The organism is Rhodococcus sp. ACS1 (genome assembly GCF_002300155.1).
GTDB classification, from domain to species: domain Bacteria; phylum Actinomycetota; class Actinomycetes; order Mycobacteriales; family Mycobacteriaceae; genus Rhodococcus_F; species Rhodococcus_F koreensis.
The window spans coordinates 1-57671 of the sequence record NZ_NSDZ01000011.1 but is presented as its reverse complement, the minus strand read 5'-3'; the positions used below and the strand labels follow the sequence as shown (position 1 = coordinate 57671).

The following is a 57671-nucleotide window of genomic DNA, read 5'->3' as shown; positions in this document are numbered from 1 at the left end:
CCGAACGCGATCCGATCGGATCGAAGGCCATCTGCCAGCAGCGGGACGTCCTCGAGGTGTGGGACGCGATCGGCGTCGGCCGTCAGCTGGCCGACGAGGGCGTGACGTGGGGGTGCGCCCGCACGTTCCACCGCGACCACGAACTGTTCGCGCAGACGTTCGTCGACCGCGGCATCTCGTCGTTCCCGCCGTTCGTCAACATCTCGCAGGCCCGCACGGAGGAACTGCTCGACGAGCGGATCGCGGCCACACCGTCGATCGACGTCCGGTGGGGACACGAGGCCACGTCGGTCGACCAGGACGAGACCGGCGTGACCATCACATGCCGCACCGACGACGGTGACCGGGTGGTCGAGTCCGACTACGCCGTGGTCGCGGTGGGGTCGCGGGGCAGCGCGATCCGGCAGCAGCTGGGGGTCACGTTCGACGGCCGCTCGTTCGACGACAAGTTCCTCATCTGCGACATCGCCGCCGACATCCCCGGCTGGGCCGACGAGCGCCGCTTCTACTTCGACCCCGAGTGGAACCCGGGCAGGCAGGTGCTCATCCACCCCTGCCCCGATTCCACGTTCCGCATCGACTGGCAGGTGCCCGGCGACTACGACCTCGAGGCCGAGGAACGGTCGGGGGCGCTGGACGAGCGGATCCGGAAGATCATCGGCGACACCGACTACCGCATCGTGTGGAAATCGGTGTACCGCTTCCACTCCCGGGTCGCGAACCGGATGCGCGTCGACCGGGTGCTGCTCGCCGGCGACGCCGCGCACATCGTGTCCCCGTTCGGCGCCCGCGGTCTGAATTCGGGTGTTGCCGACGCCGAGAATGCCGCCTGGAAGCTGGCGTTCGTCCTGCGCGGCTGGGCGGACGAGTCGCTGCTCGAGACGTATCACACCGAGCGGCACGCGGCGGCGGTCGAGAACATCGCCGTTACGACGGCGACGATGGACTTCCTCGTCCCGCAGTCGGACGAGCAGCACCGGCACCGCCGCGACGTGCTCACTGCGGCGGTCACCGACACGCAGGCGCGCGCGCTCGTCGACAGCGGCCGCCTCGCCGAACCGTTCTGGTACGTCGAATCACCCTTGACGACAATAGATCCGGGACGGGTCTTCGCCGGGCGCCCGGATCGTGGATGCACTCCCCCCGCCGCGCCGGGAATCCTCGTGCCCGACACCCCGGTAATGCTGCGCGACGGTGGCGGCACCCGGCTCCGCGACATCGCCCGGAACGGCATTCTCCTGCTGCTCGGTGACGGCGTGGACGCCGACGAGATGCGCACGGCGGCCCTCGGCGCGGTGCACACACCGATCCGTCTGGTCCGGCTGTCGGAGATCGACACCACCGGTGTCCTCACCGCCGCGCTGGACGCGAAACCCGGTGAGGTGTGGGTCATCCGCCCCGACGCCTACGTCGCGGCGGTCACCGACACGGTCGACCGGCTGGTGTCCGCGCTGCACAGGATCGCCGAACCCGTCGTCGACGTGATCAGTGCCGGCTCAGCTGTTCCGGATTCAGATCGAGTGTTCGCAACAGCTGCGCGTTGAGTGCGACGGCCGCACCGACCATGTCCTCGACTCGGGCGTCGTAGAGGGGCGTCATTCCTCTCGCCAGTGGGGAGAGCGCAGGCGGATACTTCCCGTCAAGGCGCGATGGGGACGAGTTCGGCGATCAGGGCTTCGACCCGCGCCTTGATCTCGTCGCGGATCGGCCGTACGGCGTCGACGCCCTTGCCTGCCGGGTCGTCGAGCGCCCAGTCCCGGTAGCTGACTCCGGGGAAGACGGGGCAGGTGTCGCCGCAGCCCATGGTGATGACGACGTCGGAACTTTCGACGGTGTCGGGTGTGAGGATTTTCGGGGACTGGCCGGAGATGTCGATGCCGAGTTCGGCCATTGCCGCGACGGCGGCCGGGTTGATGGTCTTGGCCGGGGCGCTCCCGGCGGAGCGGACCTCGATCCGGTCGCCGGCGAGGTGGGTGAGGAATCCGGCGGCCATCTGGGAGCGGCCGGCGTTGTGGACGCAGACGAACAACACGCTGGGGGTGGTCATCGGAGCGAGCCTTCCGTGGCGGAGGTGTGGAACCGGGAGCGCAGTGCGAGGGAGACGTAGACCAGGCCGACGAGGACGGGGACCTCGATCAGCGGTCCGACGACACCGGCGAGGGCCTGTCCGGAGGTGGCGCCGTAGGTGGCGATGGCGACGGCGATGGCGAGTTCGAAGTTGTTGCCGGCGGCGGTGAACGCCAGGGTGGTGGTGCGTTCGTAGCCCAGGCCCATGACGGCGCCGAGGGTGTAGCCGCCGCCCCACATGATCGCGAAGTACGCCAGCAAGGGAATGGCGATCCGGACGACGTCCCAGGGCCGGGAGGTGATCTGCTCGCCTTGGAGGGCGAAGAGGATCACGATGGTGAACAGCAGGCCGTAGAGCGCCCACGGCCCGATGCGGGGAAGGAATGTCGACTCGTACCATTCGCGGCCCTTGGCCTTTTCCCCGAACCGGCGGGTGAGGTAGCCGGCGAGCAGGGGGATGCCGAGGAAGATCAGCACCGACTTCGCGATCTGCCACGGCGAGGTGTCGATGGTGGTCTGCTCGAGGCCGAGCCAGCCGGGCAGCACGGACAGGTAGAACCAGCCGAGGACGGCGAACATGACCACCTGAAACACCGAGTTGATCGCTACCAGGACGGCGGCGGCCTCTCGATCACCGCAGGCCAGGTCGTTCCAGATGATCACCATCGCGATGCAGCGGGCCAGGCCGACGATGATCAGGCCGGTGCGGTATTCCGGCAGGTCCGGCAGCAGCAACCAGGCGAGGGCGAACATCAGCGCCGGGCCGAGGACCCAGTTCAGCACCAACGAACCGATGAGGAGTTTGCGGTCACCGGTGACGGTGTCGAGTCGGTCGTAGCGGACCTTCGCGAGCACCGGGTACATCATGATCAGCAGGCCGAGGGCGATCGGCAGCGAGATGCCGTCGATCTCGACCGCGGACATCGCGTCGCCGAGGCCGGGGATCATCCGGCCGAGCAGCAGACCCGCGACCATGGCGATGCCGATCCACACCGGCAGGAACCGGTCGAGGGTGGAGAGTTTGCCGACGACGGCCGGGTGCTGGTGTGCGGTGGTGGCCTCGCTCACGCCGGCACCTCCGTGGTGGTGCAGGCCTCGGACGGGACGACCGGTCCGCCCTCGGTGAGCAGTACCGCCGAGAGTTGCTGCAGGGCCGAGGGGATCACCCAGTAGTAGACCCAGGTGCCGCGGCGTTCGCAATCCAGCAGTCCGGCCGAGCGCAGCACCTTCAGGTGGTGGGAGATCGTCGGCTGCGACAGGTCGAACGTTTCGGAAATGTCGCAGACGCACGCCTCACCCCCGGCGTGGGAGGCGATCAGCGACAGTAGGCGCAACCTGACCGGATCACCGAGGGCCTTGAACATCCGGGCCAGATCGCCGGCCCAGTCCTCGGTCAACGGTTCGCGTACCAGCGGTGAGCAACAGGCACCGCTCTCCGAATTTTGATTCGACATACGTCGATATTGACAGGTGTCGAATCAGGGGGCAACCCAACAGGCGATGCGCTGCCGGTGACCGAGGGCCGATGCGGGCTACCGCTTGCGCGCGGTGACGAGCAGGTACTCGGCGTCGTAGTGTGTCCGACCGGGCGCATCGGCCCGATTCCACGCGGTGAGGAATTGCAGGAAGTCCCGCTCGAGGTTCGCGATCCGATCCGGATCCGCGGCATTGTGGCGGTACACGGCGATCGTCGGGCCGTAGTTGCGTTTCCAGAACTCCCGGAACTCGGTCGGGTCTGCGAAGCGGTCGATCGCGAGCGACTGGCGGTGCGCGTCGAGCGCGGTCACCCGGTCGCCGAACAGGTCGCGGACGTGTTGCTCGTCGCCCCACAACGGCGGCGGGGTCGCACCGCGCGGCGGGGGCGGTGCGTAGGGTGCCATGGTCTTGAACAGGTTGCCGATCAGACCCTGCGGTGTCCAGTTGATCATCGCGATGGTGCCGCCGGGTCGGCAGACGCGCAGCATCTCGTCGGCGGTCTGCTGATGGTGCGGCGCGAACATGGCCCCGACGACCGAGATGACCGCGTCGAAGCTGTCGTCGCCGAACGCCAATGCCTCGGCGTCGGCCTCGACCCAGTCCAGCTCGACGCCGCGCTGGGCGGCGATCGCTCGCCCTGCGTCGAACAGTTCCGGCGTCAGGTCCGACGCGACGACGGTGGCGCCGCGCGCGGCGGCCGGGATCGCGGCGTTGCCGCTACCGGCGGCGACGTCGAGCACCCGCTGGCCGGCGCGGATATCGGCTGCCTCCACGAGCACCTCGCCGAGGGTCGGAATCAGTTCGGCGGCGACGGTCGGGTAGTCGCCGGAGGCCCACAACGCCCGGTGCTTGGCTTTGAGCGCGCGGTCGGTGCCTGTATCGGTGGGAATGGTGGTCATGTCGTGTCCTCGTCCTCGATGGTGGGTGCCGGGATGTCGGCATACCAATAGACGACGGCCGGCCCGGAAGGACGCACGCGAGCTGATTTTCGGCGGAATGCGTCAGCCGAGAGTGAGCTGGGCGCGGTGGAAGTCGAAGTGCTTGCCCGGGTATCGGTAGACCTGCTCGAGGGTCATGGTCTCGGTGAAGAACGGATCCCAGCGCACCGGGAACGTCATGCTGCGCCGTAGGTTCGTCTCGGATTCCCGGGTGAGGGAGCGTTGCAGCTTCGCGATGACGCGGTCGCAGTGGCGGCCCATCCGCCTTTGGTTGAAGACGGTGGCCGCCGCGCACGAGCCGAAATAGTTGATCTGGTGGAACACCGGTGTCGCGGCGTTCAGGGCGCGGGCGAACCCTCGGCCGACCGGGTCGGGCAGCCGGGAGAATACCCGGACCAGGATCAGCAGCCGCCGGACGACCATGTAGCCGAACACCATGTGGAACAGCAGCTGCTCGTTGGTCCAGCGGGTGCCGGACGAGCGCCGAGCGAGCTGCTCGGTACTCGCGCCGTCGACCAACTCGTGCAACGCGACCCGGGCCCGCTCCAGATCGGCGGCGATCGCGGCCCGATCAACCGGTGGCGGCTCGGACATCATGTGCCCCAACTGTTTCGAGAGGTTATCCGGCGACAGGAGAACGGCGTTCGAGGAAGACGGTGTCCCGCCAGATCCCGTCGAGCTGGGCGATGCGTTCACGGACTCCGAGGGTGCGGAACCCGGCGGAGTGGTGCAGGGCGATGGAGGCCCGATTCTCCGGGAAGATCGAGGTCTGCAGCGTCCACAACCCGGCCTCGTCCGCGGCGATCACCTGGGTACGCAGCAGTGCCTTTCCGACGCCTCGCCCGCGCATGCCGTCGGCGACGTAGGCGGAGTTCTCGGCCACCCCGGCGTAGCAGTCCCGTCCGGAGGTCGGGGACAGCGCGGCCCAGCCGACCACAATGTCGTCGATCTCGGCGACCCACCGATGCCCCGGCAGCCACTGCGCGTCCAGAGCGGTCTGGAGGGGGACCTCGGTGGTGAAGGTGGCAGTGCGGGTGGCGATGCCCTCGCCGTAGATCCGGCGCACCGCGTCCCAATCCTGCTCGGCCATGGGGCGGACGGTGACGTCGTCGGGCAGGTCGTCCGGGCAGCACGGACGCGGGGTCAGCACCCCCATCACCGCGTCCGCGGCGTGCGGCAACCCGGTGCAGCACGCCGGGTTGACCATGACGACGGTGCTGGTGCTCCGCTTGTGCACGGAGACGAAACCGACGTCGGCGAGCTTGCGGACGTGGTGCGAGACGGTCGGCTGCCCGATCCCCAGGGCCTCCGCGAGCTCGCCCACGGTGATCCCGGCCGGACGGGAGGCGACCTGATGCAGCAGCCGCACCCGGGTCGGATCGGCCAGGCAGGCGAACCACCCGGCGTAGGTGGCCGCGTCCTCCGGCGCCAACGCATCCACTTCGCCGGGGGTGTGGACGGTGGGCATGTCCAGGGAAGTCATGCCCTTCACTATATCGATATCCATCGATGGTTGCATTCATCGATGCACATCGATACTCTCCGATTGCAGAAGATCGATGAACGTCGATGGAAGGATCTCGAGATGAACACCATGCCCGTAGTCGTCGTAGGCGCCGGACCGATCGGACTCGCCGCCGCCGTCCAGCTGCGTGAACGCGGCCTGACCCCGGTGGTCTTCGAACGCGGTGACAGCGCCGGTGCCGCGATCGCCGAGTGGAACCACGTGCGGCTGTTCTCCCGGTGGGGGGAGCTGATCGACCCGGCCGCCCGCCGCCTCCTCGAGACCACCGACTGGACGGCCCCGGACGACGAGGCGTATCCGACCGGCCAGGACTGGACCCAGGACTACCTGGTCCCGCTGGCCGCCGCACTCGGCGACATCGTGAAACTGGGCACCGAGGTGGTCGGCGTGGCCCGTCGCGGGCGGGACCGGGTCGTCGACGCCGGCCGCGACACCGAACCGTTGTCGGTGCACCTGCGCCGTGCCGACGGCACCGAGGACCGCATTCTTGCGCGGGCCGTGATCGACGCCTCCGGCACCTGGACCACCCCCAACCCGCTCGGCGGTGAGGGCCTGCCCGCGCTCGGCGAGAAAGCAGCGGCCGACGTCCTCGAATACCGGGTCCCGAACGTCGACGACCCCGAGGTGCGCGCCCGGTACGCGGGCAAGCACATCGTGATCGCCGGCAGTGGGCACTCCGCTCTGACCGCGATCGTCGCCCTGGCCAATCTCGAGAAGCGGGCGCCGGGCACCCGGATCAGCTGGGTGCTGCGCCGCGGCGATGTCGGGGCCACCTTCGGCGGCGGCGAGGACGACCAGCTGCCCGCCCGCGGCGCCCTCGGCCTGCGCGCCAAGACGGCCGTCGACGACGGGCTGCTGACGGTGGTTCCCGGGTTCCGCACCGCCACCATCGAACCCGACGGTGCGGACGGTCGGGTGGTGTTGGTGTCGGACACCGGAGCCCGAATCGAGGACGTGGATCGGGTAGTGGTGCTGACCGGGTTCCGGCCCGATCTGTCCTGGCTCTCGGAGATCCGCCTGGGGCTGGATCCGGTGCTGCAGGCCCCCACCGAGTTGGCGCCGCTGATCGACCCGAACGTGCATTCCTGCGGCACCGTCTACCCGCACGGGGTCGCCGAGCTGTCGCATCCGGAGCCAAATGTGTTCCTGGTCGGGATGAAAAGCTACGGGCGGGCGCCGACGTTCCTGGCGATGACCGGGTACGAGCAGGTCCGCAGCATCGCCGCCGCCCTGGCCGGGGACCACGAGGCCGCCGCCCGGGTCGAGCTGACCCTGCCGGAGACCGGAGTCTGCGGCGGCGCCGGGGTGTTCGACGACCCCGACACACCCGCGGCAGCGGAAGACTCCGTGGGGTGCTGCGCCGCCCCGGACCCGCAGCTGATCACCCTGTCCACCCGCGCGGGCGGATAACCCGGTGACCGGCACCCGGACCCTGCCGCAGACCGCGTCCCTCGACGAGACCGGTCTGCGGCGGGTGCTGGCGGTACTGTGCCTGACCGAGATCACCAGCTGGGGCATCCCCTACTACGCGTTCCCGGTGCTGTCGGTGTCCATTTCGGCGGACACCGGGTGGTCGCTGCCGGTGCTCACCGCCGCCTTCTCCCTCTCCCAACTCGCCGCAGCACTCACGGGCATCCCGGTGGGACGGATCATCGACCGCATCGGGCCGCGGGCGGTGATGACCGCCGGCTCCGTCCTGGCCGTCCCGTCCCTGCTGGTGGTCGCGGCCGCACCGAACCTGCCGGTGTTCTACGCCGGGTGGCTCGCCGCCGGGGTCGCGATGGGCGCGGTGCTGTATCCGCCCGCGTTCGCGGCTCTGACCCGCTGGTACGGCGACAACTACGTCAAAGCCCTGATGATCCTCACCCTCGCCGCCGGGTTGGCCAGCACCGTCTTCGCCCCGCTGACCGCCGCGCTGGTCAACCGGTACGACTGGCGAGCAACGTATCTCGTCCTCGCCGCGATCCTGGCGATCCTCACCGTGCCCGGGCACCTGCTGGGGCTGCGGGGGCGGTGGCCGCACCCACCTGCCCCGACCGGGAACCATCCGGTCGATCACCGCGACGCCTCCCGCAGCCCGGCGTTCCTCGCCCTCGTCGTCGCGCTCAGTCTCGGGGCGTTCGCCGCGTTCGCCGGGGTGTTCAACCTGGTGCCGCTGCTGATCGAGCAGGGCTTCTCCCCGGCGCTGGCCGCCCTGACGCTCGGACTCGGGGGTGCGGGGCAGGTTCTCGGCCGCCTCGGCTACCTGCCGATCGCCGCCCGGACCACCGCCCGCACCCGCATCGTGGTGATCCTCGCCGCCACCGCCGCGAGCACCGCGTTGCTCGGGATCGTGACCTCTGTGGTCGCGCTGATTGCTGTCGCCATCGGCGCGGGGCTGGTCCGCGGGATCTTCACCCTCATACAGGCCACCGCGATCACCGACCGGTGGGGCGCCACCCACTACGGGCGCCTGAACGGGCTGATGTCCGCGCCGGTCGTCATCGTCATGGCCCTCGCCCCCTGGGCCGGGACCGCCCTGTCGGCGTGGACGGGCAGCTCCGCCCACGCCTACCTCATCCTCGCCGCCGCCGCGGTGCTCGCCGCCATTGTGGCGACCGCGAGCATGCCCGGCGACAGCGAGAGGCGCAAGGTGACAGAGGGGCGGTAAGCCCGCAGCGCGGGTTGCCCAACTGATCCGAGCAGCGACCTGGCTACTCGCCGTGATCTGTGGCTGGGGCGGTGTTGCTGGGGCCCTGACTGTGGTCGGCCAGGGTCGGGCGTGCCGCTGCGGGGAGATCGCTCCACCAGTTACGCGCTTCGCGCGGGCGGTGGTCCTATGCCACCGGCCCCGCCTGCCTTTTCGTTTGTACGCCTCGGGAGTGAGGTCTGTCGCCCCCAGCGGGCCGGGTAGCGGCCTGTGCAACTCGACTCCCGAGCGCGTTGGATGCAGCTGAAGCCCGCTGGAGGCCCGCTCGCCCGTGGTCGATCGAACTGATTCGGCGGCGGGTGCGTCCCTCTCGCGGGTGGTTCGTCTGAGGAGGTAACTCCCATCCACATCGGGTGGGAGCACGCCCTTCTTCGAGAGGAATCCTCCGATGACCACCCACCCGTTCTCTCCCCCCGGAACCGGCCACGCGGCCGGCGACCACGGCGGGGGTGTGAAATGACCGCCCCCGCCGTCCTCGTCGAGGACCTGCACGTCGCCTACGGCAAAACCTGGGCCCTCGACGGCGTCGACCTGGAAGCAGCCGCCGGGGCCACACTCGGGGTCCTCGGCCACAACGGTGCCGGCAAGACCACCCTGATCCGCACCTTGACCACCCTGGTGCGCCCGACCGTCGGCCGCGTGCAGATCGAGAACTTGGACGTGGTCGCCGACGCCGATCGGGTACGCCGCCGGATCGGGGTGACCGGCCAATACGCCGGACTCGACGAATTCCTCACCGCCCGGGAGAACCTGGAGCTGATCGGCCGCCTGACCGGGCTGCGCCGCACCGCCCGCGCCCGGGCCGACGCGCTGATCGACCGGCTCGGGCTGCACGAATACGCGTCGCGGCGGGTTGGGGAACTCTCCGGGGGCTCGCGCCGCCGGGTCGATGTGGCCGCCAGCCTCGTCGGGTCCCCGTCGGTGCTGTTCCTGGACGAGCCGACCACCGGCCTGGACCCGATCGCCCGCGCCGGACTGTGGGACGTCGTGGACGAGCTCACCACTGCGGGCACCACCGTGGTGCTCACGACCCAGTACCTCGAGGAGGCCGACCGGCTCGCCGACCACATCGTGGTCCTGCGCCGGGGGCGGGTCGCCGCCCGTGGCACCCCCGCCGAACTGAAACGGATCGTCGGCGGCAAGGTCCTGACCGCCACCGTCCCCACCCACCAACTGGGAAGTCTGCCGTTCATCCCGGACACGGACCGGGTCGACGGCGACCGGGTTCGGGTGTCGGTCACCGTCGACGACGCCCCCGCCGCGACCGCCCTGGTCGCCGGCCTGCACCGCGGAGGCATCGAGGTCACCGACCTGGACGTGACCTCCCCGAGCCTCGACGACGTCTTCACCCACCTCGCCCACACCCCCGGAGCACACCGATGACCACCATCCGCACCACCACAGTCACCGCCTTGGTCGGGCGCCCCACGGCCTTGGACCAGCTCGCCGCCCTGACCGTCCGGAACCTGCGCACCAGTGCCCGGGTTCCGCAATTGCTGATGTTCTCGCTGACCATGCCGATGGCGATGCTGGTGCTGTTCAGCCAGGTCTTCCGCAGTGTCGCGGCTGGCCCGGGCTTCCCGGCCGGGGTCAGCTACATCGTTTTCCTCACCCCGGCGATGCTCGCCGTCTCCACAGTGATGGCCGGCACCAACGCCGGAGTGTCCGCTGCGATCGATCACACCAACGGCCTGCATGACCGCTTCGCGGCCCTGCCGATGCGCGCAGGCCTACCCGGTATCGCTCGCACCATCAATGAGGCCGTGTTCACACTCGCCCGGGCTGCGTTGCTCGGGATCGCCGCCGTGGCTTTGGGTTTCGAGTTCCACGGCAGTGCCGTCGATGCCGTCGCCGCGGTCGTGGTGCTGGTGGTGTTGGCGGGGGCGATGAGCGCGTTGTTCGGACTGATCGGGGATCGGCTGCGGCGCCCGGACGTGGTCCAGTTCGCCGGGATGATGGTGATGATGCCGCTGATGTTCGTCTCGAGTGCGTTCGCGCCGATCGAGACCATGCCCGGTTGGATGCAGGCAATGGCCACGGTGAATCCGGTCGCACATGCCACCGACGCCCTGCGCGGACACGTCCTCGGCACCGCCACCGCGGGGGACACTCTCACCGCCCTGATTGCGGCGATCGGGTTGTGGGCGCTGGTGACCGCCGTTCCGGTTCTCACCCGCGTGGTTCGGTTGGCACGCGGCCGCTGATTGAACGGAGGACACACCCGCCCTGTCCTTCCACCAAGAGACGGGGCGGGTTCTTCGTGTGTGCTGCCCGTCCCGGAGCCGTGGCACTCTTCTGGCCTCTACCCCGGTGGAGAGGGGTAGAGGCTGGGAGAGCGCTGTGGTCAGCGGATACGCCCGGTGCGGGCGTCGACGGCGCTCATGCGGCGGCGTCGAGCAGATGCAGTTCCTCCGCCACGATCAGATCGACCTCTTCGCTGGTCAGACCCGAAAACAGGTGTGTGGTCAACATCGCTCTCACCTCCTCGCCGCGCTTCTACTGGTACGTCGAATCGGAGAACCCGTCATCGACATCGACACCCATACAGACGAGGCAAACCGGATTCGGACGCAGACTGCGTTCTATCGCGGGTGCGTCCGATTGCGGCCGCCGCCGTCGGTACCGGAGAGGTCGTTCCCAGGGGTCGCCACCGCGCCGCCGGACGGGGATGCTGGAAACGGAAAGGAACCACGGATCATGAGCGAGGAATCGACCACCACCGCGACCGCACCCCATCAGGAGCCAGCTGATCTCGAACAGCTCTGGCGCAGCTTCTCGAGCGATTTGCGGGCCTTCATAGCCCGCAGGGTCTCGCGCCCCGAGGATGCCGACGACATCTTGTCGATCGTGTTCCTGCGGATGGCCAAGAGCCTGGACAATCTGCGCGATCAGGACCGCCTCCTCGGGTGGATGTATGCCATCACCCGCAACGCGATCACCGACTTCTACCGCTCCGCGCCGCACCGGCGTGAGCTGGTCGTCGACGCCGTCCCCGACACTCCACCGGACGACGAATCGGATGTCGACGAGGCGGCGGAGAAGGAACTCGCCTCCTGCCTGGTGCCGATGCTCTCCGGGCTGCCCGCCGAGCAGGCCGCGGCGGTGAAGATGGTCGACCTCGACGCCCGAACCCACGCCGCGGCCGCGGGTGAGGCGGGAATCTCGGTGTCCGGGATGAAATCCCGGGTCCAGCGAGGCCGCGCCGCCCTTCAGGCCCAATTGCACGCGTGTTGTGAGATCAGCCAGGATCGCGCCGGGCACGTGCACGACTACCAGCCCCGCAGCGGCGGATCCTGCGCCTGCGGAGCCACACCCACGACGGACCAGTAGGCCGGCACACCCGCTCGAGAGGCGCCCCTAGATCGCGCGACACCACGCACAGACGGCGGTGCGGTGCGAGCCCAACGCTCGCACCGCACCGTTGCCGGGTAAGGACTACTGGCAGCCGCACCCGCCGCCGGCCGTTGCCGCCGGACCGCAGCACGTCGACTTCTCGCTGCGATCGCAGCAGGTGGTCTGCCGTTCGGTGCTGCAACACGTCGGCGCCGCGGCCTGCGGTGTCATGTCCGTCCGATCCGTCGCCGGGGTCTCGAACTCGTTCGGGTTGCTCATGGTGAACTCCTTGATCCGTGGGGATGGGTACCCGAACAGACGGAGGAGAATGGGAATGGACGCAGACCCCGGTCAGTGCCGGCTCAGCCGTTCCGGATCCAGATCGAGTCGTCGCAACAGCTGCGCGTTGAGGGCGACGACGATGGTGGAGATCGACATCAGGATCGCCGCGACCGCGGGGGAGATCGCGACCCCGGCGAACGCGAGGACGCCCGCGGCCAACGGGACGGCGATGATGTTGTAACCGGTGGCCCACACCAGGTTCTGCCACATCTTGCGGTAGCTCGCCTGCGATAGATCGATAATCGACAGAACCGCACGGGGGTCGTCGGCGGCGAGGACGACCCCCGCCGACTCGATGGCGACGTCCGTGCCGGCTCCGATGGCGACACCCACGTCGGCGCGGGCGAGCGCGGGGGCGTCGTTGACCCCGTCGCCGACCATCGCGACGCGGTGGCCGCGGGCCTGGAGTGCCGCCACCTGTGCGTCCTTGTTCTCGGGCAGGACGTCGGCGAACGCCTCGTCGATCCCGAGGTCGGCGGCGACGGCGTCGGCGACCTGCCGGGCGTCGCCGGTGATCATCGCGACCTTCACGCCCCGTGCGTGCAGGGCGTCGATCGCCTGCCGGGACTCCTCGCGGACGGCGTCCTCGAGCGCCACCGCGCCGACCGCCTTCCCGTCGCGGACGACGTGGAGGACGGCGGCGCCGCGCTCGACCCACCGTTTCGTGTGCGCCGCAACGTCGTCGGGGACCGTCACGTTCAGTTCGGCGAGCATTGCCGGTCCGCCGACGGCGACCTCCTCGCCGTCGACCTCGGCGCGGACGCCGCGTCCGGGCAACGACCGGAATTCGGTGGCGGTGCGGCGGGACTCGGCGGGAACCTTCGCGGCAGCCTCGGCGACGATCGCGCGGGCGACCGGGTGCTCGCTATCGGCCTCCACGGCGCCGGCGAGCGCGAGCAGGTCGGTGTCGGTGACACCGGCCGTCGCGACGAGGCCCGTCACCGCGTGCCTGCCCTGGGTGAGGGTGCCGGTCTTGTCGAACAGCACGACGTCGACGCCGCGCATGCGTTCGAGAGCCAGCCGGTCCTTCACCAGCACACCGGCCCTCGCGGCCCGCTCGGTGGAAATGGCGATCACGAGGGGGATCGCCAGGCCAAGGGCGTGCGGGCAGGCGATCACCAGAACGGTGACGGTCCGCACCACGGCCTCGTCCACGTTGCCGAGCAGCGACCACACCACGAACGTGAGAAGTCCTGCGATCGAGGCGAAATAGAACAGGAACGCGGCCGCGCGGTCGGCGAGGGCCTGGGCGCGGGACGAGGACGACTGCGCGTCGGCGACCAGTCGCTGGATGCCGGCGAGCGCGGTGTCCTCCCCCACGGCGCCGACGGTGATCCGCAGCGCGCTGTCGGTGGCGACGGTGCCCGCGACCACGGGGTCGCCGACCGACCGTGGGACGGGGGTGGATTCGCCGGTGATCATCGATTCGTCGACCTCCGCGCGGCCGTCCTCGACGGTGCCGTCGGCGGGAATGCGACCACCGGCCCGCACCAGCACCAGGTCGCCGGTGGCGAGTTCGGAGACGGGCACCTCGGTGACGCCGTCGTCGGTGACCCGGTCCGCGGTATCCGGCAGCAGCGCGGCGAGCGCGTCGAGGGCGCCGGACGCCGACCCCAATGCCCGCATCTCCAGCCAGTGACCGAGCAGCATGATGACGATGAGAAGCGCCAGTTCCCACCAGAAGTCGAGGTTGAACCCGCCGATCTGCAGGGTCGTCACCCACGACGCGAGGAACGCGACCGTGATCGCCATCCCGATCAGCAGCATCATGCCCGGCTGCCGCGACTTAAGCTCGCTCCACGCGCCGGTGAGGAACGGTGCGCCGCCGTAGAAGAAGATCGCGGTCCCGACCACCGGCGGAATCCAGGACGCACCGGGGAAATTGGGGACGGTGTAGCCGAGGAGGTCGGCGAACATGCGGCTGAACACCACCACCGGCACCGACAGTGCGAGACTGATCCAGAACTTCTGCCGGAACACCTCACCGTGCGCGCCGTGGCCGGCGTGCCGATCGGTGTGGGCGTCGTGATCGTGTCCGGTGTGCCGGACCTGTTCCATTTCCTTCTGATGATCGTGAGACATGCCTGCTCCCTCGGAAGCTGCTCTCGTGGTCAGGTTTTCAGGAACGCACCAGTCGTGCGATGGCGTCGGTGGCTTCCTTGATCTTCGCGTCCGCCTCGGAGCCGCCCGCGACGGCGGCGTCGACGACACAGTGGCTGATGTGGTCTTCGAGCAGACCCAGCGCCACCGCCTGCAGCGCCTTGGTCATCGCCGAGACCTGGGTGAGGATGTCGATGCAGTACTTCTCGTCCTCGACCATCCGCTGCAGTCCCCGCGCCTGGCCCTCGATGCGGCGCAGTCGCTTGAGGTAGTCGTCCTTGGCGCTGATGTATCCGTGGCCGGATTCGTGGTCGGTGTGCGGTTGCTCGGTCATGATTGTTCCCCTCGGGTGGGAGTGGTCAGCGGTTGGAACCGGCGCAGTCGCAGGCTGTTGCTCACGACGAACACCGAAGAGAATGCCATGGCGGCACCGGCCAGCATGGGGTTGAGCAGACCCGCCGCCGCCAGCGGCAGCGCCGCGACGTTGTAGGCGAAGGCCCAGAACAGGTTTCCCTTGATCGTGCTCAACGTTCTGCGCGACAACCGGATCGCGTCGGCGGCGGCCCGGAGGTCGCCGCGGACCAGGGTGAGGTCGCTGGCCTCGATGGCCACGTCCGTGCCGGTGCCCATGGCGAGACCGAGGTCGGCCTGCGCGAGCGCGGCGGCGTCGTTGACCCCGTCGCCGACCATCGCGACCACCTTGCCCTCGGCCTGCAGACGCTTGACCACGTCCACCTTGTCCTGCGGCAGCACCTCCGCGATCACCTCGCCGATGCCGACCTGATCGGCGATGGCCCGGGCCGCGGACTTGTTGTCGCCGGTGAGCATGATCGGGGTGAGGCCGAGTTCCCGGAACTGCGCCACCGCCTCGCGGGACGTCGGCTTGACGGTGTCGGCGACGACGAGCACGCCGCGCGCCTGTCCGTCCCAGCCGATCCCGACCGCGGTCTTGCCGTCCGCCTCCGCCGCCTCGACGACCCGCTGGAGTTCGGGGGTGAGGTGCAGCGACCAGTCGCGGAGCAGTTTCGCGCGGCCGATGACCACCGCATGTCCGTCGATCATGCCCTGGACGCCGAGTCCCGCGACGTTGGTGAACTGTTCGACGTCGGGAAGGGTCGTCAGCCGCTCCTTCGCGCCGCGGGTGATCGCCCGCGCGATGGGATGCTCGGACGCGTCCTCGAGTGCCCCGGCGAACCGGAGAACCTGCTCCTCGTCCTGACCGTCGGCGGCGATCACGTCGTGCAGCGACATCGTGCCGGTGGTGACGGTGCCGGTCTTGTCGACCACTACGGTGTCGACGCGCCGGGTCGATTCCAGAACCTCGGGGCCCTTGATCAGGATGCCCAGCTGGGCGCCCCGTCCGGTGCCGACCATGAGGGCGGTCGGGGTGGCGAGTCCGAGCGCACACGGGCACGCGATGATCAGGACGGCGACGGCGGCGGTGAACGCGGCGGCGACCGCACCGCCGGTTCCGATCCAGAAACCGAGGGTCGCGACCGACAATGCGATCACGATCGGGACGAAGATGCCGGAGATCCGGTCGGCCAGGCGCTGCACCTCGGCCTTGCCGGTCTGCGCGTCCTCGACCATCCACGCCATCTGCGCGAGCTGGGTGTCGGCTCCGATCCGGCTGGCGCGAACCACGATTCGACCGCCGACATTGACCGTCGCGCCGGCCACCTCGGAGTCGGGCGAGACCTCGACGGGAACGGATTCGCCGGTCAGCATCGACGCGTCCACCGCCGACGAGCCCTCGACGACGACGCCGTCGGTGGCGATCTTCTCGCCGGGGCGGACCACGAACAGGTCACCGACGTCGAGCTGGTCGATGCCGATCAGCTGTTCGGTGCCGTCCCGCAGCACCGACACTTCCTTGGCGCCCAGCTCGAGCAGCGCCCGCAGCGCCGCACCGGCCCGCCGCTTGGCGCGGGCCTCGAAATAGCGGCCGGCCAGGATGAACGTGGTGACGCCCGCCGCGGCCTCCAGATAGATGTTGCCGGTGCCGTCGACCCGCGCGATCGTGAGCTCGAACGGGTGCGTCATCCCCGGCATGCCGGCGGTGCCCCAGAACAGCGCGTACAGCGACCAGCCGAACGCGGCCAGCGTGCCCATCGACACCAGCGTGTCCATAGTCGCCGTGCCGTGCCGCAGGTTCGTCCACGCGGCCTTGTGGAACGGCCACGCACCCCACACCACGACCGGAGCCGCGAGGGTGAGCGACAGCCACTGCCAGTTGGTGAACTGCAGCGCCGGGATCATCGCCATCGCGATGACGGGGACCGTCAGCACCGCCGACACGAGCAGCCGCTGCCGCAGTGCCGCCGCCGGGTCCTCTTCCTCCGGAGCCGGGGGCTTCACCTCGGGCAGTCGCGCCGTGTATCCGGCCTGCTCCACCGTCGCGACGAGATCCTCGGGCGAGACGTCGGCGGCGTCGTAGTGGACGCGGGCCTTCTCCGTCGCGTAGTTGACGGTCGCGGTGACGCCGTCGAGTTTGTTCAGCTTGCGCTCGATGCGGTTGGCGCACGACGCGCACGTCATCCCGCCGATGGCCAGTTCGATCTGGGAATCGGGCGGTGCCGCGATGTCGGCCGCGTGGGTCATCACTTCTCCTCCGGTCCGGCGGTGGCGGTGAATTCCGCGGTGTGGACGACGCCGGCGTGCTGGAAGTCCAGGAACAGCCGGTAGTCGCCCGCGCTGGGTGCGGTGACGGCGAAGTCGATCCCGGGACCGGCCGCGGTGACGCCGTCGCCGGGATGTCCGTCGGGGTGGACGTGCAGGTAGCCGAGGTCGGCGGTGCGCAGCGCCACCAGGTGACCGTATGCACCGAGGTACGGCTGCAGATCGGTGACGGGTAATCCGTCGCGGCTCACCGAGAGGGTGACGTTCGACGTCTCGCCCGGTCGCAGCGTGCCGTCGAGTGTGACGGTGTAGCCGTCCACGATGGTGGTCGGCGCGGGTGCGGGCAGTTCCTGTGGGTCGTAGGTGCCGGCCACGCGCAGGTCGGTGCCAAGGGTGACGCCCTCTCCGCCCGCCGGGGTGAAGTCCGCGAACACGCGGTAGTCGCCGCCGCGGGTGAGGTCGAGGGGGACGCTCCACGTTCCGGTCGCGTCGAGCGTCGGGTGCACGTGCTGGAACCCGGCGAGGTCGCGGCGGACGACGATCAGGTGCAGCAGTTTCTCGTGCTCCGGGGTGTAGTCCGTGACGGATACCCCCGAGGGATTCGTGATCCGGAACTGCACCGGGACCGCGGCACCGGCGGCGACCTGGTCGGATGCCAGTTCGAGGGTGTAGCCGTCCGCCGTCGGCGACAGTCCGCCCGGCGTCGAGTCGGCGACGGCGTCATGACCCGCCGCGCCGTGCCCGTCGTCCCCGGCCGTGTGCGCGGCGGGCTCGGCCACGTCCGGGCCGGCAACCGACCCGAGGGCGAGCGCGGCACCGAAGATCACGACGAGGCCGACGGTGAATCCGGCGAACTTGCCGGTTGCGTTCATGATGGGGCTCCTGTGCTGGAGTTTGCCGGCTCAGCCGGCGACTGAGTACCCGGCTTCCGCGACGGCATCCGCGAGGGCGCCCGGGTCGAGGTCGGTGGTGCTCTCGATGACGACCGTGCCGGTGGCCAGATCGACGTTCACGGCGGTGACGCCGGGGAGTTCGCTGATCTCCTCGGTGACCGAGGACACGCAGTGGTCGCAGGTCATGCCGGTGACGGTGACGCTGGAGGTGCTCACGGGGGTTCGCCTCTCTTCGGGGTATCGATGTCTTCTCTGAGAACTACCATACCCCCCTACCGTATTCCCGCAAGCGTGTGCCGAGTCGGTGTTCCTCCCCCACGCGGGCCCGAAAAGGTGATTGAGTGGTGTACCGGATCTCACCGGGAACGGAGCCTGGCAATGTCGATGGACACGTTGCGCACCCGGACGCTGCGCCGCACACCGCTCGCCGAGAACCCCGACCCGGTGCGGAATGCCTGACGACGGCCGGAAGCGGGTGGACGCCACCACCCTGACCGGTGTGCCCGCGACGATGATGTGGACGCTCCGCAACCGCGCCGTCGAGGCGGCGCGCCCGGACACCGCGTTCGAGGACCCGCTCGCCGTGAAGCTCTACGAGACCCTCGACTATCCGTACGAGAACTTCGGGAAACCCGGTCAATCCCACGCCCTGCGCGCGCAGGCGTTCGACGACGAGATCCGGGCATTCCTCGCCGCCCACCCCGACGGAACCGTCGTCGCGCTCGGCGAGGGCTTGCAGACCAGCTACTGGCGGATCGGCGACCCCGACGTCCGGTGGGTGTCGATCGACCTGCCCGAGGTGGTCGCGCTGCGCAGGCAACTGTTGCCGGACGAGCCGAACGTCACCACCCTCGCGGTGTCCGCGCTGGACCGGTCGTGGATGGACCACGTCGACACCGGCCGGGGTGTGTTCGTCTCGGCGGAGGGCCTGCTGATGTATCTGCCACCCGACGAGTCGCTGTCGCTCATCGGCGAGTGCGCGCGGCGCTTCCCCGGCGGCCGGATGATGTTCGACTCGGTGCCGAAATGGTTCAGCCGTAAGACGCAGAAGGGCCTGCGGATCCACGGCGACTACACCGTCCCGCCGATGCCGTTCCACCTCTCCGCAGGCGAGGCCGCGGAACTGCCCGCACGGATCCCGGACGTCGCATTCACCCGCGAGGTGGCGTTACCGCTCGGCCGGGGCCTGTGGGGTTCGGCTTTCCTCCGCCGGCTGTCGGATCTGCGGCCGCTGCGCGACTCGCGCCCGACGCTGACTCTGTGCGGATTCGCGGGCTGAGTGCACGCACGTGGACGCTCGCACTCTCGATTGCAGGCTTAGTGCTCCAGGCGCGCCATGTTATAGATGCGGTCGACCAATTATGTCGTACAAAATTAGTGTGGGGCCGACCGAATGTGGGCCGCTGAAGAGGTGACCGCAGAGCAAAATACCCGGAGGGATGACGCAGATGAACACTGAAAACGAGGAGCCCGATTTCGGCCGGCTCGCCAAGTGGGCGGAGAGTGACATGAAGTTGCCCGAGAACTCCGCAACCGCAATGCGAGGCCAGGACGCTGCCGCAGCCGGCAGGGAGTTGCTGGACCGGGTCGGGGCGGGCCGTCCGTCCTTGGGGCAGGCCGATGGTCTGAGCGGCGAATCGCCTCGCCGGCAGGTCCGGCTGCCGCGTCCGTTGAGTGAGAGACTCGATCGCTTCGCCGAGAATCAGCACAGGAAGCCCAGCGACGTCATGCGCGAGGCGGTCGAGGAGTACCTCAAGGCGCACTCCGGCTAGGTCGAGACCGCGCCCCTGAACCCCATCCGACGAGCGGTGTGGGCCGACCCGCAGCAGAATGGTGCAATGGCGGACCGCGGATTCACCCCGACACAGCTCGCGGCACGTGCCGCGTACCTGCTTCGCGGCAACGACCTCGGCACGATGACGAGCGCCGCGCCGCGCCTGTACCCGCACATGTGGAGTTGGGACGCCGCGTTCGTCGCGGTCGGACTGGCGCCGCTGAGCGTGGAGCGGGCCGTCGTCGAACTCGACACCCTGCTGTCGGCGCAGTGGAAGAACGGGATGATCCCGCACATCGTGTTCGCGAACGGCGTCGACGGATACTTCCCCGGCCCCGGGCGGTGGGAGTGCGGGACCCTCGCGGCGCACGCGCCGAGCGGCACCCAGACGTCGGGGATCACCCAGCCGCCCGTGCACGCCATCGCCGTGCAGCGCATCCTCGACCACTCGCGCAGGCACGGTCGCAGCACCCGCGCCGTCGCCGAGGAGTTCCTCGACCGGCGCTGGCCCGACCTCGTGCGCTGGCACCGCTGGCTGGCCAACGCCCGCGACCTCGACGGCAACGGCCGGATCGCGCTGTACCACGGCTGGGAGTCCGGCATGGACAACTCGCCGCGCTGGGACCACTCGTACGCCAACGTCGTGGCCGGGGCGATGCCCGCGTATCTGCGCGAGGATCTGTCCCACGTCGCTGACACGGGACAGCGGCCGTCCAACGGCGAATACGACCGTTACCTGTGGTTGCTCGAAGAGATGAAGACCGTCCGCTATGACGACGAGGAACTGGCCACCGCCATGAGTTTCGCGGTGGAGGACGTGTTCGTCAGCGCCGTGTTCTCGATGGCGTGCGAGGTGCTCGCGACCATCGGCGAGGAACATTCGATGCCGAACAGCGACGTTCGGGCATTGCACGAGTGGGCGGCCCGGTTCCGGCAGGGCGTCCTCACCACCACCGACGAAAGGTCTGGGGCGGCACGCGATTTCGATCTGCGCAGCGGCCGGTGGATTTCCACCGAAACCCTCGCCATGTTCTCTCCCCTGCTGTGCGGCGGCCTGAGCCGCGACGCCGAACGTGCCCTCCTCCGCACGTTCGAGGGGCCGAAATTCTGCGGCCACCCCGACCTCCGGTACGCCGTGCCGCCGTCGACGTCGCCGGTGTCGGGCGACTTCCGCCCGCGCGAATACTGGCGCGGTCCGGTGTGGCCGGTGATGACGTGGCTGTTCTCCTGGGCGTTCGCCCGCCGCGGGTGGGCCGAGCGCTCGCACCTGCTGCGGTCCGAGGGGCTGCGGCAGGCGAGCGACGGCAGTTTCGCCGAATACTACGAGCCGTTCACCGGTCAGCCCCTCGGCAGCATGCAGCAGTCGTGGACGGCCGCTGCGGTTTTGGACTGGTTGGGCTGACGCCCCCGTGAGTACTTATTAACCGCCCGTGGTTAATAAGTACTCACGGGCGCTAGTCGCACAAGCGGATCGGGCCGAGTTCGGCGTACCGGTCGCCGGGTCCGGGGTTGTCGGCCGGGGCGGCGCCGCCGAGGTGGTGCATCACTCCCCAGACGGCGTTGAGCGCGGTCTGCACGGCGCCCTCCGCCCAGCCCGCGGTCCACGAGATGTCGTCGCCGGCCAGGAAGATGCCGCGGTGCCGCGGGTCGAGTTCGTCCTGCACGAAATGGCTGAACAGCCGCTCCTGGTACCGGTAGTGGCCGGGGAGGTTCGCCTTGAACGCGCCCATGAAGTCGCGCTCGGTCTCCCAGGACAGCGTGACCGGCGTGGAGATGATGTGACTGCGGAAGTCGACGCCCGGGTAGATCTCCTCGAGCGACTTGATCATGAGGTTCATCCGCTCGGTCGCGTCGAGCGGCAGGAGTTTGAGCGAATCGTCGGACCACGTGTAGGACAGGCAGATCAGGCCGGGCTTGTCGTCGCCGTGGTCGAGGAGGTAGGTGCCGCGGCTCATCCGGTCGGTCAGCGTCATGCTGACGAGGTCGCGGCCGGTGACCGGGTCCTTGTCCTTCCAGAATGGACGGTCCACGAGGGCGAACACCTTCGTCGAACCCATGTAGTGGGTGCGTTCGATGGCGGTCCAGTGGTCGATCGGGAACAGGTCGTCGTCGCAGTGAATGTTGTTGAGCAGCATCCAACTCTGCGCGGTGAAGACGGCGGCCGGGTAGGTGCGGATCTCACCGGACGAGTCGGTGACCGTCACCTGGTGCGGTGCGGTGCGCCGGACCTCCGTGACGCGGGGACGGGTTTCCCCGCCGTTCAGCGAGCGCACCGACGTGCCGTCCGGCCAGTGCGCCATCCCCGTCGGGGTGTCCGTCCACAGGTGCAGCGGCAGTTGCTGCGACCCGCCGACGATGCCGCGGTGGTGGTCGTCGGCGGCGGTGATCACGACGCGCAGGATCTCGAGGATCGAGTTGGGGAAATCGGTGTCCCAGCCGCCTGTTCCGAAACCGACCTGCCCGAACACTTCCCGGTGCCGGAACGACGCGAAGTGCTTGGACGACGCGAGGAAGCCGTAGAACGTCTGATCGTCCAGCCGGACCACGAGGTCGTTCCAGATCCGCTTGAGTTCGGCGGTGTCGCGATCGCGGATCGCCTGCTGGAGCGGGATCAGTTCGGCGTGGTCCTCGAGGGTGCGCTGCCACGCGTCGGAGACCTCCCGGAACACGGGCGGCAGATCGTCGAGGTGCTGCGCGTAATAGGTTTCGCCCTTGAGGTCGATGACCGTGCTGGGGGTGGCGTCGGCGAGCGGGTTGGGGAACGCCTCGGTCCGCAGCCCGGTGGCGTCGAGGTAGTGGAACAGGGTGGTCGACGACGGTGGGAACCGCATCGCGCCCATCTCGGCCACCACACCCGGGTGGCCCTCGAACGGCTGCGACCGCATCCGGCCACCGATCTGATCCGCCTCGTAGACAATCGGTTTCAGGCCCAGCTTCATCAGCTCGTACGCGGTGACCATGCCCGACAGTCCGCCGCCGATGACCGCCACCTCGGTGCCGTGCCGGTCGGCGGGCACCGCACCGAGGCCCGACGGGTGGGTGACGTAGTCGTCGTAAGCGAAAGGGAAATCGGGACCGAACATCGTCAGCGGCGGGACGTCGGTGTCCGTAGCGGTGCTGTCCGGGGTGACGGGGATCGTCATGAAGTCTTCTCCTGCGGGAAGGGGTAGAGGTCGACGCGTCGGTCGTCGAGATGGGTGTTCTCACGGCGGGATCGGTGGAGGACGTCGAGTTCGAGGTCGACGACGGCCAGTTCTTCGTGGCGGCCCGCCCGGGCGAGTTCGGTGCCGTCGGGTGCGATCGCGCAACTGGACCCGCAGTAGTCGAGTTCGGTTTCGGTGCCGCACCGGTTGACGTACGTGACGAACATCTGGCTCTCGTAGGCCCGGGTGGGGACGACGCTTTCCGCGATGAATTCGTACGGACTCATCAGGCCGGTGGGGACGACGAGCCACTGGGTTCCCCGGTCGGCATGGGCGCGAACGGCTTCCGGGAACTCGACGTCGTAGCAGATCAGGAGTCCGCACCGGATGCCGTCGTGGTCGAACTGGACCACCAGTTCGTCGCCGGCCGCGAAGTGCGACCGGTCGAGGTCGCCGAACAGGTGCGTCTTGCGGTAGTTCGCCAGCGAGTTCCCGGACGGATCAAGTGCCTGCACGCTGTTGTAGACGACGTCGCCGTCCGCCTCGGGGTAGCCGTAGACGACGGTGATCCCGGACTCGCGAGCGATCTCCGCGATCCGTGCCGCGATCGGTCCGTCGGCGGGTTCGGCCCGCTCAGCGATGAGGGATCCGATGTTGTAGCCGGTGGCCGCCATTTCCGGGCAGACCAGGATGGACGCCCCGGATGCGGCCGCGCTCTGCGCGGCGGAGGCGATGGCGGAGAGGTTCGCCGCGACGTCGAAGGACAGTTCGGGACCTTGGAACAGTGCCGCCCTCATCGCGCCTCGACCTCTTCCGGCCTGCTGCGGAGTTCGGACTTGCGGACGCCGTAGGCGAAGTAGATCGCGAGCCCGACCGCCATCCACAGCGCGAACGCCACCCACGTCGAGACGCCGAGGCCGAACAGCAGCAGCGCGCAGAACACCACGCCGAGGACGGGCATCAGCGGGAACAGCGGGGTCCGGAAACTGCGGTGCAGGTCGGGGTGGCGGCGGCGCAGGATGATGACGGCGATGTTGACGAGCATGAACGCGAACAGCGAGCCGATGCTCGTCGCGTCGGCGAGTTCGCCCAGCGGCACGAACCCGGCGAGCGCGGACACGATGGCGCCGACGACGACGATGTTGACGACGGGCACCCGGGTGCGCGGGCTGACGCGGGAGAAGATCCGCGGAACGAGGCCGTCGAGCGACATCGAGTACAGAATGCGGGTCTGTCCGTACATCACTGCGAGGACGACGCTGGCGATGGCGATCACCGCGCCTGCGGACAGGAAGATGGCGGGCCAGGTGCTGGTGGTCGCGGCATTCAGGATGGTCGCGAGCGCGGCGCCCTCACCGGCGATGTCCTGCCAGGGCATCGCCCCGACGGCCGCGATCGCGACCAGGCAGTAGAGGATCGTGACGATCAGGAGCGACAGGATGATGGCGCGGGGAAGGTCGCGCTTCGCGTTCTTCGCCTCGTCGCCGGCGGTCGACGCGGCGTCGAACCCGATGTAGGCGAAGAACACCTGCGAGGCCGCGGCCGTCACGCCTGCGGCGCCGAGGGGAATGAACGGTGCGAAGTTCCCGGCGCGGAACGCGGTGAACGCGACCGCGCAGAAGAACACGAGCACGAGGATCTTCAGGGCCACCATGACCGTGTTCACCAGGGCGCTCTCCGACGCTCCCCGGGTCAGCAGTGCCACCGCGACGAGCACGATGACGATGGCGGGCACGTTGACGATGCCGCCCGCTCCCGGTGATTCGCTGATCGCGGCGGGGAGCGCGATGCCGAACATGCCGTGGAGTAGTTCGTTGATGTACTCGCCCCAGCCGACGGCGACGGCCGCGACCGAGACACCGTACTCGAGCATCAGGCACCAGCCGCAGATCCATGCGAACAGTTCGCCCATCGTCGCGTAGGTGTACGAGTAGGAGCTGCCGGAGACGGGGATGCTGCCCGCGAGTTCCGCGTAGGAGAGGGCGGAGAAGAGGGCGGTGAACGCCGCGAGCACGAAGGCGAGGACGACGGCGGGGCCGGCCTTGGGTGTCGCCTCGCCGAGGATGACGAAGATGCCCGTGCCCAGCGACGCGCCGATGCTCAGTGCGGTGAGGTGCACCAGGCCCATCGACCTCTTGAGACCGTGACCGGGTTCCTGGTCGTTGCGCGCCACGATAGCGTCGACCGATTTGCGGGCGCGCAGTGCGCCGGCCAGTCCGGGCGGGCGCGGAGAAATCTTGGTGATGTCCAACGTTGAGCTCCTGAGCGGTGGAGTGATGCGCACAACAATGAACGGGCGAGCCGTGACTGTCAACACATGTTTCCTAAACCGCTTGACGGTTTCCTAGCGGGAGGTGGGCCGGACGTCGTCCGGTAGTGCTGGGGCCAGAATCCACAGAACGGTCGCGGTGTCGTCGCCGAGCGCGCGGAAGCTGTGCGGCAACTGGGGGGAGAAGGTGAACGCGTCCCCGGTCGCGAGCGACACGTCCTCGCCTGCCCCCGGGCCGTTGAAGGAAATGCAGATCTCGCCCGACACGACGTAGACGAAGGCGACGTCGACCGGCAGTTCGTACGTTTCCGAGCCGCTCCCGCCGCCGGGTTCGATCCGGCTCAGGAGCGACTGGACGCGGCGCTCACCAAACGGGGTCAACAGGAACTCGGCCATGCGCTCCCCGCCGAAGCTGATCGGCGGGTAGGCGTCGGCGCGTACCACCTCACCTGCGGCGGAGCTCTCGAACAGCGACCCGACGGGAATGTTCAGGGCGGCGCAGATCCGCACCAGCGTGGCGACGGACGCGCTCGCGTGGTCCCGCTCGATCTTCGACAGGTAGCCCTTGGTGATGCCGCAGCTCGCGGCAAGTTCGTCGAGCGTGAGGCGCTGTGCCTGCCGAGCCGCCTTGAGCCGGGGGCCGATCCTGGGCGCGTCGACGCCCGACGCACCTTCGGTTGCGAGGTCGTTCGCCATGCATCGATCCTTCGTTGTGTCTCGTATAGGAAACAGGTGTTGACAAGAATGCGTTCCAAGGAAACGATACGACGAAGCCACGTCTCCGGCACACACCGAAGGATTCCGATGACTACAGACCACGACGCAATAAAGGGCCCCGTCGACGCGACCCGCACCCCGCGCTACGCCGAACCCAGCACGTTCGCCCGCCTCCCCCGGCTCGACGAGGTTTCCCGCGCCGACGTCACGGTGCTGGGTGTTCCGTTCGACTCCGGCGTGAGCTACCGTCCCGGCGCACGCTTCGGCCCCGGCCACATCCGCGCCGCGTCGAAGCTCCTGCGCCCGTACAACCCCGCACTCGACGTGCACCCCTTCGGTGCGCAGCAGGTCGCCGACTTCGGTGACATCGGCGTCAATCCGTTCGACATCCAGGAAGCCCTGGCCACCGTCGACGGTGCCGTCACCGACCTGCGCAAGGACGGCTCGACCGTGCTGACGCTCGGCGGCGACCACACCATCGCCCTGCCGATCCTGCGTTCCCTCGCCCGCGACCACGGTCCCATCGCCGTCCTGCACTTCGACGCGCACCTCGACACGTGGGACACCTACTTCGGCGCCCCCTACACGCACGGCACCCCGTTCCGGCGGGCCAGCGAGGAGGGGCTGATCGACCTCGAGCGGTCGCAGCACATCGGCATCCGCGGCCCGCTGTACAGCAAGAAGGACCTCGAGGACGACGCCGTTCTCGGCTTCCAGGTCATCCGGTCCGACGACTACGAGGTGGACGGCGTCGCCAGCATCGTCGAACGGATGCGTCGACGGCTCGACGGCGGTCCGGTCTACGTGTCCGTGGACATCGACGTCCTCGATCCCGCGCACGCGCCGGGCACCGGCACACCCGAGGCCGGCGGCATGACGTCCCGCGAACTGCTGAACACACTGCGCGGACTCGTCGGCCTGAACGTGGTCGGCGCCGACATCGTGGAGGTCGCGCCCGCATACGACCACGCCGAGATCACCGGCATCGCGGCGGCGCACGTCGCGTACGAGTTGCTGTCGGTGCTCGCGATCAATGCGTCGTCGGCTCCCGGACGGGCAGGCCGCGGTGAGGCACTCCGGCAGGCGGCGTATGTGACGAAGTGACGCCGCCGGCCCCGGTCAATCGCGCGAGCGTCAACCGGGGCAATCCGGTCGGGTACTCGAACGGTGCGAAAAGCGCATTCCATACCCGTCGCCACGCCGTACTCGTTCGCCGAGATGTTCGTCTGGCCAGGGTTGCAGCACTGCCGCCTTCGCCTTTTCGTCAGACGGCGAGAGTAATGGTCCAAGACGCGTCCCCGCGGGACGGACTCACCGTGTTGGACAAATTCGAGTTGCTTGTTCGAGGCAGGCGCGGGGGCCAACGTATGTGTAAGGAGAACCTCGCCACAAACTGCACGGCTATGTGCCCGAGAAGGTGTCCAGGTCCAGGCTGACCTCGATCCCATTCTTCTCCACGACGATCCGCGGATGCTCGGCCCCGGTCGCCGCTAGGTACTGCCGCAGCGTCGAGAGGAGCAAGTCGTCGCGCCGCTCGATCTTCGACACCGCCGCCTGCTCCACGCCGAGCACTTTCGCCACCTCGGTCTGCGTGAGATCACCGGCCCTACGGATGTCGGCGAGAGTCTGCACGTAGACCCGGTTCATTTCCGCCGTCTCCGCACGGACACGCTCCACCTCACTGGTGATGGCGGAGTGCGCCGTCAGCTCTGCGATCCTCTCGTTCGCCCGCCTGAACGTGCGCTTGTCAGTCATGATCCTCACCTCGGGTTTCGAAGAGCCACTGCTCGATCGCCGCATCGGCACGAGAACCGACGCTGTTGTAGAACACATCCCCCATCTGCGCCTTGTCCCCCGCGAACAGCGCCACCACCACGACGTCGGTGCCCAGCGGGAACCAGCAGATCACCCGGACCGCGACACCCTCGTCGAACGGGTGCGAGGTCCGCCACACGGATACCCGCCTGGACTGACGCACCCGCTTCAATCCTGGCAGATCCACCGATGGTGGTTCCTCCAGTGCGGCCAGATCCGCCAACGCGGCCGTCACATGTGCCAACACCTGCACCGCGTGAGCGTCCCCACGCTCCGCCTGCTCCTCGAGGCGATCGAGGTAGGCGAAGAAGTCTTCCGGCATGTCGACGATCACCCACAGAGCATTCCATTGATGGAATAGTCCGTCAATGGAATGCAGAGCAGTCTCGAGCGACGTCCAGAGATCCGGAAGGGGTCGAGTCCGAGCCGCAATTCGGCGGCTTCGTGCTCGCGCAAAAGCCTGCCATCAGAAGTGCAACTCGGGCACCAAGTCTTCGCCGTCGGTTCACACAGTGCATGGCCGCCGATACTCCGCTCGACGACGAGGACATACGGCTGGTGTCAGGTGAGTTCGAGGGCCCGGGCGAGGACGGGCCACGATTCGTGCAGGGCGTCCTGCCAGTAGCCCCACGAATGTGTGCCGGTGTCCCGGAAGTTCACGGTCGCGGGAATGCCGAGGGTGTCGAGCCGGTCGACCAGCCGGTGCGTGCAGTAGTTCGTCGCCGCCTCGATGACGCCGCCGATCACGATCTGGTCCGGGAGCGGGGGCGCCGCGGCGGGGCGGACGGCGTCGAGGGCCTCGTACGGTCCGGGCAGTCCGCTGGCGTTGGAGATGTACAGCTCGAGCCCGCGGAGTTTGTCCGCGTTGACGTAGGGGTCGTGTGCGGTCCAGGCCGGGTCGTCGGTGGGGCCCCACATGTTCTCGGTGTTGCCGCCGCCCACCACCTCGACCACGAGCCGGACCAGGTTCTGCCCGATCGGGTCGCTGGTCATCGCACAACCGCTGTACGACGCGACACCCCGGTACAGGCCCGGTGCCTGGACCGCGAGGTCGATCACCGAGCCGGCCGACATCGACAGTCCGCCGATCGCGTTCACCCTGTTGGCGCCGAGCGCGGTGTCCAGCACCGGCGGCAGTTCCTCGGTGAGGAACGTCTGCCACTGGTTGCGCCCGAGGACGGGGTCGTCGTTCCGCCAGTCGGTGTAATAGCTGATGTAGCCGCCGACGGGGATCACGACGTTCGCGTTCTTGTCGGCGAAGAAGTCGACGATGTCGGTCTGCCGAATCCAGTTGGCGCCGTCCTCACCGGCTCCGGCCCCGTTCAGCAGATACAGCGTGGGACGCGGGACGCTGGTGTCGGCGGGGCGCAGCACCTGCAGTTCCACGACCTCGTTCATCGACGGCGAGTACACGAAGACGTTCCAGCGACGATCGTCGATCTTCTCGATCCGGTCGAGGCTGCCGGACGCGCTCGGCGCCACCACCGCACCGCCGTCGGCGGGCTCGGCCGTCGCCACCGGGCCGGGAAGGCCCAGGAGCAACGCTGCGGCCACGGTGGCCACGCCCGCGGTGAACAGTCTCATCGGTCGATCTCCATTCTCGAAACGTGATTCGCGTCGTCGGTGAGGTAGTCGGCGAGCAGCGGGCCGATCACCCGGACCGCGGCAGGTTCGGTGATCTGCCAATGATTCGACTCCACGGGGTGATTCGTGATCCGCCCGTTCACCCAGGAGCGCCAGGTGCCGACCGCTCGCCGCAGCGTCGGGTCATCGTGCGCCGCCGTGAAGAACAGCACGTCCCCGTCGAACAGTCCCGGCCGGTAGTCGCGCATGAGGCCCGCGTTGTGGTGCGCGGCCGCGGTCAGGCGGCGCACGTGCTCGGGGCTCAGGGCCGACAGCACGGCGGCCGTGTCCTCGCCGTCCCCGGGTGCCGGCTGTTCGGTGATCTCCTGCGACTGCTGCGTTTCCGCGAAGCTGTCGAGCATCACCAGTGAGCCGACCGCGTGTCCGGACTCCTGCAGTTGCACCGCCATCGCGTGGGCGATGACGCCGCCGATCGACCAGCCGGCCAGATCGTAGGGACCGTCCGGCTGGATCCTCCGCACCTCGGCGAGGTACCGGGCGGCGAGTTCCTCGATCGAGCCGGGCAGCACCTCCCCGGCGACGGCCGGGGTCTGGATGCCGAACACGGGCCGGTCGTTGTCGATGTGCTCGGCGAATCCCGTGTAGCACCAAGACAGTCCGCTGATCGGGTGAATCCAGAACATCGGCGTACCCGCGCCGTCGGCCCGGATCGGGAAGACCACGTCGAGGGCGGTGTCCGCGGTGTCGCCGTCGGCCGCGTCCATGCGCGCGGCGATCGCGGCCGGTGTCGGTTCGGTCATCAGCCACTGCAGCGACACGGTCACGTCGCTGCTCGCCCGCAGACGGCTCACCGCCCGCATGGCCGACAGCGACGTGCCGCCGAGGTCGAAGAAGTTGTCGTCGGCGCCGACCCGGTCGACCCCGAGGACTTCGGCGAAGACCGTCGCGATCGCGCTCTCGTGCCCCTCGGCCGGCGGACGGTATTCGGCGGCAACGAAATCGGGGCGGGGCAGCGCATCCACGTCGAGCTTCCCGGTGGGCGTGAGCGGGACGGAATCGATGCACACCACCGCCGACGGCACCATGTGCGTCGGGAGGAACTCGGACACGAACGCTCGAATCCGCGCGGGATCCGGGGCGGATCCCGCGGCAGGCACCACATACGACACGAGCACCGTGTCGCCGGACGGGCCGCGGCGGCCGAGCGTGATCGCGTAGTCGACGTCGGGGTGTTCCAGTACGGCGGCATCGATTTCGCCGAGTTCGATGCGATAGCCCCGGACCTTGACCTGGTGATCCGAGCGGCCGAAGTACTCCAATTCTCCCGCCGCGGTCCAGCGGACGACGTCGCCGGTGCGGTACATGCGGTCGCCGGGTGCGCCGTGGGGGTTGGCGACGAACCGTTCGGCGGTGAGGCCGTGCCGGGCGTGGTAGCCGCGGGCCAGTGCCGGTCCCGCGACGTACAGTTCGCCGGGGACACCGGAGGGGACGGGGCGCAGTCGGGTGTCGAGGACCATGATCTCGAAGCCGCGGACCGGGTGCCCGATGGTGATCGGCTGCCCGGCTGCGAGGTCGCCGACGGTGGAGATGTCGGTGGCCTCGGTGGGTCCGTAGCCGTTGAGCATGGTGCGTCCGGGTTGCCAGCGGGCCACCAGTTCGGGGGTGCATGCTTCGCCACCGACGCCGAGTACCCGCAGCTCCTCCAACCCCGCAGGGTCGATCGACGACAGCATGGCCGGGGTGATCAGCGCGTGCGTCACGTGCTCGCCGCGGACGAAGGCCGCCAGTTCCTCCCCGCCGATCACGCTCGGTGGGGTGATCACCAGAGTCGCTGCGGCGGAGAGGGCGGACATCATCTCGCCCACCGCCATGTCGAAGCTGGGCGACGTGTTGTGCAGGAACCGGGACGACGGGTCGACGCGGTAGTGCTCGCGACGTTCGGTCGCGAGGTTCGCCAGCCCGCCGTGGGTGACCACGACACCCTTGGGTCGCCCGGTGGAGCCCGACGTGTAGATCATGTACGCCGGATTCTCGACGCGCACGGGCCGCGCGCGTTCCGCATCGGTCACCGGGGTGGCCGGCGCGGCTTCGAGTGCGCCCGCGAGTTCGTCGAGGACGAGCCAGGACACGCTGTCCGGCAAGGCGTCCTGCTCCCCGGCGACGGTGATGCCGAGGTGGGCGCCGGAGTCGAACAGCATGTGGTCGATGCGGTCCATCGGGTAGGTGGGATCGACCGGGAGGTACGCGGCGCCGGTCTTGGCCACCGCCCACACCGACAGCACCGATTCCACCGACCGCGACAACGCGACCGCGACAAACGTTTCGGGTCCCACGCCCTGCGCGAGCAGAAGCCGGGCCAGACGGTTCGACCAGGCGTCCGCGTCGCGGTACGTCCAGTCACGACCCTGCCAGGACAGCGCGATCCCGTCCGGCGCGGAAGTCGTGGCGGCGTCGATGATCCCGGCGAGTGTGGCCGGCGCTGCGGTCGGCAGACCACGGACTGGGGCGAGGGCAGTGCGTTCCTCGGGGTCGAGGATCTCGATCCCGCCGATCGGTGCGGCGGGGTCGGCGACCAGCGCGGTGAGCACCTTCAGCAGCCGTGCGCGGAGCGCGGTCACGTACGTCGCGTCGAACACGTCGGTGCGATATCTCAGCGTGAACCGCAACCCGTTCTCGGCGAACACCGTGAGGGTGAGCGGGTAGTGGGTGGCTTCCTCGCCGGACACCCCGAGGACGGTCATGCCGTCGATCGACGTCACCTCGGCCAGCGCCGCGGTGTCCACGGGATACGACTCGAACACCGTCAGAGTGTCGAACAGCGCACCGCTGCCGGTGGTCTGCTGCACGTCGCTCAGGCCGAGATAGTGGTGATCGAGCAGGGTCGCCTGTTCCCGCTGCACCCGGATCAGGAGGCCGGCCGCCGACTCGTCCGGGTCGACCCGCACCCGCACGGGCAGGGTGTTGATGAACAGGCCGACCATCGACTCGACGCCCTCGAGCTCCGCCGGCCGCCCCGACACCGTCGCCCCGAACACGACGTCGTCGCGGCCGAGCATGCGGGACAGCAGGATTCCCCACGCGGCCTGCACCAGCGTGTTGAGGGTGACACCGAGTTCCGCGCCGAGCGCGGTCAGCTGCGCGGAGAGGCCGGGTCCGGCGTCCGCGTCCACCGCGGCCACCTCTGCGGGTCCGGGTAGTCCGGGACCGTCGGAGGCGACGAGCGTCGGCTGCTCGACGCCGGTCAGCGCCTCGGCCCACACCTGCCGGGACGCGGCGCGGTCGCGCGACGCCAGCCACGACAGGAACGCGCGGTACGACGGCACCCGCGGCAACACGGACGCGTCACCCCGGGTGGCGTACAGGACCAGGAGTTCCTTCAGCAGCAGCGGCATGGACCAGCCGTCGACGAGGATGTGATGCAGGGTGACGGCGAGCGCGTGGTGCCCGTCGCCGTCGTCGATCAGCGTGAACCGCAGGAGCGGGGGCGACGCGAGGTCGAATCGGCGTTCGCGGTCGGCGGCGAGCGCCTCGTCCCGCGCAGCCAACCGGGCGGCCTCGTCCATGGCCCCGAGATCGATGGTGCGCCACGGAATCTGCACGCGGTCGAGGACCACCTGGACGAGCTCGCCGGTGCTCGCGCCGACGAACGCGGTGCGCAGGTTCGGGTGCCGGTCGAGCAGCGCGGAGATCGCCGCACGCATCCGGTCGGCGTCCACGACGCCGCCGAGGTCGAGCACCGTCTGCGTCGTGTAGACGTCCACCGTGTCCTGCGCGAGCTGTGCGTGGAACGCGAGCCCGTGCTGCAACGGCGACAGCGACCAGACGTCGGACAGCGCCTCGAACTGCTCTTCCCACAGTTCCAGGTCGCGCTGCCCCACCAGGACGAGGGGTACGTCCGACGGGGTGAGCCCGCCCGCCGTTCCGCTGTCCACGTGCGCGGCGACTGCGGTGAGCGCTCGCGTCCACAGGTCGGCCAGTTCCCGGACGTCCGTATCCGACAGCAGTTCCCGGGGATACGAGAACGTGGCCGCCAGCCGGGATTCGCCGTCGACCCCGGTGACGATCGCATTGACGTCGAGAACGGCGGCGGCGGGCATGTCGTCGTTGCCGACACCCCGGAGGTCGTCGATGTCCGGGGCGGGGGTCCATCCCAGGCGCGCGAACTCCTCCGGAATGTCGGCCTCGGATACCCGGCCCAGGTAGTTGAAGCTGACCTGAGGGGTCGGGAGTTCCTGCAGCGCCGCGGCGGTCTCGGAGTTGAGATGGCGCAGCAGCCCGTAGCCCAGTCCGCGGGCGGGCACCGCGAGCAGATTCTCCTTGACGGCCTTGACGGCGCGGGAGGTGTCGGCCGTCCCCGCCAGGGCGGCGTCGACGTCGATGCCGCCGAGGTCGAGACGAACCGGATACACGCTGGTGAACCATCCGACCGTGCGGGAGAGGTCGGCGCCGGGTGCCGCCTGTTCCTCACGTCCGTGGCCCTCGAGTTGCAGGAGCAGCGACGGCTCGTCGATGCCCCGGCGACGCCGCCAGGCGCTCACGGCCAGGGCGAATCCGGCGATCAGCCCGTCGCCCACGCCGCCGCGGAAGGCGGCCGGAACGGAGGTCACCAGCGATCGTGTCACCGACGAGTCGAGTTCGACGCGCACGTGGTCGACCGTCGCCAGGACGTCGACGGCGGGGTCGAACGGCCGGGACCCGAGCGTCGGGTCCGGACCGTCGAGAATCCGATCCCAGAGCGGCAGTTCCGCAACCCGTTCCGGGCTGCGCGCGTCCTCGGCGAGGGCGTGCGCCCACCGCCGCATCGACGTGCCGACCGGCGGGAGCGTCGCGGCCCCGCCGGACGAGATCTGCGCCCAGGCGGCGATCAGGTCCGGAATCAGGATGCGCCAGGACACGCCGTCGACCACGAGATGATGGGCGGCGACGATCAGACGGCCGCTGCGTCCCGGTGTGCCCACCGGATCGAGCCAGACGAACTGCAGCATGATGCCGGCCCGCGGATTCAGGCGGCCCAGCGCCGAATCCAGTTCCTGGCGTGCCGGTTCCGTCGGATCGACACGCGGATCCCAGTCGATCCGGTGCACGAGGGAGGCGACGTCGACGGCGCCTGCCGGTGCCACCTCCAGCGTGTTTTCGCCGACGAGACGGGCACGCAGCATGTCGTGGTGATCGATCACGGCGGACAGCGTCGCGAGCAGACCCACCCGGTCGATGCCCACCGGCAATTCCAGCGCGACCGACTGCGAGTAGCGGTCGAGGGTGCCCCCGCGCTCGGTGACCAGACGCATCACCGGGGTGAGCGGAAGCGGGCCGACACCGCCACCCGGAAGTTCCTCGAGCACGACGGGTTCGGTGTCGTTGGCCCGCGCCGCGACCAGTGCGAGAGCGGCAACGGTCTTGTGCTCGAACACGTCCCGGGGCGAGATGATCAGCCCGTGCGCCTTCGCCCTCGACGCCAGCTGGATCGACGCGATGCTGTCGCCGCCCAGGCCGAAGAACGAATCGTCGACGCCGACCGTCGCGACGCCGAGGAGTTCGGCGAACACGGCCGCCAGGACCTTCTCGGTGTCGGTGACCGGCGCCCGGAACCGTGCGGACGCGGTGACGAACACGGGCTCCGGCAGCGCCGCGCGGTCGAGTTTCCCGTTCACCGTCACCGGCAGCGCCTCGATCACCACGTAGGCGTCCGGGATCATCGGCGCCGGCAGGGTGTCCTCGAGGTGGTGCCGGATCGTGTCCGTGTCGACTGCGTGACCGGCGGCAGGCACGAGGTAGGCCGCGAGACGCTGACCCGACGGGGTGTCGTGGACGACGACGGCGGCCTGAGCCACCGTGTCGTGCCGGGTCGCCGCCGACTCGATCTCCCCCAGCTCGATCCGGTTGCCGCGGATCTTCACCTGGCTGTCGCCGCGGCCGAAGTACTCGAGTCCGTGCGTTCCGTTCCAGCGGACGACGTCGCCGGTGCGGTACATGCGGTCGCCGGGTGCGCCGTGGGGGTTGGCGACGAACCGTTCGGCGGTGAGGCCGTGCCGGGCGTGGTAGCCGCGGGCCAGTGCCGGTCCCGCGACGTACAGCTCGCCGGGGACACCGGAGGGGACGGGGCGCAGTCGGGTGTCGAGGACCATGATCTCGAAGCCGCGGACCGGGTGCCCGATCGTGACGGGTGCACCGGATACGAGGTCGCCGACCGTGGAGATGTCGGTGGCCTCGGTGGGCCCGTAGCCGTTGAGCATGGTGCGTCCGGGTTGCCAGCGGGCCACCAGTTCGGGGGTGCATGCTTCGCCACCGACACCGAGCACCCGCAACTGCGGGTGTCCGCCGGGATCCATCGTGGCCAGCACTGCCGGGGTGATCAGCGCATGGGTGACCCGCTGACGGTCCAGGAGGCCGGACAGTTCGTCGCCGCCCACGATCTCGGTCGGTGTGATCACCAGCGTGGCGGCGGCGCTCAGTGCCGACACCATTTCGCCGACGGCCATGTCGAAGCTCGGCGACGCCTTGTGCAGGAACCGGGACGACTGTTCGATGCGGTAGTGCTCGCGGCGTTCGGCGGCGAGGTTCGCGATGCCGCCGTGGGTGACGACGACGCCCTTGGGCAGACCCGTCGAGCCCGACGTGTAGATCATGTACGCCGGATTCTCGACGCGGACCGGGCGGATCCGGTCCCTGTCGGTGATCGGTTCGGAGCTCGCGGACTCGTGCCGGGCGGTCACGTCGGCGGTGTCGAGGGTCAGCCAGACAACGGTGTCCGGCAACGCGGCCCTCTCACCGGACAGCGTGACACCGAGGGTGGCGCCCGAGTCGGTGAGGATGTGCGCGACGCGATCCGCCGGGTACGTCGGATCCACCGGCACGTACGCGGCACCCGTCTTGGCGACCGCCCACACGGACAGCGCCGATTCGAGCGAACGCGGGAGGGCCAGGGCCACGAACGTTTCCGGGCCCACGCCGTGCGAGAGCAGCACCCGGGCCAGCCGCGTGGACCACTCGTCCGCCTCGCGGTACGTGTACTCCCGACCGTTCCAGCTCAGCGCGGACGCGTCCGGATCGGTCCGGACGGCGGCGTCGATCAGGCCCGCGAGGGTGGCCGGGGGCGCCGACGGCACACCTCTAACGGGGACCGCGGCCCACTCGGCCGGATCCAGGAGGTCGATGTCGCCGACGACCGTGCCCGGGTCGGACACGGCGGCGTCGAGGACACGGACGAACCGGTGGGCGAAGTCCTCCGCGGTCGTGCGATCGAAGAGGTCGGTGGCGAAGCGCAGCGCGCCCGACAACCCGGCCGGCGACTCGCCCTCGGACAGGACCAACGCGAGGTCGAACTGGGCGGTGTCCGCCTCGAAAGGAACGGGTTCCACGGTCACACCGGGCAATTCGAAACGCGTGACGCCGCGATGCTCGAATGACAGCGCCACCTGGAACAGCGGTGTGTGGGCCTGCGTGCGGGCGGGGGACAGGACGTCGACGAGCCGCTCGAACGGGATGTCCGCGTGCCCGTACGCGCCGAGGTCGGTGCCGAGCACCCGTGTCAGGAGTTCGGTGAAACTCTCGTGCGCCGCGACGTGCGTGCGCAGGACGAGGGTGTTGACGAACATCCCGACCAGGTCGTCCAGGTGCTGCTCGCCGCGACCCCCGACCGGGGTGCCGACGGCGATGTCGGACGTCGACGACAGCCGCGACAGCACGACCGCCAGCGCCGCGTGCAGCACCATGAACACGGTGGCGCCATGATCGCGGGCCGTCTGCTCGAGTGCCACGGCGGTGGCCGCGGGGACGTCGAAGCGCACGGTGCCGCCGCGCTGCGAAGGCACGGCGGGGCGCGGCCGATCGGTGGGCAACTCCAGCAGGTCCGGGAGCCCGGACAGCGTCTCGGTCCAGTACCGGATCTGCTGTGCGGACAGGGATTCCGGATCGGTCTCGGAGCCGAGTGCCGCATGCTGCCAGATCGCGAAATCGGCGTACTGCATCGGCAGCGGTGACCAGTCCGGCGCCCGGCCCGCACTTCGGGCGGTGTAGGCGACCATGACATCGCGGGCGAGCGGGCCCATGGACACGGCGTCGCCGCTGATGTGGTGCACGACGATCACGAGCACGTATTCGTCGACGGCGGTGCGCAGAAGCCTTCCCCGGATGGGGATTCCCGCGGTCACGTCGAAGCCGCCGTGCAGGGTGCGGCGGACCTCGTCCGGAAGGTCGTCGGCGGTGACGTCGATCGGGGTGAGGTCGAGGTCGACCCGGTCTGCGGGCAGGATCACCTGCGCGGGGCCGTCCCCGTCGTCGGGGAACACGGTACGCAGCGACTCGTGACGCTCCAGCACGTCGTGGACGGCGGTGTGGAGGGCCGCGACGTTCAGGGTTCCGCTCAGCCGGATGGCGAGCGGAAGGTTGTAGGCGGCCGACTCGGGATCGAAGCGGTTGAGGAACCACATCCGGTTCTGCGCCGGCGACAGCGGGATTCGTTCGGGACGCGGGGCCGCCTCGAGTGCCGTCCCGCCACCCGTGCCGGCGAGCCCGGCGACGCGGGCGGCGAGTGCTTCGACGGTGGGGGCTTCGAAGAGTTCGCGGACGGGGATGCGGGTGTCGAGGGCGCGGCCGAGTCGGGCGGCGACCTGGGTGGCGATCAGGGAGTTGCCGCCGAGGGCGAAGAAGTCGTCGTCGAGTCCGATGCGGTCGAGGTGGAGGACGGCGGCGAAGGTGTGGGCGACGGTGGTTTCGGCGGGGGTGGCCGGGGCCCGGAAGGCGCGGGTTTCGAAGGTGGGTGTGGGGAGGGCTTTTCGGTCGAGTTTGCCGGAGGTGCCGAGGGGGAAGCTGTCGAGGACGAGGATGGTCTCGGGCAGCATGTAGGTCGGCAGGGTCTGCGCGATGTGGGTGCGCAGAGTGTTCGTGTCGGGGTCGGTGCCGGAGGTGGGGACGACGTAGGCGGCGAGGTGGTCGCCGGTGGGGGTGGGGACGACGAGGACCGCGGCCTGCGACACGCCGGTGTGGGTGAGGAGGGCGGTTTCGATTTCGCCGAGTTCGATGCGTTGGCCGCGGAATTTGACCTGGAAGTCGGTGCGGCCGATGTAATCCAACTCGCCGGTGGTGGTCCAGCGGACGAGGTCGCCGGTGCGATACATCCGCTCCCCCGTCTTGGAATACGGGTTGGCGACGAAGCGGTCGGCGGTGAGGTCGACGCGGCCGTGGTAGCCGCGGGCGAGCTGGACGCCGGCGAGGTAGAGCTCGCCGGGGACTCCGGCGGGGACGGGGTGCAGTCTCGAGTCGAGGACGTAGACGCGGCTGTTCCATTCGGGGGTGCCGATGGTCACGGCGCCGCCCTCGGGGGTGTCGGTGACGTCGGCGTAGGTGATGGAGACGGCGGCTTCGGTGGGCCCGTAGAGGTTGTGGACCCGGGCCGGGGAGATGTCGGTGAAGTCGTGGACGGTGGCGGCGGGCAGGGCCTCCCCGATCACGAACACGTCTTGCAGGGACGTGATCTGCTGTGGATCCACGGACCCCGCGAACACGGAGAGCATGGACGGGACGAAGTCGGTTGCGGTGACGCCGTATTGGTCGATCAACTCGGCGAGGTACTGCGGGTCGCGGTGCCCGTCCGGGGTCGCGACCACGAGGGTGGCACCGACCCGGAGCGGCAGGAAGAAGCCCCACAGCGACACGTCGAACGTCGTCGCCGTCTTCTGCAGGTACACGTCGCCGGCGCCCAGCGGATACTGGTTCGCCATCCACGCGATCTGGTTCACGATGGCGCGGTGGGTGACTGCTACGCCCTTCGGTTTGCCGGTGGAACCGGACGTGAAGATCACGTACGCCACACCGTCCGGGTGCACCGTCGAATTCGTCAGCGGCGCCGAGGAAACGCCGTCGACATCGAGGGTGTCGAGAAGGAGGACGGGCCTGTCACTCGCAAAGGCGTCCCGGGTGGTGGACAGGACGCAGGTCGGGTCGGCGGCGTCGAGGATGTAGCCGATGCGGTCGGTGGGATGGTCCGGGTCGACGGGCACGTAGCCGCCGCCGGCGGTCAGGACGGCGTACATGCCGACGACCAGGTCGAGGGAGCGGCGCATGGCCAACGCCACCAACGATTCCGGACCCACACCCTCGGCGATCAGGATCCGCGCGACCTGGTTGACCCGGTTCGCGAACTCCCGGTAGGTCAGCGATTCGCCCCCGAAGACGATCGCCGTTGCGTCCGGGGTCCGGCGAACCTGATCTGCGAAGGCGTCGAGCAGCAGGGCCTCGGGCAGCGGATGGACCGTCCGGTTGCGAATGTCGACCAGCTCGTCGTACTCACCCGAATCGAGCAACGACACATCACCGACCGTTGCGGACGGGTCGGCGGCCACGGCCCGCAGGATGCGCGTGAACTGTTCGGCGAACGTGGCGACGGTCGAGGCGTCGAACAGATCGGTGGAGTAGGTGAACGACGCGTGGATACCGCCCTCGGCCTGCTCGGTGAGCGTCAGATGCAGATCGAACTCGGCGGTCTGCAGCTCTGCCGGGACGGTCGAGACCACGAGTCCCGGCAGGTCGAACGTGGCGGGGGCGAGATTGTGGAAGGACAGGGCCACCTGGAACAGCGGGTGCCGCCCCTGGGAGCGAACCGGATCGAGTACTTCCACCAGCCGCTCGAACGGCACGTCGGCATGCGAGAACGCACCGAGGTCGGTCTCGCGGGTGCGCTCCACCAGTTCCTCGAACGTGGCCGCCGGGTCGATCTGGGTCCGCAGGACCAGGGTGTTGACGAACATGCCCACGAGGTCGTCGAGGGCCTGCTCGCCGCGACCGGCGACTGGAGTCCCGACCGCGATGTCCGCCGTGTTCGACAACCGGCTCAGGAACAGTGCGTATGCGGCGTGCACGGTCATGAACAGGCTGGCGTCGCGGGCGGCCGCGAGTTCGCGCAGCAACCCGTGGGTGTGGGCGTCGACGGTGAACGTCAGTTCCCTGCCGCGGTGCGACTGCCGACGCGGGCGCGGCCGGTCGGTGGGCAGGGTGAGCTCGTCCGGCAGATCGGCGAGAGTGCGTGCCCAGTAATCGGTTTGGCGGGACGCGAGCGACGTGGGGTCGTCCTCGTCGCCGAGCAGTTCGCGGTGCCAGAGGCTGTAGTCGGCGTACTGGACCGGGAGCGGCGACCACGCGGGCTCGCCGTGTTGTGCGCGTACGGAATACGCGAGCATCACGTCGCGGGCCAGCGGCGCGAGCGAGAATCCGTCGGCGGCGATGTGATGGACCACCACGACGAGAACGTGCTCGATCTCGGAGACCGCGAACAGACCGGCGCGCAGGGGCGATTCGGCGGTGAGGTCGAATCCCGTGGCCGCGAACTCCAGGGCCCGCTGCAACGCTTCGCTCTCGCTCACGTCGAGCACGGTCAGGCTGGGGAGCGCCGATTCGGTGGCGAGCAGGACCTGGTGCGGACCGGTGGGTGAGTCGGGGTAGATCGTGCGCAGCGCCTCGTGCCGTTCGAGGACGTCGCCGAGAGCTGTCCGCAGCGCGGAGACGTCGAGCGTTCCGGTCAGGCGGAGGGCGAGCGGCAGGTTGTCGACGGCGGAGGCCGGGTCGAACCGGTTGAGGAACCACACCCGCGCCTGCGCCGGGGACAGCGGAATCCGATCGGGTCTCGGACGTGCCTCGAGGACCGGACGGTCGGACTGTCCGGCGGCGTCCACGGCGGCGGCCAGCGCCGCGACGGTGGGTGCGTAGAACAGCGACCGCACGGACAGGGACGTGCCCGTGGCCGCGCGCAGGCGGGCGATCACCTGTGTGGCGGACAGGGAGTTGCCGCCGATCTCGAAGAAGCTGTCGTCGGCCCCCACCCGTTCGACGTCGAGAACATCCGTGAATACCTGCGCGACAATCAGTTCGGACGCAGTCGCCGGCGCCCGGAACATCGTCCGCGCCGCGAACATCGGGGCGGGCAGCGCCGGGCGGTCGATCTTCCCGGCCGGGGTGACCGGAATGGAGTCGAGCAGTGTGACGGTCGCCGGCACGAGCGCGCGGGGCAGGACTTCGACCGCCGCCGCCAGGATGTCGGAGACGTCGGGGCTGGTTCCCGGCGCGGGCACGACGTAGCCGACGAGTTGGTCGCCGAGCCGAGGGTGGTGGTGGACGGACGCTGCCGCGGCGACCACGTCGGGATGCCGGGACAGGGCGGCCTCGACCTCGCCGAGTTCGAGGCGCAGACCCCGCAGTTTCACCTGGGAGTCGGCGCGGCCCACATACGTGAGCTGCCCGTCGGTGCGCAGCCGCACCAGGTCGCCGGTCCGGTACATCCGGGACCCTTGCAGACCACAAGGATTGGCGACGAACCGGTCCGATGTCAGGCCGAACCGCGCGTGGTAGCCGCGGGCGACGCCGGGGCCGGACAGATACAGCTCACCCGTGACACCGCGCGGCACGGGCCGTAACCGGGAGTCGAGGACGAGCGCCTGCGCGCCGCCGAGCGGGCTGCCGATGGTGATGTCGGCACCCGGGGTGAGCGGTTCACCGATGGTGACGACGATGGTGGTCTCGGTGGGGCCGTAGCTGTTGAAGAACCGCCGCCCCGGGGCGAACTGCTCGACCAGTTGCGGCGGACACACCTCGCCCCCGACGACGACGGTGCGCAGGTCGTCGAGTTCACGGGCGTCGACGGTGCTCAGTGCTGCCGGGGCGGTGAGCACGTGGGTGATGCGCTGGTCGCGGAGCAGGGCGGTGAGGTCTTCGCCGCCGACCACGGACGGCGGTGCGATCACGAGGGTGGCCCCGGCGCTGAACGCCTGGATCATCTCGAACACGGAGGCGTCGAAACTCGCCGACGACAACCGGAGCACGCGGGACTGCGGCGTGGTACCCAGTTCGGGGCGCGCCTCCGCCGTGAACGCGCTCAGACCCGTGTGGGTGACCGTGACGCCCTTGGGAGTTCCGGTGGAGCCGGACGTGTAGATCAGGTACGCCGGGTGTGTCAGGCGCAGCGGCGTCGTGCGGTCGCGGTCGGTGACCGGCGCGGCCGACGCGACGAGTGCGGAGTCGTCCAGCAACAGCCACTCGGCGCCGGTGGGCAGCACCGCCGCGGTGGCGGTGTCGGTCAACCCCAGCGTCGCACCCGAGTCGGCGAGCATGTGCTCGATGCGTTCGCGCGGGTAGCTCGGATCGACGGGCACGAACGCGGCGCCCGTCTTGGCCACGGCCCACACGGCGAGTGCGGCCCGCGCCGTCCGCGGAAGTGCCAGCGCCACCACCGTTTCCGGCCCAACGCCGTGCGAGATGAGCACGCGCGCCCACTGGTTCGACTGCGCGTCGAGGTCGGCGTAGGAGAGTTCGCCCTCCTCCGAGACGAGTGCGATCCCGCCGTGTTCGGCTCCGCGAGCGAAGATGTCCGGCAACGTCCGCGCGGCCACGGCGGAGGGTGCGGGCAGCACGGTCAGTGTGGCGCGTTCGGCGGCGTCCAGCAGGTCCAGGTCGCCGACCGCGCGCCCCGGTTCGGTGATCGCGACCCGCAGGATCCGCTCGAAGCGGACGGAGAACGAGTCGATCGTGGCGCGGTCGAAGAGATCGGTGGCGAAGATCCACGACGCCGCCATCCCCGTGCCGTCGGGACGGAGGGTCAACTGCAGATCGAACTTCGCGGGCACCACACCGAGATCCATGGCGGACACGGACAACCCGGGCAGCGCGAGCTGGTCGACGGTCTGGTCCTCGAGCGACAGCGCCACCTGGAAGATCGGCGAATACGCCTGCGAGCGAGCCGGTTGCAGCAGATCGATCAGCCGCTCGAACGGCAGGTCGGCGTTGTCGTACGCCGCGAGATCGGTCTCCCGGACATGTCCCAGCACCTCGGCGAACGAGTGCGCCGGATCGATGTGGGTGCGCAGCGCGAGTGTCCCCACGAACATGCCCACCAGATCGTCGAGCGCCTGCTCGCCGCGGCCCGCGACGGGAGTGCCCACCACCACGTCCGTGGTGGCGGCGAGGCGCGCGAGGAGGGTGGCGAGGGCCGCGTGCGCCACCATGAACAGGGTGGCGCCGTGGCTGCGTCCGAATGCGGTGGCCTGCTCGACGAGTGCGCTGTCGAGGCGGAACGTCGCGACCTCTCCGCGCAGCGACGCCACGGCCGGACGTCGCCGGTCGGTGGGAAGTTCGAGCAACTCCGGGGCACCGCGCAACTGCTGACGCCAGTAGGCGGCCTGACGCGCTGCGACACTGCGGTCGTCCGCTTCGGCGCCGAGAAGCTGTCGCTGCCAGACGCTGTAGTCGGCGTACTGGACCGCGAGCGGTGTCCAATCCGGGGCCTGGTGGCCGGCGCGTGCGGTGTACGCCAGCATCAGGTCGCGGGCGAGCGGCCCCATCGACGCACCGTCCGCGCTGATGTGGTGCACCACCACGACGAGGACGTGTTCGTCCGGTGACAGTCGGAAGACGCGGCTGCGCAACGGGACCGATGCCGTCACGTCGAATCCGGTCGACAGCTCGGCGGTCAGCAGTGCGAACAGCTGGTCTTCGTCGTCCACCGGGCGCGGTTCGAGATCCACCGCGAGGGCGTCGAGGGGAACGATCCGCTGGTACGGACCGTCGACCGACTCGGGATACACGGTCCGCAGCGCCTCGTGACGCTCCAGGACGTCCCGCAGTGCCGCACCGAGGGCGGCGGTGTCCAGGTCGCCGGACAGTCGCAGCACGAGCGGGATGTTGTAGGCCACGGACTCGGGGTCGTAGCGGTTGAGGATCCACATCCGGGACTGCGCCGCGGACAGCGGAATACGATCCGGCCGTGCGATGCCGGCCAGCACCGGGCGGTCCCCGCGCTCGGCGGTGTCGACCACCGCGGCGAGGGCGGCGACGCCGGGCGCTTCGAAAATCACCCGCACTGCCAGCGACGTGCCCGCCGACTCGTTGACCCGGCCGATCACCCGGGTGGCACTCAGCGAGTTGCCGCCGAGGTCGAAGAAATCGTCTTCGGCTCCCACCATCTCGGCACCGAGCACGTCGGTGTAGGCGGCCGCGACCAGCCGTTCGGTGTCGGTGCGCGGGGCCACGTACGCGCGAACCGCGAAGACGGGTTCGGGCAGGGCCGTGCGATCCACCTTGCCTGCCGGGGTCAGCGGAACCCGGTCGAGCACCATCACGGTGGACGGCACCATGTAGCCGGGCAGGAGGCCGGCGGCGTGCGCCGCCACCTCGACCGGGTCGACAGCAGATCCGTCGGCGGGCAGCACGTAGGTAACCAGCGCCGTCGCGTCGTTTCGGACGGCTACCGCGGTGGTGACCGCGAATTCGACGCTCGGGTGCGCCGCGACCGCGGCATCGATCTCGCCGAGTTCGATGCGGAAGCCGCGGATCTTCACCTGGAAATCGGCGCGGCCGAGGTACTCCAGTTCACCGTTCGGGGTGTATCGCACCAGATCGCCGGTGCGGTACAGGCGCCCGGGGGCGTACGGGTTCGCCACGAAACGCTCGGCGGTGAGCGCGGGACGGTCGTGGTAGCCGCGGGCCAGCGCGGGGCCCGCCAGACAGAGTTCACCCACGACACCGTCGGGAACGGGGTGCAACCGCGAATCCAGCACCAGCGCAGTGGTTCCCCGGATCGGGGCGCCGATCCGCACCGGGTCGCCCGCCGTCATCGGACCCGACAGGGTTGCCATGATCGTCGACTCGGTGGGCCCGTACGCGTTGAACATCCGGCGGCCGGGTGCCCACTTCTCCACCAGAGACGCATCGCAGGCGTCGCCGCCCACCACGACGGTTCCGAGTTCCGGCAGCAAGTTCGGGTCGAGGGTGGCGAGCGCGGCGGGAGTGACGAAGGCGTGGGTCACCCGCCGGTCGCGGATCCGGGATGCGAGGTCCTCCCCGCCGTACACAGCGGTCGGCACGATCACGAGCGTCGCGCCTGCGGCGAACGCCATCAGCAGTTCGAGAATGGACGCGTCGAAACTCGGTGATGCGAAATGCAGCGTCCGGCTGAGCGGGTCGAGTGCGTATCGCTCCACCTGCTCGGCTGCGAACGTGTCGAGGCCGGCGTGGGTGATGCTGACGCCCTTGGGGATTCCGGTCGATCCGGACGTGTAGATGAGGTAGGCGGGGTGGTCGGCGCGCAACGGCAGCGTCCGGTCGGCGTCGGTGATCGGATCGGCCGACGCGCCCGCACCCAGTTCCGGGTCGTCCACGACGAGCCAGTCGGTGGTTCCGGGCAGGGTCGCCGACGTGTGGGAGTCGGTCAGGCCCAGCGCCGCGCGGGAGTCGGTCAGCATGTGCTCGATGCGATCCGCGGGGTAGTCCGGGTCGACGGGCACGAACGCGGCACCGGTCTTGGCCACCGCCCACACCGCGGTCACGGACAGCGCGGAGCGGGTGAGCGCCACCGCGACCACCGTTTCGGGGCCCGCGCCCCGCTCAAGAAGAACCCGGGCGAGGCGATTCGAGCGGGCATCGAGTTCCGCGTAGGACAGTTCCCCGTCCTCGGTGACCAGCGCCGTGCCGCCCACAGCGGCACCGTCGGCGAGAATCTCTGGAAGCGTGCGACTTCCGGGGTTCCGGATGTCGGTGCGGGTGACGAGAGCGGCGCGTTCGGTGTCGTCGAGAAGGTCGATGTCACCGACCGCGAGGGCGGGTTCCGACACCGCGGCGGCGAGAATCCGGACGAGCCTGCGCCCGAACGCCTCGACGGTCGCGCGGTCGAACAGGTCGGTTGCGAACGTCCACCTGCCCCGGGCGCCGGACCCGTCCGCGTTCTCCGTCACCGACAGTTGCAGGTCGAACTTGGCGATGGCCTCGTCGAGCGGAAGAGCCGCGACGGTCAGTCCGGGGAGGTCGATGCTCGGCGGCGCGACGTCGTCGATCGACAGCACCACCTGGAACAGCGGGTGATGGGCGGTCGAGCGGGCCGGGCTCGCGATCTCCACCAGCCGCTCGAACGGGATGTCGGCGTGCGCGTAGGCGGCGAGGTCGGTGTCGCGGGTCTGCTCGACGAGCGCGCCGAACGTCAGCGCCGGGTCGACCTGTGTGCGCAAGACCAGGGTGTTGACGAACATGCCGACCACGTCGTCGAGTTCGGCCTCCCCGCGGCCGCTGACCGGCGTGCCGACGGCGAGGTCGGTGCTACCGGACAGCCGGGACAGCAACACGGACAGGGCGGTGTGCAGCACCATGAACGGGGTCGCCCGCACGGATCGGGCGAGTGCGGTGACCGCGCCGTACGTCTCGGGGTCGAGGGCGAAGTCGACGGTGTCACCGCGGTGCGACGCGACGTGCGGTCGCGGACGGTCGGTGGGGAGTTCGATCCGTTCCGGCAACCCGGCGAGGGTGTTCGTCCAATAGTTGATCTGCCGGGCGGCGAGCGATCCGGCGTCGCCCTCGTCGCCGAGGACGTCGAGCTTCCACAGGGCGTAGTCGGAATATTGCATGGGCAGCGGTGGCTGCTCGGGTGCGGTGCCCGCCGCGCGGGCGACATACGCGGACATGACGTCCCGGGCCAGGGGTCCCATCGACCAGCCGTCGGCGCTGATGTGGTGGGTCACCAGAACCAGCACGTGCTCGTCCGGCGTGACGCGGAGCAGGGCCACGCGCAGCGGAACGTTCGCCGTCACGTCGAAGCCACGGGTCACGAGGTCTTCGACGGCGAACGGAAGTTCCTGCTCCGTGGTCGGGGCCGGCGCCAGGTCAGCGGTGGTCCTGTCGAGCACCACCTGGTGCGGTCCGTCGGCGGAATCGGGGTAGACGGTGCGCAGGACCTCGTGACGCGCGATGACGTCGCCGACGGCCGCGCCGAGCGCGTCGACGTCGAGCTCTCCGGTGAGCCGCAGCGCGGCGGCGATGTTGTAGGCGCCGGACGTCGTGTCGAAACGGTTGAGGAACCACATCCGGTACTGCGCCGGAGACAACGGCAGCCGCGACGGGCGCCTGCCGGCGACGAGGGCGGGACGGGTGTGCCCGGGATCCGCGGTCGACGCTGCCGCGAGAGCGCGGACGGTGGGAGCATCGAACAACTCCCGAACACCGAGCGCGGAACCCAGTTCGGCGTTGATCCGGGCGACCGCCCGGGTGGCGGTCAACGAGTTGCCGCCGAGGTCGAAGTAGTTGTCGGTGGCGCCGACGTCCGTGACGCCGAGGACGTCGGCGAAGATCCGGGCGACGGCGATCTCCGCGGCCGTCGCCGGCGGTTCGAATGTGGCGGTCGCGAGTGCGGGCTCGGGCAGTGCCCGGCGATCGAGTTTGCCGTTGGGACCCAGGGGCAGCGCGTCGAGGAGGACGAACGCCGACGGCACCATGTAGGAGGGCAACTCCGCAGCCGCGTGAGCGGACAGCCGCTCGGGGTCCGCGGTGCTTCCGGACCGGAGAGCGACGTAGCCGATGAGCCGTTCGGCAGAACCTTCCCCGCGCACCAGGACGGCCGCCTGCGCCACGTCGGGATGGTTCAGGAGTACGGCCTCGATCTCGCCGAGTTCGAGTCGCTGTCCACGCAGCTTCACCTGGAAGTCGGTGCGGCCCAGATACTCCAGCTCCCCGCCGTCGGTCCAGCGCACCAGGTCGCCGGTCCGGTACAGGCGGGCACCGCCTGCGGAGAACGGATCGGCCACGAACCGGTCGGATGTCAGATCGGGGCGGCCCACGTACCCGCGGGCGAGTTGGGTGCCGGCCAGATACAGTTCGCCGGGAGCACCGACGGGCACCGGGCGGAGCCGGGAGTCGAGGACGTACACCCGGGTGTTCCACACCGGCGCACCGATCGGCACCGGACCGGTCGCGGACGGATCGGTGCGGTGGAACGTCACGTCCACCGCGGCCTCGGTCGGCCCGTACAGGTTGTGCAACGCGGCACCGAACCGGCGGTGGAAGCGCGTGACGGTGGTCCGCGGGAGCGCCTCACCGCTGGCGAAGACCTGCCGCACGCTCGTGCAGAGCGCGGTGTCGGCGTGTTCGAGGAACACGTCGAGCATGGAGGGGACGAAGTGCAGCGTCGTGACACCCTCGTCGTGGATCAGCCGGGACAGGTAGTGCGGGTCCCGGTGCCCGTCGTGCTCGGCGATCACGGTGCGGGCACCGGTCAGCAACGGCCAGAACAATTCCCACACGGATACGTCGAACGTGGCCGGGGTCTTGTGGAGCACCACGTCGTGCGCTTCGAGGGGGTAGCTGTCCTGCATCCACAGCAGCCGGTTGACGATCGCGGCGTGCGACACCGCCACACCCTTCGGGCGTCCCGTCGAACCCGACGTATAGATCACGTACGCGGGGTGGCCGGGGCGCAGCGGCGCGAGACGCTCCGCGTCGGACAGCGGTGTCGTCGCGACGGTGGACAGGTCGAGCCGGTCCACCCGCACCGTGCGCAGGCCGTCGGGGACGACCCCGGTGTCGGCCGCGGTCGCGAGCACCAGCGCAGGGCGGGCGCTGCCGACTACGTGGGCGATGCGGGCCTGCGGATGGTCGGGGTCGACGGGCAGGTAGGCCCCGCCCGCGCGGACGACGGCGTGGAGGGTGACGAGCTGATCGAGCGACCGGCGCAGCGTGACGGCCACGATGGATTCGGGGCCCACCCCCTGCGAGATCAGATGGCGAGCAGTGGCGTTCGCCCGGCAGTCGAACTCGGTGTACGACAGCGTCTCCTGCCCGACCGTGACCGCCGCCGCGTCGGGTGTGCGGAGCGCGGCGTCGCCCAGGAGATCGACGAGGGTGAGGGCGTCGATCGCGTGATCGGTCGCGTTCCACGCCTGCAGGGTGCGAGCGCGTTCGGCGTCCCCGAGTAGATCGACGGCACCGACCGGGGTGTGCGGCCGGGTCATCGCCGTCAGCACCTGCGCGAACCGCTCCGAGACCCGCCGGGCGTCGGCCGCGCCGAACGCGTCCGCCGAGTACTCCAGCGTGAGATGCAGTTCCGGCTCCAGCACCGTGACGAGCGCGAGGGGGTAGTGGGTGGCGTCGGTGACGTCGATTCCGCGGATCCGCAGCCCGTCGATGTCGGTGTCGGGGTCCAGTGCCGAGCGGTCGACGGGGTACGACTCGAACACGGTGAGCGTGTCGAACACGCTGCCCGGACCGGCGACCGACTGGATCTCGGTGAGACCGACGTGGTGCCGGTCGAGCAGCCGCACCTGCTCGTCCTGCAGCCGGCGCAGGAGCGACGACACGGGTTCGTCCGGATCGAGGCGCAGACGGACGGGAACGGTGTTGATGAACAACCCGAGCGTCTCCTCGACGCCGGGGAGGTCGGCCGGGCGTCCGGAGACGGTGGCGCCGAACACCACGTCGTCACGGGACAGCAATCCGCCCAGCAGGATTCCCCACGCGGCCTGAATCACCGTGTTGACGGTGACGCCGTGCTCGCGGGCGATGCGGACTAGCTGTTCGGCCACCTCCGCCGTGACCGGGATGTCGACGTCCCGGGGAGTCGACCCCTGGCCGGTGTGCTGCGGGGCGAGGACGGTCGGTTCGGTGGCTCCCTCGAGGGCGGCGGCCCAGTCGTCGAGCGCGCCGGCGCGGTCCTGTCCGGCGAGCCACGACAGGTACCGGCGGTAGGGGCGCGCGGGTGCCGCGATCGGCGCGTCCGGCGCGTACAGCAGCAGGAAGTCCTTGACGAACAGCGGCATCGACCAGCCGTCGAACAGGATGTGGTGGTTGGTGATCACCAGCGTCGACCGGTCGCCGGAATGTGCCAGCACGAATCGCAGGAGCGGTGGTGCCGCCATGTCGAACCGCGTCGCGCGCTCGGCGGCGACGAGTTCGTCCAATCCGCCGGACTCCTGCACGTGGGCCTCGCGCCACGGCACGGTCACCGAATCGAGGACCAACTGGGCTGGGACGCCGTCGGTGTCGTAGACGAACGCGGTCCGCAGCGCCGCGTGCCGATCCAGCAGGCGCTGCGCCGCGCGGTGCAACCGGCTCGCGTCGACGTCGCCACCGAGGTCCAGCACGATCTGCGCGGTGTACACGTCCACCGCGCCGGCCGAGAGCCCGGCGTGGAACAGCAGACCCGACTGCAGCGGCGACAGCGACCAGATGTCGTCGAGCGGGCCGTAACTGTTCTCCCACAGCTCGATCCGCTCCTGGTCCACGGACACCAGCGGAACGTCGGACGGGGTCAGTCCGGCGGGCCCCGCACGCCGCACGTACGAAGCCAGCGCCTCGAGCGCCGTCCGCCACAGTTCCGCCAACCGCTCGACGTCGGACGCGGTGAGCACACCGGACGGGAAGTCGAACGTAGCGGACAGCCTGCCGTCGTCGCCGACCGACGCATTGATGTCGAGGACGAAGGCGGTCGACAGTCCGGCGCCGCTGAACGCGTTGACGTCGATCCGGGTGGCGTCGGGAATCCACCCGTTCTCGCGCACCGCGTCCGGGAGGTCGCCGGCGCCGACGCGTCCGAGGTAGTTGAAGCTGACCTGCGGCGAGGGCAGGGAGTTCAGGATCTCGGCACTGTCGTCGCGGAGGTGGCGTAGAAGCCCGAAACCGGTGCCGTTCCCGGGAATACGACGCAGCTGCTCCTTGACCGTCTTCACGGCCCGCCCGACGGCAGGCCCGCCGGCCAGTGCATCCGCGATATCGAGCGCGCCCAGTGCGATCCGGGCCGGGTAGGCGGTGGTGAACCAGCCGACGGTGCGCGACAGGTCGGCGCCGGGCACGAGGGCCTCGTCGCGGCCGTGGCCCTCGAGGGACAGCAGTAGCGTGCGGTCGCCGCCCCACGCGGCGAACGCGAGACCGAGTGCCGTCACGAGGCCGTCGGTCACGCTCCCGCGGAACGCGGTCGGCAGGGTCGTGAGGAGGTCGGCGGTGACGTCGGGTCCGATCTCGGCGGACACCCGGCCGGTGGTCGCGCCGGTGTCGACGGCGGGATCGAGCGGACGGGAACCGAGTGCCGGAACGGGGCCGTCGAGAATGGACCGCCAGACGTCGAGTTCGGCGGTCACCGAGTCGGTTTCGGCCGTCTCGACGAGGGCATGGGCCCAGCGGCGGGCCGACGTCGCGACGGGCGGCAGTTCGGGGGCACGGTCGGCGGCCACCTGCGCCCAGGCCGTCGCAAAGTCCGGCACGAGGATCCGCCAGGACACGCCGTCGACCACTAGGTGATGGGCCACCACCAGGAGTACGCCGCGCGCATCGACGGGGTCGATCCACACCAACTGCAGCATCACACCCGCGGCCGTGTCGAGACGGTCTGCCGCGGCCCGGCACTCGGTGTCGAGCACGACGTCGAATTGCTCGGTGCCGGGCCGGTATTCGGTACGTACGTATGTGACGGCGCTGTCGGCGCTCACGGATCCGGCCGGCTCGACCATCAGTTCCCGGCCGTCCGCCGGGAGGTGGGAGCGCAACGCGTCGTGGTGGTCGAGGATCGCGGCGACGGTCCGGTGCAGCCGTGGCAGGTCGAGGTCGGCGGGCGCCGTCAGCGTCACGGCCTGATAGAAGGCATCGAGGTTGGTACGGTTGCCGCGGCTGCGACCGAGGACATCGCGGCCGATCGGCGTGAGGGGCAGGACGCCTACTCCCCCGCCGGGCAGCTCGGGCAGACGCGACTTCTGCGCCGCCGCGAGGTCGACCGCGACCTCGGCGAGGCCGGCAACGGTCTTGCGTTCGAACACGTCCCGCGGGGTGAACACCACACCGGCGGCCTTGGCCCGCGACACCAGCTGGATCGCGACGATGCTGTCGCCGCCGAGCGCGAAGAAGGAGTCGTCGACGCCCACGGCCTCGACGTGCAGCACCTCGGCCACCGCGTCGGCGACGATCTGCTCGATCGGCGTCGACGGTGCGCGGAACGGCGTTGCGGTGATGTCGAATTCGGGTGCGGGCAGTGCGTTGCGGTCCACCTTGCCCGCCGGTGTCAGCGGAATGGTGTCGAGCGGCACCGTCAGCGACGGCACCATGTGCGCCGGGAGGAATTCACCGGCGAACGCGGCCAGCGCGGCGGGATCGAAACGGTGATCCGGCCGGATTCGCACGTACGACACCAGCACCGGCGTGCCACCGTCACGTTCGTGCACGGCGGACACAGCGAAGTCCACCGACTCGTGTGCCGACAGCACCGCGTCGATCTCGCCGAGTTCGATGCGCAGTCCCCGCAGTTGCACCTGGAAGTCGCTGCGCCCCACGTACTCGAGCACGGGACTGTCGCCGCGGCTCCATCGCACGAGGTCGCCGGTGCGGTACAGGCGGTCGCCCGTGGCCGCGGGGAACGGGTCGGCGACGAAACGGGACGCCGTCAGCCCGGACCGGCCGTGATACCCCTCGGCGAGTCCGGGGCCGCCGAGATACAGCTCTCCCGTCACTCCGCGCGGCACCGGCCGCAGCCAGCGGTCCAGGATGAGTGCGCGTGCACCCTGCATCGGACCGCCGATGGTGATCGCCGCGGGGTCGGTCTGCGGACCCGTCATGGTGATGACGATCGTCGACTCGGTGGGGCCGTAGCTGTTGTACAGGCGGCAGCGGCCGCCGAAACGCTCGACGAGATCCGGCGGGCACACGTCGCCGCCGACCACCACGGCCTCGAGCGAGTCGAGACCGGTGGCGTCCACGGTGCCCAGAACCGCGGGCGCACTGATGATGTGGGTGACCCGCTGAGAACGGAGCAGTGCCGCGAGGTCGTCGCCGCCGTAGACGTCGGCAGGTGCGATCACCATCGCCGCGCCCGCACTGAACGCCTGCACCATCTCGAACACGGACGCGTCGAAGCTCGACGAGGAGAAGCGCAGCACCCGCGAGTGGCGGGTCACACCAAGTTCGGGCCGGGCCGACGCGGCGAACGTGGCCAGTCCGGTGTGCGTGACCACCACACCCTTCGGCGTACCCGTGGAGCCGGACGTGTAGATCATGTACGCCGGATGCTGCGGCATCAGCTTTGCCGGACGGTCGGCGTCCGTCACCGGCGCGACCGCCATGTGCGCGCACGCCGATGCCAGGGCGGGGTCGTCGAGGGCGAGCCAGTCGACGTCGGTTCCCGCGAGCACGTCGCGGTGCGCCGTCGCCGTCAGCCCCAGGGTCACCCCGGAATCGGACAGCATGTGCGCGATGCGCTCGGCCGGGTAGGCCGGGTCGACGGGGACGAAGGCGGCGCCCGACTTCGCCGCGGCCCACACCGCCACCACGGAGTCGACGGACCGGGTGAACGACACGGCCACGAAGTGGCCCGGGCCCACCCCGCGGTCCAGCAGCAGCCGTGCGAGCGCGGTGCTGCGCTCGTCGAGTTCGCGGTAGCCGATCGTGCTGTCGCCGAGGATCAGCGCCGTGCCGTCCGGGTTCGCGCGGACACCCGCCGCGAACAGGTCGGCCAGCAGTGCCGGGCCGGGTGCCTGCGGGCCGGCCGCGGGCACGAGTTGGGCGTGCTCGTCCGCGGTCAGCACGTCCAGGGCGGCGACCTTTGCGCCCGGGTCCGCGTCGGCGAACCGCGCCAGCAGGTCGAGGAAACGCGCGTGGTGCCCGGCGAGCTCCCCGTCGCCGTACAGGGCCGGGTTCGCCTCGAAATCGATGCGCGACGAACTCCCCGCGACACTCGGGTAGAGGTTGACGGAGAGGTCCTCGACGGGTCCGGTCGACAGCACGTGGAACTGTCCGGTGAGCTCGCCGAGGGTGATCTCGGAGTGGTAGTTCATGATGTTGATCGCGGGCCCGAAGAAGCCTCGCTGATCCCGGGCGGCGCCGGCGTCGCGCCGGATGTCCTCGCTGCGGTACCGCTGGTGCCGGAGCGCGCCGGTGAGTTCGAGCTGGACGGCGGAGACCAGCGCGGCGACCGTCGTGTCCGGGGTGATCGACACCCGCAGCGGCACCACGTTGGACACCATGCCGCCCGACCGGCGCAGCACCGCGTTGGTGCGGGCCGACACGGGCAGGCTGAGAACGACGTCGTCGGAACCCGTCATCCGGGCGACGAACGCGGCGGTCGCCGCCACGGCGACGGCGGCGAAGGCGGAGTCGAGACGCTCGACGGCCCCATCCACCGCCCGGGCGATGCCGGTGGGCACCGGCCCGCCGTGCCATCGCGACCGGGCCTGCGCCGGGGCACTGCGGCCCGCGAGCCCGGTCGGCGCGGGAAGGTCCCGGGAGCGGGTGGCCCAGTAGTCGCGGTCGGAGAGGAACCGGGACGAACCGCGGTACACGTCCTCGGCGGCCGAGACGTCCCGGAGGTCGCCCGCCACCGACACCGCGGGTTCCACGCCCCGGACCTCGGCGGTGTACAGCTCGGCGGCCCGGTTCATGAACTTCATCGCGCCGTACCCGTCGAGCGCGATGTGGTGGATGCGGCAGTACCAGAGGTGGTGGTGCTCGCCGATCTGCAGCGTGGCGCCGCGGATCAGCCGGTCCGAGAGCAGGTCGAGCGGGGCGGTGTAGTCGGCGCGCATCCAGTGCAGGGCGGCGGTGTGGGGGTCCGGCTCGGTCCGGAAGTCGTGATGCTCCACCCCGTCGTCGAGGGTGAAGTCGACCGTCTGGAGCGGCTCGCCGTCGACCTCGACGATGCGGAGCATGCCGCTGCCGATCTCGCGGGCAGCGGCCTGACCTGCACGTCGCAGGGCGTCGACATTCAGTTCGCCCTCGATGTCGACGTATTGCGCGATCGTGATCGGCACGTCGCCCATGAGGTGCTGGGCGAACCAGATCCCGCGCTGAGCGGCGGTCAGTGCGAAGGGGCGCGCAGCGTCGTCGCTGCCACTGGTCTCGGTGCGGGCGGGGCTACCAGCCGCGAATTCTGCCGGTTCCAAGGGTCGTTCTCTTATCTGCTGGGAGCAGCGGGTGACGACTCGTGCTCCGGGGACCGACTACGGAAAAGCTCTAGTTAGGTTTGGGTAACCTATGGATTTGACTAAGGAAGAGTCGCATAACCTACCGCGGTGGTCAAATTTTCGGACAAAACAGACCGGGGGGATCGTTTCCCGTTCGCGTGTCCCGGCAACCCTCGTCATTGACCGGAACTGGGACGCCGCAACCACTACCCTCGGGCGCATGGCTATCGGGGTGAAGGTCCGAAGGTTCTCCAAGATCGCACCGCTACTGCTCGCCGGTGCACTCGCGGCCGCGGTGCCGGGGCATGCCGCAGCCGAACCCGTACGAGGTCCGGACGTGGCGTCGTGGCAACACCCGGGCGGGTCGCCGATCGACTGGTTCTCCGTCCGCAACGCAGGCCACGACTTCGCGATGGTGAAGGCCACCGAGAGCCTCAACTACGTCAATCCGTACTTCGTCCAGGACTGCCTCGCCATGCGCGTCGCCGGGGTCGCCCGCGGCGCCTACCACTACGCGGACCCCACCCAGTCTCCCGAAGCGCAGGCCGCCTTCTACTCGACCGTGGTCCTGGGTATCAACGGTCCGGGTGACATGCCCCCGGTCCTCGACATCGAGCACTCCGCCGGGCTGCCGCCCGCCGCGCTGATCGACTGGACGCACCGCTACCTCAACACGGTCCAATCGCTCACCGGCCGTCAGCCGATCATCTACACGTACCCGACCTTCTGGCGGACGGCGATGGCGAACACCAACGAGTTCGCCGGATACCCCCTGTGGATCGCCGACTACAACGGTCAGAACACGCCCGGTCCCCTCCCCGGCGGCTGGAGCAACTGGACGTTCTGGCAGTACACCAGCACCGGTCGCATCCCCGGCGTCAACGGCGACGTCGACCTCAACGTCTACAGCGGGGCGCAGGGCGACTTCGCGCGGTACTCCAACAGCGCGTCCCCCTTCGGTAGCTGACGGCCGACGGGCGCGATCAGCGGCAGGCCGGATTTCCGGGGAACGGGGTAACGCCCGCGCGGCAGCCGACGTCGGTCACGGCGGTCAGCCGCTCGACCGGTTCGCGGATCTCGAGCGCCGGCAGGAGGCCGTCGTTCAGGAGGGCGTTCTTCGTCGCGGGTGCCGTGGCGCGCGCATCCAGCGTTCCGCGTGCTCGCGCGAAGTTGACGAGTTCGTCGTACACCATCGACAACGCAGCCTCGGTCGTCTGGTCTTCCGGGTTCAGGCCGGCGAAGTCCACACCCGTCTCGTATTCGTGGCGGACCGCGTGCGGACCCTGATCGCAGGTGGGCTGATTCAGGTCGATGCGGAAGTCCTGCCCGGCGGGACCCGGCGGGGTGATCGTGCCGGCGTCGGTGCACACGTGGTGCGAGATGCGGTCACCGAGAGCGTGAAGGTAGATGCCGGTCCGGGCGTTCCAGGAATTCTCGCCGATCCACGAGTCGAACTGTGACGACAGGACGTTGTCGGTGATGACCTGCTGCCCGGTCATGTTCGTGAACGGGATGGCGGCCGGCGTCTCGAGACTGTACGTGCCGTTGATCGGGACCGGGTTCGCGTCTCCGTAACACGTTGCGCCCGTGCCATAGTCGCCGTTAACGGAGAGATTCGTGAAACCTCCCGTGCACAACGGCGCGTTGCTTCCCGGACCGGCCATGGCCCACGTCCGCAGGTGCGTGAGCATGATCTCGTGCCGCGGATCGTCGACGTTCGGTTGTAACCCGTTGGGCAGCGGATCCGCCGGCCCGCGCAACGTGGGCAGGAAGTGGAAGAGGAACCCGCCGGTGTCGAAGTGCGTGCGCACCAGGCCGCTGATGTCCTTGGTGGTCAGCGCGTCGGCGCCGGGGGCAGGCCGGCCGAAGAGGTCGCGTGGGACGAACGTGCCGAGGTCGGTCGCCTCGTCGTACGCCGCGATCCAGTACGCATCCTGTTCGGAGAAGCCGACAGTGCGGGCGATGATGTACGTCGAGTCCGAGTGCACGAGACTCCGTCCGCCGAGCGGGCGGCGCAACGTGAACCCGTAGCGGAGGAACGCCTCGGCGCCGCAGATCGGCGAGTTGGGATCGTCGAGTAGACATTCGGGGGGCAGTGGTGCGCAATTGTGCGGCGGGGCACCGTCCTCGGTGTAGCAAATATCCTCGGCAAATCCGTACACCGGTGGCGGTGACACGACGAAAGCGGCCGCGGTGAGCGTCAGCGCCACGAGGGTTCCACCGGCTCTTCGAGCGAATCTTCTCATCGAGGTGCACCTTTCGGTGAGGACGAGTATTCCCACATTAACACCGGGGAATACGCGCGCGGACCGGATTCGACGTGGGGTCGAAATCATCACCACCCGTGAAAGTTTCAGGACCCGATTCCACGTTCCGCCCACACCAGCCATTTGTCGTTCACTGCACTCGTCAGGTCGATGTCGTGAAAGCGGGCGAGCAGCAAGGTCTGGCAGAACACGTCGGCGACTTCGTGCCGGAAAGCCTCGTCCAGTTCTTCCGGTGATCGTCCTTTCTCCCGTGCCTGGCCTGTCATCATCAGAAAGGCCTGGGTCAGCTCGCCGACCTCTTCCTGCAACTTCAGAAGGAACCACGTTGCATCACGCTCGATGTCGAACCTCGCGGCATATACCTGTGAGAGCGCATCTGAAAACTCGAGGTAATCGGCGTGTGACTGGTGAGGAATGGGTGAACTCCTGGTAGGTCAGTAGGTG

General features: G+C 69.6%; 33 protein-coding genes (1 of these 33 running past the window's edge). 11 read left to right on the top strand and 22 right to left on the bottom strand.

Going from position 1 to position 57671, the window contains the following annotated elements; translation table 11 throughout:
* Positions 1–1544: the 3' portion of an FAD-dependent monooxygenase gene (locus CJ179_RS41695; protein ID WP_095865354.1), read on the top strand. The gene continues 121 nt to the left of window position 1, outside the view; 1544 of the gene's 1665 nt are visible here — the last part of the coding sequence; its start codon lies beyond the left edge, outside the window; its stop codon occupies positions 1542–1544.
* A 95-nt stretch (positions 1545–1639) separates the two neighbouring features.
* Here the strand turns inward: CJ179_RS41695 and CJ179_RS41690 are convergent, their stop codons facing one another.
* The 6 genes from CJ179_RS41690 to CJ179_RS41665 form a co-directional block, all read right to left on the bottom strand.
* Positions 1640–2047, bottom strand: coding sequence for an arsenate reductase ArsC (locus CJ179_RS41690; RefSeq protein WP_095865353.1), 408 nt, complete (start codon positions 2045–2047; stop codon positions 1640–1642).
* Positions 2044–3135 (bottom strand): ACR3 family arsenite efflux transporter, encoded by a 1092-nt coding sequence (arsB, locus tag CJ179_RS41685; RefSeq protein ID WP_095865352.1) that lies wholly within the window; start codon positions 3133–3135, stop codon positions 2044–2046. The genes CJ179_RS41690 and arsB overlap by 4 nt, the downstream gene beginning before the upstream one ends.
* Complete coding sequence (locus CJ179_RS41680; protein WP_095865351.1) at positions 3132–3521, bottom strand: helix-turn-helix transcriptional regulator; 390 nt, start codon at positions 3519–3521, stop codon at positions 3132–3134. The genes arsB and CJ179_RS41680 overlap by 4 nt, the downstream gene beginning before the upstream one ends.
* 78 nt (positions 3522–3599) lie before the next feature.
* A complete protein-coding gene (locus tag CJ179_RS41675; RefSeq protein WP_095865350.1) occupies positions 3600–4442 on the bottom strand; it encodes a class I SAM-dependent methyltransferase in 843 nt (280 codons plus the stop codon).
* 102 nt (positions 4443–4544) lie between these two features.
* Positions 4545–5075, bottom strand: a complete 531-nt coding sequence (locus CJ179_RS41670; protein ID WP_095865667.1) for a DinB family protein — start codon at positions 5073–5075, stop codon at positions 4545–4547.
* A gap of 25 nt (positions 5076–5100) precedes the next feature.
* Positions 5101–5964: a metalloregulator ArsR/SmtB family transcription factor gene (locus tag CJ179_RS41665; protein ID WP_095865349.1), complete on the bottom strand. Its 864-nt coding sequence runs from the start codon at positions 5962–5964 to the stop codon at positions 5101–5103.
* A gap of 102 nt (positions 5965–6066) precedes the next feature.
* Between CJ179_RS41665 and CJ179_RS41660 the strand changes: the two genes are divergently transcribed.
* The 5 genes from CJ179_RS41660 to CJ179_RS41635 all read left to right on the top strand — a co-directional run bounded on the left by CJ179_RS41660 (position 6067) and on the right by CJ179_RS41635 (position 12025).
* Complete coding sequence (locus CJ179_RS41660) at positions 6067–7416, top strand: NAD(P)-binding domain-containing protein (RefSeq protein WP_095865666.1); 1350 nt, start codon at positions 6067–6069, stop codon at positions 7414–7416.
* A gap of 4 nt (positions 7417–7420) precedes the next feature.
* Entirely contained in the window at positions 7421–8656 is a 1236-nt protein-coding gene (locus CJ179_RS41655; RefSeq protein WP_095865348.1) for an MFS transporter, read from the top strand.
* Positions 8657–9151: 495 nt separating this feature from the next.
* Positions 9152–10078: an ATP-binding cassette domain-containing protein gene (locus CJ179_RS41650; RefSeq protein WP_095865347.1), complete on the top strand. Its 927-nt coding sequence runs from the start codon at positions 9152–9154 to the stop codon at positions 10076–10078.
* Positions 10075–10899, top strand: coding sequence for an ABC transporter permease (locus CJ179_RS41645; RefSeq protein WP_095865346.1), 825 nt, complete (start codon positions 10075–10077; stop codon positions 10897–10899). The genes CJ179_RS41650 and CJ179_RS41645 overlap by 4 nt, the downstream gene beginning before the upstream one ends.
* A gap of 493 nt (positions 10900–11392) precedes the next feature.
* Complete coding sequence (locus CJ179_RS41635) at positions 11393–12025, top strand: sigma-70 family RNA polymerase sigma factor (RefSeq protein ID WP_095865344.1); 633 nt, start codon at positions 11393–11395, stop codon at positions 12023–12025.
* A gap of 105 nt (positions 12026–12130) precedes the next feature.
* Here CJ179_RS41635 and CJ179_RS51850 read toward each other — a convergent pair whose 3' ends face one another.
* The 6 genes from CJ179_RS51850 to CJ179_RS41610 form a co-directional block, all read right to left on the bottom strand.
* Entirely contained in the window at positions 12131–12307 is a 177-nt protein-coding gene (locus CJ179_RS51850; RefSeq protein WP_179377871.1) for a hypothetical protein, read from the bottom strand.
* A 72-nt stretch (positions 12308–12379) separates the two neighbouring features.
* A complete protein-coding gene (locus CJ179_RS41630) occupies positions 12380–14452 on the bottom strand; it encodes a heavy metal translocating P-type ATPase (RefSeq protein WP_095865343.1) in 2073 nt (690 codons plus the stop codon).
* A gap of 37 nt (positions 14453–14489) precedes the next feature.
* On the bottom strand, positions 14490–14804 hold the full coding sequence (locus CJ179_RS41625) for a metal-sensitive transcriptional regulator (protein WP_072945011.1): 315 nt from the start codon (positions 14802–14804) through the stop codon (positions 14490–14492).
* Positions 14801–17071 (bottom strand): cation-translocating P-type ATPase, encoded by a 2271-nt coding sequence (locus CJ179_RS41620; RefSeq protein ID WP_095865342.1) that lies wholly within the window; start codon positions 17069–17071, stop codon positions 14801–14803. The genes CJ179_RS41625 and CJ179_RS41620 overlap by 4 nt, the downstream gene beginning before the upstream one ends.
* Positions 17071–17961, bottom strand: coding sequence for a hypothetical protein (locus CJ179_RS41615; RefSeq protein WP_095865341.1), 891 nt, complete (start codon positions 17959–17961; stop codon positions 17071–17073). The genes CJ179_RS41620 and CJ179_RS41615 overlap by 1 nt, the downstream gene beginning before the upstream one ends.
* Before the next feature lie 30 nt (positions 17962–17991).
* The gene (locus CJ179_RS41610; RefSeq protein ID WP_095865340.1) at positions 17992–18198 is read right to left on the bottom strand and encodes a heavy-metal-associated domain-containing protein; all 207 of its coding nucleotides are present in this window, start codon (positions 18196–18198) and stop codon (positions 17992–17994) included.
* Between the two features lie 235 nt (positions 18199–18433).
* Between CJ179_RS41610 and CJ179_RS41605 the strand changes: the two genes are divergently transcribed.
* From CJ179_RS41605 to CJ179_RS41595, 3 genes are all read left to right on the top strand, one after another.
* A complete protein-coding gene (locus CJ179_RS41605) occupies positions 18434–19261 on the top strand; it encodes a class I SAM-dependent methyltransferase (protein WP_095865339.1) in 828 nt (275 codons plus the stop codon).
* Positions 19262–19430: 169 nt separating this feature from the next.
* Positions 19431–19754, top strand: a complete 324-nt coding sequence (locus CJ179_RS41600) for a hypothetical protein (protein ID WP_095865665.1) — start codon at positions 19431–19433, stop codon at positions 19752–19754.
* A gap of 66 nt (positions 19755–19820) precedes the next feature.
* Entirely contained in the window at positions 19821–21158 is a 1338-nt protein-coding gene (locus CJ179_RS41595) for an amylo-alpha-1,6-glucosidase (RefSeq protein ID WP_095865338.1), read from the top strand.
* A gap of 52 nt (positions 21159–21210) precedes the next feature.
* On the opposite strand, the gene CJ179_RS41590 is transcribed toward CJ179_RS41595, so the two are convergent.
* From CJ179_RS41590 to CJ179_RS41575, 4 genes are all read right to left on the bottom strand, one after another.
* Positions 21211–22899, bottom strand: a complete 1689-nt coding sequence (locus tag CJ179_RS41590) for an NAD(P)/FAD-dependent oxidoreductase (protein WP_095865337.1) — start codon at positions 22897–22899, stop codon at positions 21211–21213.
* Positions 22896–23696, bottom strand: a complete 801-nt coding sequence (locus CJ179_RS41585; protein ID WP_095865336.1) for a carbon-nitrogen hydrolase family protein — start codon at positions 23694–23696, stop codon at positions 22896–22898. Before CJ179_RS41585 ends, CJ179_RS41590 begins: the two co-directional genes overlap by 4 nt.
* Positions 23693–25150: an amino acid permease gene (locus CJ179_RS41580; RefSeq protein WP_095865335.1), complete on the bottom strand. Its 1458-nt coding sequence runs from the start codon at positions 25148–25150 to the stop codon at positions 23693–23695. The genes CJ179_RS41585 and CJ179_RS41580 overlap by 4 nt, the downstream gene beginning before the upstream one ends.
* A gap of 93 nt (positions 25151–25243) precedes the next feature.
* Positions 25244–25864, bottom strand: coding sequence for a helix-turn-helix domain-containing protein (locus tag CJ179_RS41575; protein WP_072945029.1), 621 nt, complete (start codon positions 25862–25864; stop codon positions 25244–25246).
* Between the two features lie 108 nt (positions 25865–25972).
* On the opposite strand from CJ179_RS41575, the gene speB reads away from it, so the two are divergent.
* Positions 25973–26989, top strand: a complete 1017-nt coding sequence (gene speB / locus CJ179_RS41570; RefSeq protein WP_095865334.1) for an agmatinase — start codon at positions 25973–25975, stop codon at positions 26987–26989.
* A 297-nt stretch (positions 26990–27286) separates the two neighbouring features.
* Here speB and CJ179_RS41565 read toward each other — a convergent pair whose 3' ends face one another.
* From CJ179_RS41565 to CJ179_RS41550, 4 genes are all read right to left on the bottom strand, one after another.
* Positions 27287–27640, bottom strand: a complete 354-nt coding sequence (locus tag CJ179_RS41565; protein WP_072945033.1) for an XRE family transcriptional regulator — start codon at positions 27638–27640, stop codon at positions 27287–27289.
* Complete coding sequence (locus CJ179_RS41560) at positions 27633–28034, bottom strand: hypothetical protein (protein ID WP_095865333.1); 402 nt, start codon at positions 28032–28034, stop codon at positions 27633–27635. The genes CJ179_RS41565 and CJ179_RS41560 overlap by 8 nt, the downstream gene beginning before the upstream one ends.
* Positions 28035–28261: 227 nt before the next feature.
* Complete coding sequence (locus tag CJ179_RS41555) at positions 28262–29284, bottom strand: alpha/beta hydrolase family protein (protein ID WP_095865332.1); 1023 nt, start codon at positions 29282–29284, stop codon at positions 28262–28264.
* Entirely contained in the window at positions 29281–54939 is a 25659-nt protein-coding gene (locus CJ179_RS41550) for a non-ribosomal peptide synthetase (RefSeq protein ID WP_095865331.1), read from the bottom strand. Before CJ179_RS41550 ends, CJ179_RS41555 begins: the two co-directional genes overlap by 4 nt.
* Before the next feature lie 241 nt (positions 54940–55180).
* Here CJ179_RS41550 and CJ179_RS41545 point away from each other — a divergent pair, with 241 nt between their 5' ends.
* Positions 55181–55927, top strand: coding sequence for a glycoside hydrolase family 25 protein (locus CJ179_RS41545; RefSeq protein ID WP_072945039.1), 747 nt, complete (start codon positions 55181–55183; stop codon positions 55925–55927).
* Positions 55928–55943: 16 nt separating this feature from the next.
* Here CJ179_RS41545 and CJ179_RS41540 read toward each other — a convergent pair whose 3' ends face one another.
* Complete coding sequence (locus CJ179_RS41540) at positions 55944–57206, bottom strand: hypothetical protein (RefSeq protein ID WP_095865664.1); 1263 nt, start codon at positions 57204–57206, stop codon at positions 55944–55946.
* A gap of 107 nt (positions 57207–57313) precedes the next feature.
* Positions 57314–57535, bottom strand: a complete 222-nt coding sequence (locus CJ179_RS41535) for a hypothetical protein (protein ID WP_218834909.1) — start codon at positions 57533–57535, stop codon at positions 57314–57316.
* Between the last annotated feature and the right edge of the window lie 136 nt (positions 57536–57671).

What these genes read in the sequence shown, in the direction of transcription:
- CJ179_RS41690 (WP_095865353.1), bottom strand. Translation starts at nt 2,047, where the DNA reads ATGACCACCCCCAGCGTGTTGTTCGTCTGCGTCCACAACGCCGGCCGC.
- CJ179_RS41680 (WP_095865351.1), bottom strand. Translation starts at nt 3,521, where the DNA reads ATGTCGAATCAAAATTCGGAGAGCGGTGCCTGTTGCTCACCGCTGGTA.
- CJ179_RS41675 (WP_095865350.1), bottom strand. Translation starts at nt 4,442, where the DNA reads ATGACCACCATTCCCACCGATACAGGCACCGACCGCGCGCTCAAAGCC.
- CJ179_RS41670 (WP_095865667.1), bottom strand. Translation starts at nt 5,075, where the DNA reads ATGTCCGAGCCGCCACCGGTTGATCGGGCCGCGATCGCCGCCGATCTG.
- CJ179_RS41665 (WP_095865349.1), bottom strand. Translation starts at nt 5,964, where the DNA reads ATGACTTCCCTGGACATGCCCACCGTCCACACCCCCGGCGAAGTGGAT.
- CJ179_RS41660 (WP_095865666.1), top strand. Translation starts at nt 6,067, where the DNA reads ATGAACACCATGCCCGTAGTCGTCGTAGGCGCCGGACCGATCGGACTC.
- CJ179_RS41650 (WP_095865347.1), top strand. Translation starts at nt 9,152, where the DNA reads ATGACCGCCCCCGCCGTCCTCGTCGAGGACCTGCACGTCGCCTACGGC.
- CJ179_RS41645 (WP_095865346.1), top strand. Translation starts at nt 10,075, where the DNA reads ATGACCACCATCCGCACCACCACAGTCACCGCCTTGGTCGGGCGCCCC.
- CJ179_RS41635 (WP_095865344.1), top strand. Translation starts at nt 11,393, where the DNA reads ATGAGCGAGGAATCGACCACCACCGCGACCGCACCCCATCAGGAGCCA.
- CJ179_RS51850 (WP_179377871.1), bottom strand. Translation starts at nt 12,307, where the DNA reads ATGAGCAACCCGAACGAGTTCGAGACCCCGGCGACGGATCGGACGGAC.
- CJ179_RS41630 (WP_095865343.1), bottom strand. Translation starts at nt 14,452, where the DNA reads ATGTCTCACGATCATCAGAAGGAAATGGAACAGGTCCGGCACACCGGA.
- CJ179_RS41625 (WP_072945011.1), bottom strand. Translation starts at nt 14,804, where the DNA reads ATGACCGAGCAACCGCACACCGACCACGAATCCGGCCACGGATACATC.
- CJ179_RS41620 (WP_095865342.1), bottom strand. Translation starts at nt 17,071, where the DNA reads ATGACCCACGCGGCCGACATCGCGGCACCGCCCGATTCCCAGATCGAA.
- CJ179_RS41615 (WP_095865341.1), bottom strand. Translation starts at nt 17,961, where the DNA reads ATGAACGCAACCGGCAAGTTCGCCGGATTCACCGTCGGCCTCGTCGTG.
- CJ179_RS41605 (WP_095865339.1), top strand. Translation starts at nt 18,434, where the DNA reads ATGCCTGACGACGGCCGGAAGCGGGTGGACGCCACCACCCTGACCGGT.
- CJ179_RS41600 (WP_095865665.1), top strand. Translation starts at nt 19,431, where the DNA reads ATGAACACTGAAAACGAGGAGCCCGATTTCGGCCGGCTCGCCAAGTGG.
- CJ179_RS41595 (WP_095865338.1), top strand. Translation starts at nt 19,821, where the DNA reads ATGGCGGACCGCGGATTCACCCCGACACAGCTCGCGGCACGTGCCGCG.
- CJ179_RS41590 (WP_095865337.1), bottom strand. Translation starts at nt 22,899, where the DNA reads ATGACGATCCCCGTCACCCCGGACAGCACCGCTACGGACACCGACGTC.
- CJ179_RS41585 (WP_095865336.1), bottom strand. Translation starts at nt 23,696, where the DNA reads ATGAGGGCGGCACTGTTCCAAGGTCCCGAACTGTCCTTCGACGTCGCG.
- CJ179_RS41575 (WP_072945029.1), bottom strand. Translation starts at nt 25,864, where the DNA reads ATGGCGAACGACCTCGCAACCGAAGGTGCGTCGGGCGTCGACGCGCCC.
- speB (WP_095865334.1), top strand. Translation starts at nt 25,973, where the DNA reads ATGACTACAGACCACGACGCAATAAAGGGCCCCGTCGACGCGACCCGC.
- CJ179_RS41565 (WP_072945033.1), bottom strand. Translation starts at nt 27,640, where the DNA reads ATGACTGACAAGCGCACGTTCAGGCGGGCGAACGAGAGGATCGCAGAG.
- CJ179_RS41555 (WP_095865332.1), bottom strand. Translation starts at nt 29,284, where the DNA reads ATGAGACTGTTCACCGCGGGCGTGGCCACCGTGGCCGCAGCGTTGCTC.
- CJ179_RS41545 (WP_072945039.1), top strand. Translation starts at nt 55,181, where the DNA reads ATGGCTATCGGGGTGAAGGTCCGAAGGTTCTCCAAGATCGCACCGCTA.
- CJ179_RS41540 (WP_095865664.1), bottom strand. Translation starts at nt 57,206, where the DNA reads ATGAGAAGATTCGCTCGAAGAGCCGGTGGAACCCTCGTGGCGCTGACG.